Here is a 57,671-nt window from a genome sequence, read left to right on the forward strand (position 1 = left end):
ACTGTTATAGTCACTCAGTTACATTTGAGACTCTAATTCTTTTGCTCCTGAATCAAGAGCTGTTAGAACTCAATCTGTACGAGTGCCCACACAGATGATTGCTTCATATTTTTAAAGAACAGTGCAACTAACTCTTGGTTAGTTGCCGCAGCCTTGCTGCGAAGTGGAGCGCCATATTAACCGCTTCACTTTTAAAGTCAACTAGAAAATTTAATTTTTTAATTAATCTTTCAATTTAACTTTAACCTTCACTTTGGTTTGTGTTTTCTGGCGCATCCCGCCGTGTCAGTGGGTGCGCATTATAGGGAGATCCTAATTTTGATCAAGTGTTTTTCTAATAAAACTTATAAAAAAGACTTAAACGATTAAAATTCCGCCCGAAACGTGTAAAAACACAAGCCTTGTCATCATTTTTTAATCAAAATGTCATGACTTTTCGAAAAAGGAATTTAAGTATTGTACATATTTGAGAAGTTGCAAGAAATTTATTGGCGTAATCTTCATCACGCCAACATATCAAGGAGGTTAGTAAAGAAGACTATATAGTTTTCTACGGAAACTTGCAGCTGCTGCGTCACCTTCCGGTAAAGATGCAATAATATCTAAAAAGCCTTTTCTTGCTTCACCAAACGCTAAGTCTTTACTCAGCACTTTAAACAGTGAGTCTAAAGCATCTTCTTTTTTCCCTGCATCAACTTGTGCTTGAGCTAGTTCGCATAATAAAGCTAAATCTTCAGGGCTTTGTTCAATAGCTTGCGTCAATCTTTTTATTTCAGGAGATTCCTGCGCCTCTTGCGCTTGGATCAGCTTAGCTTGCAAGTTATTGTAATAAGCGTCATGTTGATCTTCTGGGATCGTCGCAAGTAATGCTTCAGCATCTTCTGTTTTTTGTATTTGAATGCAAATGTCTGCAAAAACCAAATTTACTCTAGGGTTACCTCTAGCAATATCATATGCCTGTTTAGCATGTGAGTACGCAGCATTTAAATCCCCTGCCGTTAAAGATTGTTTTGCTTGATCTAGCAAGATCAATTCTGGCGAAGGTAAATGCTCGGTAAGTACTTTCGTAATTTCTTCCTTTGTTTTTGCGCCAGCCAACACATCTACTGGCGAGCCTGCCTTTAACACAACTATAGTAGGTAAGGCCTGTAAACCAACTTGCTGCGCTAACTGTCCTGCTAGCGCCTGCTGAAGATCGCAATCTAAGGTCGCAATAGTAATGCTACTTTTATACTGTGTTGCTAATTCATCCAATATAGCAGCTTGAGCCGCGCAATCAGGGTGCTGGGCACTGTAAAAACTCAACAAGACAAGGTGGTCTGCAGAGGAGGATGATAGTACCTGCTGGATATTTTCAGGCGTTAATGTAATTTTGTTTTCCATAAATGAGGCATTCTTAATTTAGATTCTAATAGCTATATAGTGTCTTGTTTTTACTTTACAAGGTAATTATCACTAACTATTTACTTTTTCCTTTCGTATATGCTGACTTACGACGGGTTTTACGATAGCTGCCTTTCTTTTTGAAAGCACTTGTAGTTGAGATCCCTTTTAATGCGTCTGTATTAATTGTTTGGGATAGCCCCACGAGTTCCGATAGCTCATTTTGCAGCGGTAACATAAACTGATTATACGAAGCCGTTTTTTGTGCAATGTTTGTTAATTGCGATTCCCACAGCGCTGTTCTATCAGGCAGTGATAGGTTATTGGGGATTGTGTTAATAAGCCCGCGTCCTAGTTCTGTGGACTTAATAGACTTCCCTTCTCTACTTAAAAAGTTCCTTTTAAAAAGAAGCTCTATGATACCTGCACGTGTAGCTTCGGTTCCTAAGCCGTCTGTTTCCTTGAGCACTTTTTTAATATCACTGTCTTTTACATAACGAGCAATACCCGTCATGGCACTTAATAATGTCGCTTCTGTGTAAAAGTTTGGGGGTTGTGTATGTTTTTCCATTACTACACCATCAGTGCAGTGTAATGGCTCACCAACTTCAAGCATCGGTAGTTGCTTTTTATCCTCTGACTCTTTTTTATTTGATTGATACAAAATCTTAAAGCCCATATCAATCACTGTATCTGCTTTAGCTATAAACTTACCACCTGAGATCTGTATATGCGCTTTAGTTTGTGAATATAAGTAAGCAGGGTAAAACTGTGCTAAGTATTGCCTACAGATCAACCCATAAACTTGCTGCTCATGATGACCTAGCTGCGCTGTCTTTAGGTGTTTCTTTGTTGGTATGATTGCATGGTGAGCTTCTACTTTTTTGTCATTCCAACATTTACTTTTTAAGCTTAAGTCCGCATTCTTGATATGCGACTCTTTTTCACCTTTGTTGTTTAGCATTGCAGCTAATATGTCATTGCGCTCATTGTAATGATCTTTAGGTAAGTATCTATTATCTGATCTGGGATAAGTAATTAATTTATGCTTTTCATATAAGGATTGGCAGATGTCTAATACTTGCTTTGCTGACATTGCAAACCGCTTATTTGCATCAATTTGTAAGGCTGATAAGTTATATGGCAACGGCGGGTTTTGCTTTTTTGGTATTTGCTCAAGTTCAGTTAGGTCTGCCGGTTTATTTTTTATTCTACTCGCTACATTCTCTGCCAGTGATTTCAGCAGTACACGCTTTTCTTCATCCATGTAAGGTAGGCATGCATCACTAGGGATCCACTTAGCTTCAAACTGCTCACCGGTCTGCTTTTGAAGTATTGCCATCACTTCATAAAACGGTTTTGAGACGAAGTTTTCAATTTCTTCATCTCGGCGTACAACCAAGCCTAAAACAGGTGTTTGTACTCGTCCAACTGACAACACACCTTGAATACCTGCTTTTTGTCCAGCTAAGGTAAATGCACGAGTCAAATTCATACCATACAACCAGTCCGCTCTTGCTCTAGCTAGAGCGGAGATGCTTAGAGGCATAAATTCAGTGTTAGATTTAGCTTGGCTGAGCGCTTTTTTTACTGCACTGGGGTTTAAATCACTTATTAATACACGCTCAACTGATGACTTTTTTGATTGTGAGAGTTTAGCCTCTTGGATCACTTCATCAACAAGTAGCTGACCTTCTCTATCTGGATCTCCTGCGTGGACTAATACACTTGCCTTTTTTATTAACCGCTTAACAGTAGATAACTGTTTTTTTGTTTTTGGTTTGGCTTTAAATTTCCACTCTGAAGGCACAATGGGTAAATCATGGATCAACCACTTTTTATAGCGCTCATCATAATCTTCTGGCTCAGCTTGCTCTAGCAGATGGCCAATACACCAAGTAACGCAATCACCATTGCCTAACTCAATAAACCCATCTTGCTTTTTATGGGGTTTTGGTAGTACATCGGCAATTGCTCGCCCAAGTGAAGGTTTTTCTGCGATATAGAGCTTCATAAAATTCATTTACTGTATATATTTACAGTCATTCTAGCCAACTCATTAAAACAAATCTAGAGTCAACAAACAATTGCGTCTTTTACTAAATAAGAAACTAGCTTTTTTTCAATAATTACTTGTACTTAGTAGAAATCATGTCTTCAGCAAGTTTAACTGCCCATGTTTTTGTTCAACCAATTGAGTCATCATGCTCGCAGCTAGTTCTACCTCATCAGCGAACTGCGATAACTCACGAGCAGCATCAGCGATGCTCGTCGTATTTGCATTTACTTCTTCTGTTACCATGCTTTGCTCTTCAGCAGAAGTCGCTATTTGGGTCACTTCATGGGAGATAGTATGTAGTTCAGCCACAAGTCCTTTCATGGTGTTTGCTGCCTCTCTGCTTAAAAGTGTTGCTTTACGGCCCTTATTTACCGTTTGCTCGATTATGTCTTCAGACCCTTTAATTTCGCTTTGCAAATTTTCAATCAATTGTGCAATATCATCGGTCGACGCTTGTGTTTTAGATGCTAAAGAGCGTACTTCATCTGCCACCACTGCAAACCCTCTACCCTGCTCTCCAGCTCGCGCAGCTTCTATCGCTGCATTTAATGCCAATAGGTTCGTTTGCTCTGCTATCGCTCTAATCACATCCAAGATTTGTGAAATATCATTACTACGTTTAGCCACCTTATTAAATGCTGACTGAGCGGTTGAAACCTGATCAGCAATTTCTTCAACCGTACTCGTTGTCGAAATGATTCTGCGCTCACATTCATTAACTGTTCCAACCGCTTTATCTGTTGTAGATGCCGCTTGCTCGGAAGCTCTAGCCACTTCATTTGCTGTCGCGCTGAGCTCATTAATCGCTGTCACAACACTATCGATCTCAATATGTTGGTTTGATACTTTATTTTTTATGTTTATTGCAGCCTCTGTCGTAACATAAGACTGTTGATATGACTGCTGGGCAAGCCCTTTTAGATCCTCGATCATGTGCCTTAGTTTATTTGTAAATAGGTTAAAGCCATTCGCCAAAGAAATTAATTCTGCGTGATGCGTAACTTCCAGCTTATGTGTTAGGTCCCCTTCATTGGAGGCAAGATTAGAAACCCGTGATTGAATATATGAAAGAGGTTTGGTGATCGTATTGATCAAGAAGATACTCAAAGCCAAAGCCACAGTGACAATCACTATTCCCAGCATCAACATCCAGATCCCAAGGTCTTCAGTGGACTGATGCAACTGCTTTTCAATCATAAAGGCTGAAGATAAAACTTCTTGCTTTGGAACTTCAATCACTAAAGACCAGACCGTATTTGCCAACTGAATCTTGATTGGACTGGCAACAAAAATGGAGTTGCCAACTTCTTGATAGCCTTTATTCATATGCAAAGATGTAAGTTGCTCAGCAAGTTTACTTTCTAAAATTTCAGTGAGAGGTTTACCCAAACTGTCATGATGATGACTAGCACCGGCAACTAAGCCAAGTTCACTGAGTAATAATACCTTTCCTTGTCCCTGATAAAGCTGACTTGAAAGTTCTTGCACTAATCTCTGTAGATTTGGCAAGTTGACATCCACACCAATAATCCCCTTAAATCGCCCATGTTGTGTAATAGGCACGGTCAGTGATGTCATCAGCATTTCATTACCTTTGGAAATTTCGTATAGATACGGCTCCATAATGCATGGCAATTTGCTTTCTTTTGCACATAAATACCATTCAGCCTCACGTATACCATAACGATTGAGCGTTTCTGAATATTTTGCTGAGGAGGACATGACGCTATGTTGAGTAATACCCACATTATCCTGAGTAAAATACATTTCAAGTGCGCCACTCCCTAAAACCGAGTGCGCAGCATCATTAGTAAAATGCGCATCTTTTTGATCATAGGCATTTTTTTCGAAATGCACATATACAGAAGAAATATCTGGGCTTGCTTTCAAGGCACCTTTAAGCATTGATTGAATATCACTACGCTCAATGGGAGCTGTTAATGTCGATTCCAATGCGCCCACCAATGTATTTGGTACACGATACGCGGAGTTTAAGAACGCAGCAATTTTTTGTGCGTAATAATCTCCTTGAGCAGCCAAGCGGGTATTAATTTCCGATAGAATTACAGATTGTATTTGCTCACTTTGTTTTTTATTTTCATCTTGTAAATGCAACCATGTTGTTATCACGAGCATTGCTATTACTGCCATTATTATCGTAATAACAAAGCACATGAGTTTGTATTTAATTGAGATTTGTCGCATAAATGACCTTGTAATTCTAATTTGACTAACCACAGGTGAGTATAAAAACGCACGAAGAGTGAACTGTTAGAAGTTGGTTCTTTAATTTCTAAAATTGATTATGCTACAGAAATATTAAAGATTAATTGACAATAAGTGTTTAAATCGAAATGTGCAAGAATAAATTAATCTAGATCAATCATTAAATTAGAATATAAATATTTAAGAATAAGATGGTGGGGTAAGAAAGAAAACTGGGTGCCGACACACCCAGCTTAAAATAAGGGCTTAATCTTCTTCTATTTTGTCTTTACCAGTCGTCTTATCTGTAGAATCAATTCGGTGGTGAATTGCAGACTTAATCAACATATAACCACTGATTGGCGCGGTAATAAGTAAAAACAAAGAAATTAGAATCTCTTTTAAACTAAGCCCATCACCATATTCACTGTAATGTGCCATCGCGGCAAAAAGCAAACATGCCATGCCTAAAGTGGTTGCTTTAGTCGGCCCATGTAGGCGCATAAAAAAGTCTGGCATTTTTACCAAACCGATTGAGCCTACTAGTACCAAAACCCCACCCATTAAGAGCAAAACTGAAATTACAATATCCACTTACATGGCCTCCTATTCAATAATATCGCCACGAAGCAGGTATTTACACACCGCAACCGTACTAACAAAGCCAAGTAAAGCAATTAACAACGCAGCCTCAAAATACAGCGACGTCCCCATGTTCATTCCATATAGAATAATTAACGCAATGGTATTAATGTACATGGTATCCAGTGCCAAAATTCTGTCTGGCACTGATGGGCCAACGACTAAGCGCCATAAGTTTAACAGTAGCGCCAAACCAATCATGGCAAAAACAATTAAGATGATCGTGTCTAACATTCAAAGATCTCCTTCAAAGGCGCCTCATAACGAGATTTAATGGTATTGATCAACGCCTGCTCATCATCCAAATCTAAAACGTGGATAAGTAAGTATTTTTGACAATCCGGTGCTTCACCCTCGACAGTCTCTGGCCAAGGATATACCTCAGCACTAACAGTACCTGGCGTTAACGATACCGTGCTCGCTAGAATTGTGATAGGCATAGCCTCATTTAAATCTAGCGGCACTTTTACAAAACCCGGTTTCAACTTTTTAGTCGGACCTAAAATCTTAATCGCAACTTCAATATTTGCAGTCAAGATATCATACAAAACCAACATTAAATGGCTCAGCGCTCTAAACGGTCTCACCACCAAAGGTTGCTTAGTTCTAAAAGGGTGTGTGATCAATGGGATCACAATCGCCAAGATTAAACCTAATATAACATGACCGAGGGCAACTGTATTATTGAGCAATAGCCATACCGAAAATAGCAGTAAACTTCTAAACGGGGTAGGCAACCATTTGTATTTTGCTTCTAATCTCATTTACTTGCCTCCTAATACATGTTGGATAAGGCCGTAAAAGTTGTGCAGTTCAACTGCTGCAAACTGGGCATAGTCAGTAACTGGGCCTGCAAAAATAACCATCAATGGAGACGCCGCAACCAACATCAACACGGCAACCATCTGCACAGGGTGTGCCTTTTCTTCGGTATTCGCTTCACCTTTTCCGGTGTGATGCCAAAAAACAGTACTACCAGCTTTTGATACGGAAACCAATACAGCAAGACTGGCAATTAAGTAAATTGGCCAGAACCAATGTCCGTGTGCTGACTCCAGCGTAGACTCTAAGATCCAAACCTTACCAATAAACCCTGACAATGGAGGCATGCCAATGACGGTTACTGCCGCAAAAATAAATGCTCCACCAAGAAACAATGGCTGCGCTACAGGACGACCCGCTGTTATACGGTCGCTCACTTTACCCCTTTGCTTACCTACTAAATCAGCAATTAAGAATAAAGCTGCTGAAACAAGTGTTGAATGCACTAAGTAATAGATTGCTGCAGCGCTGCTATCAACAGTTTGTGCAGCCACAAGTGCCACCAAGGTGCCAACAGAAACTACCACTAAGTTTGCAACCATCTTACGAAGATCTTGGCTTGCAAGCACACCGATTGCACCCATTACGATAGTTGCCAGCGCAAGCCACCACAACCAATGTTGTGCCATATGGCTCAACTCACCAGCTTGCTCACCAAAAATTAAGGTGTAAACGCGCATCATTGAGTACACACCAACCTTAGTCATGATAGCAAACAAGGCAGCAACAACTGGCATTGCTGTCGAGTAAGTATTTGGTAACCACAAATGGAGCGGTAATAAAGCACCTTTTAGAGCAAATACGACCAGCAACAACAAGCCACCTATTTTAGCCAGATATACATCATCACCTTGTAATTCCATCACGCGTGTTGCCATATCGGCCATATTTAATGTGCCCAAAGTACCGTATAAAATACCAAGGGCAATTAGAAACACAGATGAACCAACCAGGTTTAAAATGACATACTGCAGTGCCGCACGAGTATTTCGCTTGTCTCCACCGTGCATCAGCAATGAATAGGATGCAATCAACAATACTTCAAAGAAGACAAATAGGTTGAATGCGTCTCCTGTCAAGAATGCACCGTTCACACCTAAAATTAAGAAGTGTAAAAGTGGGTGGAAGAAACTACCTTGCTCGTCATCACCAGCACAGCTGTAAAGCGCACAAACTAAGCCTAAAAACGACGTAAGCGAGACCAGTAAAGTCGAGATAGGATCCGCAACCAACACAATACCAAATGGCGCTGACCAATCACCAATAGCGTACACTTGCGTCCCATTTACTTTTACATAAGCAAGCAACGACACAGATACCACTGTCGTTATCAAGCCCATCAAAACAGAGACGTAACGCCTAATTTTTAAATTTTTTCCACATGGCGGCATCAGCATAAGCACTGCCGCCAACATAGGTAGTAAAACAGGTAAAGAAGTTAAATGTTGACTCATGCTTTACCCTGCTCCTTTACCTGACGAGAATTCGTTTTTGATTTATCAGGTACTACCCCATTGACGTGATCATTACCTAAATCAGCACGACCACGGATCGCTAAAATCACCACAAATGCAGTCATCGCAAAGCCAATTACAATGGCTGTTAAAACTAATGCCTGTGGCAGCGGATCTGCATAACTTTCGCTGTAACCAAGCACAGCAGCTTGGTTCATTGACAAACGTCCTGATGCAAATAAAAACAAATTAACTGCGTACGAGAGCATGGTTAAACCAAGTACAACCGGGAACGTTCTTGCACGTAAAATCAAAAATACACCGCAGGCCACTAATAGGCCCACGCATGAAGAATACAAAAGCTCCATTAAATATTCACCTCTTCTTTGGGTGCATTTGCAGTCACTTTACCAAGACTTGCTAGTATCATCAGCGTTGCGCCTACAACGGTGATGTAAACACCTAAATCAAATACTAATGCACTGGCAAGCTCAATCTCACCAATCAATGGAATATCAAAATAATCAAACCACGTAGTCAAGAATGGACGTCCAAATGCCCAACTACCTAAACCAGATAACATCGCTATCGCAATACCTGAAGCGATAATCTTTCTGTAGTTCAAGGTAAAGCGCTCTGCTATCCAATTTGAACCATGTGCAATGTATTGCAAAATAAAGGCAATTGCTGTGACTAGACCTGCGATAAAGCCACCACCAGGTAGATTATGCCCTCTTAAGAAAATGTAAAACGACACTAACAGCGCGAGTGGTAACAAGCTTTGAGAAATTGAAGCCAGCAGAAGAGGATAGCGCTCTTTCGCCCAAGGTCTGCCTTCTGAGTCACTGCCCGGCATAAACAATGGTAAATGAATAATCAGTTTATATATACCCAGTGCTGCAATGCCCAATACGACGATTTCACCAAGCGTATCAAAGCCCCTGAAATCAACTAGGATAACGTTTACGACATTAGTTCCCCCGCCGCCCGTTTTCGCGTTAGCAACAAAGAAATCAGAGATAGAAGTCAAAGGTCGTGTGATCAGGGCATAACAAATACTGCCGATAATCACACCGATCGCTGATGCGATCCCCAAGTCCCTCAACGTTCTAATCGAGCTAGATTCTTTTGGTGTTTTCTGTGGTAAGAAGAACAAAGCTAGCATCAATAGAATAATGGTCACAACTTCAACCGTTAACTGTGTTAACGCAAGATCTGGTGCAGAGAAACGCGTAAAGGCGACAGATACCATCAAACCTACAACCGAAATCATAAGCAACGCAACCATACGTGTACGGTGCCAAATCACAGTGCTGATCGCGCCAATCATTAATAGTCCTGCGCCAATGCCATTATGAATATCGACAGGTGTAAGTGTATTCTCACCCACTAATTGGCTCATCTCAAATAAAGGCCAACCAGCGCTGACAAGCACAACCAACAGCATCAGCATTAAATAACGCTGCAATGAACCATTTTCAATAGCACTGATTTTGTTTTGACTCCAGATCACTACTGAATGCATGGTCTTCTCAAAACCTTTTTTGGCATTAATTGGTGGTAGAGATGCTTGGAATTGAAATAGGTATTTGCGCTGAGTATATATCAGTAAACCACCACAAACAGCAATTGCACTCATTAGCAGAGGTAAGTTCAAGCCGTGCCAAATTGCGATGTAGAACTCAGGCGGCTCACCACCTAAAACAGCGCCAGAAGCCAGTCTTAAAATTCCGTCGACAATAAAGTTCGGGAACATGCCCACAATCAAACATAGCGCCACCAATATCTCAATAGGTACTCGCATATAACGCGGTGCTTCATGAGGCTCTTTTGGTAAATCAACCGGATCGCCATTAAAGAAAACATCGTGAATGAATCGAGCAGAATAGGCCACAGAGAAAGCAGCTGCAATGGTTGCTAAAATAGGGATAAGCCATGACATTGAACCCAGTAACTGCTGATGCAATGTTTCTGCAAAAAACATTTCTTTAGACAAGAAACCGTTTAGTAGCGGAACACCAGCCATCGATGCAGCTGCAACCATCGCCAATGTAGCGGTATAAGGCATAAAGCGCCACATACCATTAAGCTTACGCATGTCTCGGGTGCCAGTTTCATGATCAATGATGCCGGTCGCCATAAAAAGCGACGCCTTAAACGTTGCATGGTTAATGATATGGAAAATAGCCGCTACTGTAGCAAGCTCGGTATCCAAGCCCAATAACAGGGTGATAAGACCAAGGTGGCTGATAGTCGAAAATGCCAGTAGGCCTTTTAAGTCATGTTTAAATAAAGCGATATACGCACCGACAAGTAGCGTTATAAGGCCTGTCAAACCCACTAAGATGAACCAAATTTCTGTTCCCGCCAAAGCTGGGTAAAAACGCGCAAGTAAGAAAATACCCGCTTTAACCATAGTTGCCGAGTGTAAGTAAGCACTTACAGGTGTTGGCGCAGCCATAGCGTGAGGTAGCCAGAAATGGAAAGGGAATTGAGCAGATTTAGTGAACGCGCCTAATAGGACAAGCACTAATGCCACTTCATACAAATCATGAGATTGGATAAGCTCACGACTTGCCAAAATAATGTCTAAATCGTAACTTCCAACGATATTACCGAGTAATAGTAAACCAGCCAATAGTGCTAAACCGCCGCCACCAGTAATTGCCAGCGCCATTTTTGCGCCTTTACGCGCTTCTGATTTATGCCACCAATAACTTATCAGTAAAAATGAACTAATACTGGTTAATTCCCAAAACACCCACAATTGCAATACGTTGTTAGACATTACAATGCCTAGCATGGCTGTCATGAATAACATTAGATAAGCATATAGCTTGGGCATTGAGTCATTTTCACTCAGGTAATAGCGTGCATAGAAAATAACTAATATGCCAATACCTAAGATCATAAATACGAATAAAAGTGCCAATCCATCCAAACGGAAAGACACGTCAAGATCGAGTATTGGTACCCAATCTAGCGTTGCGCGAACAGCTTCCCCAGCAAACACTGCGGGAGCTAAATCAATGGCTAATAAAAGAGCCACAGTAGGTGCAATCAAGGTGATTGCAGTAGACTGATTGCGAGAGAGCTTACCTGTTAACGATGAGAGTAAACTACCTAACAAGGATATCAATGGTATCCAAAGCAAAGTCATAAAGAAGCCTTATATCTTCGATGCCGTTCATCACTATTAAATGCACGTTATGATTACGTCATGGCGATCGTGTTCTGTTTATTTTTTACGTGCATTTTTATCACACATAACGTCTACCAGTTATACTTTATTAGTGTTTGACTTGTCTAGGGTTTCACGTACTGGCTGTTTAAATTGTAGACAAGATTAACAAACAATTCAGATCCTGTTCATAAAAGGTACGCTCATTTAACTCAGATCAATGCTTGGTATTTAGCTCGTTGAGATAAACCTGATAATCACTGGGCACTGATAAAGTTTTATTTAATGACTTTAACCATAATCCTAAATAGTGGTTTGACAAGTGAATTTCGTGATATTGCATTTTTGATGCGATATGTTGCGGTTTGTACGACTCTAGCTGCCCAAACTTACATGTCTCGCTCTTATACCATCCTTTTGGAGCACTTGTACCAACATATAAATTGGGGGCTTTATAGCCTGATGTTTTACATAGCCAATCAGCCTTTGCTTGAGGCACTGGATACTCATCTTCAAAATGAGCAAAATGCATCATTTCGTGTACAAACAGCTCATATTGACTCTTATTATGAAGCCTCATCACACCATTATATACATTTGCCAAGCCTTGTTTATTTGTCATGATCACTAAATGTCTAGCTTGTTGCACTGATGATTCTTGAAGTAAAAGATCAATATTGCATTGGATGAAGTTAGACTCACCTCCTGAGCACTGTGTCAGGTCTCCAACATATAAAGGATCAGATAGGCAATATGGAAGCAATTCAGATAATGTGCTTTGATTGTACTGTGTTCTTAGACGTTTGAGTTGCTTTACACCAGATAAGGTCTCGGCAAATAACATAATAGAATGTTTACAACTGGCGCTTGAAGTATGCCAACCAAATACGGATACACCTAAAGCATCAACACTGGCCTTATTCAAGGTGCTTATCGAGTTGCCGACTTCAAGACCGTATATAGAAGCATAAGGCTCTAGAACCTCTAGCTGATCAAATATACGTGTCATAAGTGCATACTCTCCTTGCTTCTCTAATAGATCTAACACCCGAATACGTGCTGACGATGTGCTCTGTTGCCAATATTTTTCGATTAAAAGCCACGCTTGCTCATAATGACTGTTTGCTACAAGCCTAATAGCCCATTCAAAAGCAAAAATAGGATAGCCAGTGCGCCTTAGCAATTGAACTTGCTCATCGGTGAGTTGCTCTGGGATTTGCTTGAGTCGCAAATAAGCATAGTTTGAGTGGTTAAAATTTTGCGCAGCACGGGTAACGAGTATATTCAGTTCGGCACCTTTCATATCGGCCAAACTTGCTATATGTTGGCTGCTACTCGGAACAGCCATCAACAGAAAGACAATACCAGTCAGGTACTGACGTAGCATCACTTAGCTAGCACTTGCTTTTAACAATGCTTCTCGTAACAGGCGAAGCTCTAATTTAGCATATTTATGTTCGACAAATTCATATACGTTGGTTGCCAAAGTTAGCCTAAAGTACTCCGCCGCTTTGACATAACTACCTGTACTCAAATGCCTTTTTGCAATGTAAAAATATGCCTCACAAAGTCTTTCCACATACTCTTTTTGAGTTTTAACACCTGCAGTAATACCATCTAGAAACTGCTCTTCACTTATTTCGTTTAAGTAAAACTGTACAATTTGAGTCGACCAAGCTTCATTATTTAGTTGCTGACTATTTGCTTTTAATTGCGCTTGCGCAACAATCGGATCTAAAGAATTCTGTGCTAGGTACAGCCATAACATTCTGTAAGCATCATCTGGCGAGCTTGATAAAAAGCGCTCAAAATCAGCTATTGCTATCTCTTTTCTGCCGCCATAATATAGCGCAATGCCACGATTTAAATAAGCATATTCATAGCTTTCATCTAACTCAAGCACCGCACCAAAGCTTTCGTAAGCCTCACTAAACTCCTGGCGCAATGTATGGTGTATGCCAACGAAGTTATATGTTTCAGCAAGATCTGGTCTGAGTTTCAGTGCACGATTGAAATCTATTTGAGCCAATTGCGCTAAACCCAAACTGTCATATAACTTGCCGCGTATGTGATATAGCTCCGCTCTTTGATTACGAGTAAGCTCTGCGCTATTTAATAATTCACTATAGCGGGCAACTTCGATTTGAACGCGAGGGTTAGGTTGCATTGGCTCGGTGAAAGGAATTGGTAGCAGAGGTTGCAGTTTATCTTCAATATTCGCCTGCTGAGTGCTTTGGCAGCCCAATAAGCTCAATCCAAGCAAAGGTAATAGTAAAAATCTCAAGGTATATCCCTCTTTGGGCCAGATAATCATAGTGTCAGCCATTAAAGCACAAAAAAAGGGGCCATTCAGCCCCTTTTAACGAAACTTATTGTTTCTTTACATAAAATTACTCACCTTTTGGTGCTTGCTCTGCAGCAGGCTCCGATGGCTCAAGCGCTTCTTTAATACTTAGACGTACACGGCCTTGGCGATCTACTTCTAGTACTTTAACTTTAACTTCTTGGCCTACCTTCAGGTGGTCAGATACGTTATTAACACGCTCTTTGCTGATTTGAGAAATGTGCACAAGGCCATCTTTGCCCGGTAATACATTTACAAACGCACCAAAGTCAACGATACGGTTTACTTTACCGTTGTAGATAGTGCCAACTTCTAGCTCAGCTGTCAGTGCTTCAATACGTGCAATCGCTTCTTTAGCGCTGTTACCATTAGTTGCAGCAATCTTAACAGTACCGTCATCTTCGATTTCGATAGTTGTGTCAGTTTCTTCTGTTAACTGACGGATTGTTGCACCACCTTTACCGATTACGTCTGCAATCTTCTTCGGTGGAATGCTCATCGTGTAAATACGCGGAGCGAATTCAGATAGCTCTTGTGAAGGTGCAGCAATTGCTTGGTCCATCACGCTAAGGATATGCATACGGGCAGCTTTAGCTTGCTTAAGTGCGATCTGCATGATTTCTTTCGTGATACCTTCAATCTTGATATCCATCTGAAGTGCAGTAACACCAGCGCTGCTACCTGCTACTTTAAAGTCCATGTCACCTAGGTGGTCTTCATCACCTAAGATATCAGAAAGAACAACGAATTCTTCGCCTTCTTTAACTAGACCCATTGCGATACCAGCAACAGAAGCTTTAACAGGTACACCCGCATCCATCAGAGCAAGAGAAGTACCACACACAGATGCCATTGAAGATGAACCATTTGACTCAGTGATTTCAGAAACAACACGTACTGAGTAAGGGAATTCTTCTAAGCTTGGCATTACAGCTTGAACACCACGCTTTGCAAGGTTACCGTGGCCGATTTCACGACGCTTTGGAGAACCGATGAAACCAGTTTCACCTACACAGAATGGAGGGAAGTTGTAATGAAGCATGAAGTGGTGCTTGTGAGTACCAACTAGGTCATCCATCATCTGTGCGTCACGCTCAGTACCTAAAGTAGCAGTAACTAATGCCTGAGTTTCACCACGTGTGAAGATTGATGAGCCGTGTGTACGTGGAAGTACACCAGTCATTACGTCAAGTGCACGAACCATATCTGGTTCACGACCATCGATACGTTTCTCACCTGCAATGATACGACCACGAACAATTTTCTTCTCTAGAGAGCTGAATAGCTTACCAACTTCTTGCTCGTCTAGCTCTTCGCCTTCAGCAAGTTCAGCAGTTAGCTTTTCAATTACTTCTGCTTTTGCTTCAGATAGCGACTCTTTACGTGCTACTTTGTCAGTAATAAGGTAAGCCGTGCCTACTTTTTCTTCTGCAATTGCAGCTACTTTGTCTGCTAGTGCAACGTTTTTCTCAGGAGCAGTCCAATCCCAAGCAGGTTTGCCAGCTTCAGCCTTGAACTCTTCGATTGCTTTGATGATAGCTTGAGACTGATCATGACCGTATACAACAGCACCTAGCATCTCTTCTTCAGTTAAGATTTCAGCTTCTGATTCAACCATCAGTACTGCATTTTCAGTACCTGCTACCACTAGGTCTAGCTTACTTTCAGCTAACTCAGTTACAGTTGGGTTAAGTACGTACTGACCGTCGATGTAACCAACTCGCGCTGCACCGATAGGACCATTGAATGGCACGCCTGAAATAGCAAGTGCTGCAGAAGTACCGATCAACGCAACCATATCAGGCTGAATTTCAGGATCTGAAGAAACAACTGTCGCGATAACTTGAACTTCGTTCACGAAACCATCTGGGAATAGTGGACGAATTGGGCGGTCAATTAGACGCGCTGTTAGTGTTTCTGAATCAGAAGGACGACCTTCACGCTTCAAGAAACCGCCTGGGATACGACCAGCTGCGTACATTTTTTCTTGGTAGTTAACCGTTAGAGGGAAGAAATCCTGACCAGGCGCTGCTTCACGCTTACCAACAACAGTCACTAGCACTGATGTGTCACCAATGCTTGCTAAAACCGCACCGTCAGCCTGACGTGCGATTGCACCTGTTTCCAGAGTCACAGTATGTTGACCTAACTGGAATTCTTTAATTATTGCTTGCACAAAAATATTCCTTAAAAAATATATTAAAACGCCAACAACAACCAATTACAGTCTTAAATAGAACAACCAAAATTACTGGCTACTCATATAGTTCTACTTAAGCACTACAATTGGCAGAAGTATCGGCGCTTGCTCAGCACTATGCATGAGCGAGGGTAAGTATACTGCTAGTACACGCACAAAAAAAGGGGCGAATTCGCCCCTTTTTTATTGTCGGATAAAAATCCAACAATTCATCAAATTCTTAGCGACGTAGGCCAAGCTCTTTGATCAACGCAGCGTAACGCTCAACGTTCTTACCTTTAAGGTAGTCAAGAAGGTTACGACGTTGGCTAACTTTACGTAGTAGACCACGACGAGAGTGGAAGTCGTGTTTGTGGTCAGCAAAGTGGCCTTGTAGTTTGTTGATATCAGCAGTTAGAAGTGCAACTTGAACTTCTGGAGAACCAGTGTCGCCTTCTGCACGTGCGAATTTTGCTACGATTTCTGCTTTTTCTTTGTTGCTTAGTGACATAATAAACTCCAATTTAAATAAATTTAATGCTTCAGCCGATCACTAATTCAGCCAAAGCGACAAAGCGGCGGCATTGTATCAGTAATTGATGCCGCTGACAAAGCTATTGTGCGCTAGATAGAGCTCTTTTTGCTTTTAGGTGGCCATGCTTGTTACGCTCACCAATACCGATGAACGTATCTTCAGCCATTACCTTTATAACGCCTTCAGGTACTTCACCTACCACCACGGTTTGTCCATGGCTAAAAGCAACGCCTTGCTCTTTAGTTAAAATAATCGTGGGTAAGTCGACAAGAGCGGTGTCCATCGGAAGCAGTAGCTCATCAATGTATGTTGATGGCTCAACACCATCAGCTTTAGCCTGTTGTAACTTTTCTTCTAACGTTTCAATAGTAATCATCTTATCTGCTGGGTAGTGACCAACACCACTGCGATGAAGCATGACCACATGTGCGCCACAGCCCAGCTTTTCACCTAAATCGTCAACAATAGTACGAATGTAGGTACCTTTTGAAACGTGTACAGTCATTTGGATCTGTTGACTGTCCGCATCGTATTCATCAAGCGTGATACTATATACGTTTATTTTTCGACATTTACGCGGTACTTCAATGCCTTCACGTGCATACTTGTATAAAGGCTGGCCTTGATATTTAAGCGCAGAATACATTGAAGGGTATTGATCAGACTCACCTAAAAAGCTGGCAACTTCCTGCTCTAATTGCTGTTGCGTAATTTCCACAGAGCGTGTTTCAACGATTTCACCATCCGAGTCTGACGTCGTTGTGCGTTCACCTAATTGTGCACGCACAACATAAGTTTTATCAGTGTCCAATAGAAACTGCGTAAATTTTGTTGCTTCACCAAAACAGATTGGCAGCATACCTGTTGCAAGCGGATCTAACGCACCAGTGTGACCCGCTTTTTGTGCAAAGTAGATACCTTTAGCTTGTTGCAAAGCTTTGTTAGATGAGATCCCTTGTGGCTTGTGTAAAAGTACAATGCCATCAACCGGGCGACCTTTACTACGACGGGCCATTACTCTTCACCACCTTCAACTGAATCCGTATCTTCACCGCGCTTTTCTTTATCAGTGCGGATCACTTCATCAACCAAGTTAGAAATACGCATACCTTCCATTAATGAGTTATCAAGTACAAATCGTAACTCTGGCATGATACGCGCGCGGATACGTTTGCCAAGCAATGAACGGATATAGCCCGTTGCATCATTCAAAATTGCTAGGTTTTGTTTTGTATCCTCATCGCTTTTACTGTTTAAAACAGTTACAAAGATTTTTGCGTAAGATAAATCACGAGATACTTCAACTGCCGATACAGTCACCATACCTAATCTTGGATCTTTAATTTCTCGTTGCAAAATAACAGCAATTTCTTTTTGAATTTGCTGTGCAACGCGATCCGTACGAGAAAATTCTCTCATTGTCACCACTTATATAAACTATTGATTTTTATATTATAAAAATCCAAAAAACACAAACACAAATGGGGGCGAATGCCCCCATTTCAAGGTTTAAACCCTGTGAGAATTACAGTGAACGCTGTACTTCAACAGTTTCGAATACCTCAATTTGATCGCCAACTTTAACGTCGTTGTAGTTCTTAACGCCGATACCACATTCCATACCGTTACGAACTTCTTGTACATCATCTTTAAAGCGACGAAGCGACTCAAGTTCACCTTCGTAGATAACCACGTTTTCACGTAGTACACGAATTGGAGCGCTACGCTTAACGATACCTTCAGTTACCATACAACCAGCAACAGCACCAATCTTAGGCGACTTGAACACATCACGTACTTCAGCAAGACCAATGATCTCTTGCTTGAACTCAGGCGCAAGCATACCAGCCATTGCGTGTTTCACTTCTTCGATCAGGTCGTAAATAACGCTGTAGTAACGAAGGTCAAGGTTTTCAGCTTCAATCACTTTACGTGCAGATGCATCCGCACGTACGTTGAAACCAACGATGATAGCATTTGACGCCGCTGCAAGTGTTGCATCAGTTTCAGTGATACCACCTACACCGCTACCGACAATCTTCACTTTAACTTCGTCTGTAGACAATTTAGTTAGTGAATCAGAAATAGCTTCGATTGAACCTTGAACGTCTGCTTTAAGTACAACGTTAACTTCAGAAATATCGCCATCAGTCATGTTAGTGAACATGTTTTCAAGCTTAGCTTTCTGCTGACGTGCAAGCTTCACTTCACGGAACTTGCCTTGACGATATAGAGCAACTTCACGTGCTTTACGCTCGTCTTTAACAACCGTTGCTTCATCACCCGCTGCAGGTACACCTGAAAGACCTAAAATCTCTACAGGGATTGAAGGACCAGCTTGTGAAATTTCTTTACCGTTTTCGTCTCTCATCGCACGAACACGACCGTACTCAAGACCACAAAGTACAATGTTACCTTGCTCTAGCGTACCGCCTTGTACAAGTACAGTAGCAACTGGACCACGACCTTTATCTAGACGAGATTCAATAACGACACCTTGTGCCATACCTTCTTGAGGCGCAGTCAGCTCTAATAGCTCAGCTTGCATCAAGATAGCTTCAAGTAAGTCGTCAATACCTAGACCTGTTTTCGCTGAGATATGAACAAACTGCGTGTCACCACCCCACTCTTCTGGAATAACATCCAATTGAGCAAGCTCGTTTTTAACGCGATCTGGGTCGATGCCCTCTTTATCCATTTTGTTTACAGCGATGATAAGCGGTACTTCAGCAGCTTTTGCGTGCTGTACAGCTTCTTTAGTCTGAGGCATTACACCATCATCAGCAGCTACAACTAGAACAACGATATCCGTTGCTTTTGCACCACGTGCACGCATTGATGTAAACGCCGCGTGACCCGGAGTATCTAGGAACGTGATCATGTTACCATCAGTTTCAACATGGTATGCACCAATGTGCTGAGTGATACCACCGGCTTCACCGTCTGCTACTTTCGCTTTACGAATATAGTCTAGAGTTGACGTCTTACCGTGGTCAACGTGACCCATAACAGTAACAACCGGTGCACGTGGACCAACACTCTCGTTGTCACTGCGATCGTTTAATACTTTCTCTTCAAGTTCATTCTCTTTAACAAGAACAACTTTATGACCCATTTCCTCTGCAACATACTGTGCAGTTTCTTGGTCAATCACCTGGTTAATTGTTACCATTTCACCAAGCTTCATCAGTGTTTTTACAACCTCAGCACCTTTCACAGCCATGCGTGATGCAAGCTCAGATACTGTAATTGTTTCACTAATGCGAACTTCTTGTTTAACTTCTGCCGCTGGCTTTTGGAAACCGTGCTGTAGAGAAGTAGGCGCTTTTAGCTTGCCTTTTTTACCACGTGACTGTGCGTTAGATTCACCTTTCGCCTGTGGCTTTTTCTTTTTCTTACGACGTGCACTTTTCTCTTCACGTGCGTCAGATTCATCTTCTGCTTCACGTGCATATGTAGAAGTCGTCATATGGTGATCTGCAGAAGCTTCGCGTTTTTTGCGCTCTTCTTCTTCAGCTTTCCAACGTGCTTCATTCTCTTCCGCTAGACGACGAGCTTCTTCTGCTTGACGTTTTGCTTCTTCTTCAGCCTTTTTCACAGCTGCTGCTTCTGCTTCTGTACGAAGACGTTCTGCTTCGATTTTCTCTTGCTCTTGTTGGGCGCTATCCACTTCTTTACTCTGCTGTTCTTTCGCTTGACGTTCTGCTTCTGCTTTACGTTTGGCTTCTTCTTTAGCTTTGCGCTCAGCTTCCTCTTTGGCTTTTCGCTCTGCCTCCTGTTGGGCGTTGCGTTCAGCTTCTTCTTTCGCTTGTTGCTCAGCTTCTTGTTGAGCTTTCAATTCTGCTTCTTTGCGCGCAGCTTCCTCTGCAGCTAAGCGTTCTTGCTCTTTTTGCTGCTCGATTGCGCTCTTTTTAACGTAAGTGCGCTTTTTACGTACTTCTACCTGAACCGATTTAGCTTTACCAGTAGAACCAGTAACACTTAAGGTACTCTTGCTTTTACGCTGAAGAGTCATGCGCTCAGGACCATCTGAACCTGTGCCACCATGTTGCTTACTCAAGTGGTCAAGTAACTTGGCTTTTTCAGATTCACTTACCTGATCGCCTTTGGCTTTGGTGATCCCTGCATCTGTTAACTGCTGTAGTAATTTATCGACAGTTGTACCAATGTTCTCGGCTAGTTTTTCTATGCTCACTTCTGCCATGCTATGCGTTACCTCCCGTTAATAAACTACTCTTCACTAAACCAGCAAATATTACGTGCAGCCATAATAAAGTCGCCCGCTTGCTGTTCAGATAATTCAGTGATCTCAACTAATTCGTCGATACCCTGTTCTGCTAAATCTTCTAGGGTGATAACGCCTTTGCTCGCCATCACAAATGCTAAGTGACGATCTAAACCTTCTAAGTCTAGTAGGTCTTGAGCAGGTTCAGCACCTTCTAAAGACTCTTCATCACGAAGTGCTTTCGTTGTTAAAGCATCTTTTGCACGTTTACGTAACTCTTCAACTGTGTCTTCGTCTAGCCCCTGAATTTCAAGGAACTCAGCTACTGGCACATATGCCACTTCTTCAAGCGTAGAGAAACCTTCGTTGATTAAAAACTCTGCAAAGTCATCATCAATATCTAGGTTATCAGTAAATAGGCTTATCAGTTTATCAGATTCTTCAGCGTTTTTACGCTCCATATCTTCAACTGTCATTACGTTCAGTTCCCAACCAGTTAACTGGCTAGCAAGTCGAACGTTTTGCCCGTTACGACCAATCGCTTGCGCAAGGTTATCTGCTTCAACAGCGATTTCCATTGTACGTGTATCTTCATCCATCACAATTGATGCAACTTCTGCTGGAGCCATTGCATTAATTACGAACTGAGCTGGATTGTCGTCATATAGTACTATATCAACGCGCTCTCCGCCTAGCTCTGTAGAAACAGCTTGTACACGTGCACCACGCATACCTACACATGCGCCTACAGGGTCAATACGCTTGTCATTTGATTTAACCGCAATTTTTGCACGTGAACCAGGATCACGAGCTGCACCTTTGAGCTCGATCATCTCTTCACCAATCTCTGGCACCTCAATGCGGAATAATTCCATCAGCATCTCAGGCTTAGAACGAGTAACAAATAATTGCGCGCCGCGCGCTTCAGGCTTCACTTCATACAATAGACCACGAACACGGTCACCAGGACGGAAGCTTTCACGTGGCAGCATATCTTCGCGATAAATAACCGCTTCAGCATTGTTACCCAGATCAATTACAACTGTATCACGAGACGCTTTCTTAACCACGCCAGTAACGAGTTCACCTTTTTGATCTTTGTATGCATCAACGACTAACGCACGTTCAGCTTCACGTACTTTTTGTACGATCACTTGCTTTGCCATTTGAGTTGTAATGCGGTCAAATTGAATAGATTCAATTTGCTCTTCAACATAGTCACCCAATTGTAACTCTGGCTCTTCTACTTGCGCAGCTTCAATGGTAATTTCAGAATACGGATTTTCTAATGAACCATCTTCTAGCGGCTCTGCCACCTGCCAGCGACGGAATGTATCATATTCACCCGTTTTTCTATCAATAGAAACACGTACTTCAATTTCACCGTCATGTTTTTTCTTTGTTGCAGTCGCCAGTGCGAACTCTAACGCCTCAAAAATTTTCTCTCTTGGGACTGCTTTTTCGTTGGATACAGCTTCTGCAACCAACAAGATCTCTTTTGCCATAGGTTTTGCCTCGCTTGCCCTGGTCCTTCGCACTTAATCTTAAAATTTGGCGATAATATTAGCTCTTTCGACGTTACTAAGCATAATGTGATGCTCTTGTCCGTCGACAGTTAGCGTAATCATATCGCCTTTAACTGCTACTAGGTCGCCTTTAAAGTTGCGACGACCATCTTGTGGAAGTTTAGTGCGCAAACGCACCTCTTCACCTTGCGCGTCCTCATAATGAGCTTGTTTGAATAATGGTCTATCCACACCCGGTGAAGACACTTCTAAGTTATATTCATTTGTAATGGGATCTTCTACATCCATAATCGCGCTAATTTGGCGACTTACTTCTGCACAATCGTCAACATTAATGCCATTCTCATGTTCAATGTACACTCTCAGTGTAGAATGACGACCCGCTTGCACAAACTCTAGACCGAGAAGCTCAAAACCACACGCTTCAACTGCGGGCTCTAGCATTACGGTTAAATCTTGCTCGAGTTTTGACACAAATTACCTCCATACAAACAAAAAAAGGGCTCATGGCCCCATCAATTCAGCTGCATGTTCTTGGGCCTATATTGCTAATATCTAGCACCAGACACAACAACGCCCCGAACCAAGCGGGGCGTCACACCAAAAACAAACTGTGTGGCCAAAGGCCGTGCTTGGTTGCGGGCTGTACCAGCCTAAATTAAGCTTGCGCTTAAACGCAAAACGCGCATTACCATGAATGCGCGACCGTTAAGAAATATCTAAACTTCTTAAAATTGGTTGCGGGAGCCGGATTTGAACCGACGACCTTCGGGTTATGAGCCCGACGAGCTACCAGGCTGCTCCATCCCGCGTCCACATGCAGCATTAAGCTGCTCAATTGGCGTGTATTATAGAGATTGTTCCATTAATACGCAACCACTAACTAGATAAATTAGCTCGCAGTTCTAATACTGCCCAATTACCGATTAGTTCTTTAACAATCATTAACATACAGCGCTTGTACCTATTTTAGTTTTCTCTATACTTCACATTTCTTACAATTAGGAGACAATAAAATGAATAAAAGGTCATTTCAGGCAACAATCGCTGCACTCTCGACTTTAATTTTTAGTGGTGTCGCCACAGCAAACTCATGTGCAAAAGCTGGCCCGCAAACTCCACGCGACATTGATAACCTAGCAGGTGAAAATAAACGCATCTTCAGTCTCGCTCCTCCTTCATCACAAATGAATCTGTGTAATATCCACTTTCACAAAAATGCAGAACACAAAGCAAAAGACTTTTCAGTATTTGCTGGCGATGGAAAATACGGCGGTTATCAGTGTAATGCAACCTCAAGCCTTACACCCGCTGAACTAAAAGCGCCAAAAGGCAAAGTATGTAAAAACGTCAAACCCGGCGACACTATTGAAGTACATTGGGTGCATAGCTCATGTGATGTCAAACCTGGCAAAGGATTAGGTTCATGCCTTAATGAGCAATGTGCAAACCCAGATCTACGTGTAGAAACGCAAGTGTTCTTGGTCGTAAACGATGAAAATGCGCTTGATTTTAATGATTTAAGCTATGACGGAAATATCGTTAATGGCTATCACCAGCCAAAGCATATCCCAAATACAACGGGTAAGCCGGTCGAATTTTTAGGCTCGACAACTGGCCCAAGCTACAACGACAAGCAATGCTCTCCTCTGCAAGTGACTTGGAGCGTACGCCCAGCTTGTGCCAAAGTTGACATCAATAGTTTGGCTGATTGGTGTGAAGATAACGTCTTTGAAGAAGATCATGCACACGGTGTAAGACAACTAGTTACCGACCCTAAACTATTGTCTCCAATCAAGTAAAACTAGAAATCAATGCAGAAATGGAGTGTTTTCATTTCTGCATTATTGATAAATAAGTTTGCAATCATAAAAATCTCATGGCTATACTTAGTCAAAGTGCGTTTTTTAAACAGTATAAAACACGCATCCTGAGTAATTACCCAAGTTTAATTTGTTTTGTTAGTTGTATCAGTTGAGTGATGGCAAAGCAGATTTGATTAAAAACTTGAGCATGGATCCGCTCTAATCGTAATTGGAGCGATTATGAGTATTTCACCCTATCAATATCAACTGTTAAGCCAGTCGTTTGCGACTATCAAGCCTAATTTTCACTGCTTTTGTGTCAGCTTTAATCACCGCCTTAAAATGCATCCTATGTCGATGGTGATACCAAACGCCGAATCACAAATTTTGACAATCGAATATCAGTTACGAGCTTTTATCCAACAAAGCTTGATCAGAATGGCAAATCAAAAAGAACTATGCCGATATATCACAGACAATATCGCCACAATAAAGTCACTGCGACCTTCCGCATGTGATATCAGAATTTTGTGTAACTGCTTTTTAGATACCCTTAAAGTACACCTTGGTAAGCAATTCACACTCGCAGTCAGAAATGCTTGGAAACGCGCTTTGCATATCGTTGCAAATGTGCTTAAGGCGGAGCTATTTGGTATGTCAAATATTGTTTACTTAGATCAAATTAGGCAACAAAAGCAAATCGGTCATTCCTGAAGTTATGATGACAATCAAAGCATGAATGAGTAGACTGGACCTGAATTAGGTTAATTAGGTGAGTTTATGAAACGTATCGCTGTTTTAATGGGTTTGAGTGTATTTTTTACCACTGGATGTGATGTATTTGAAAACTCTAAAGCCCAAATAGAAGCGCAGTATTTGTCTGAAAACCAAGAGCTTCAAGCGGTTATCGAGCAGATCCGAGAACAAGGGCTCGAAGCTATGGCACAAAGCGCACAAGCAGGTACTATGGCCAGTTGTGTTGCGAGCAAACTTGACGGTGACCCGATGGGTGCATTAGTTGAAGTAGAAGGTGCACTGCAAGATGGCGCAAGTGTCGCGGAATTAGCAAATTCAATAGCCAGTTTAACAGAACAAGAGATCAGTTTGGACAGCATACCTGAGTTGTTAAAAGCTGGCGCTGAAACGGTGACCTATCTGAAAGCTTTATTGCAAACTTATGACTTAGCTGAGTTACAAACACAGTTCGCAACGCTACTAGAACAAGGTCAAACAAAAACTGAAGATATCGGCACCCACTTACGTAGATTGATTGAACAGTGTAATTAAGGAAAACAGTGGTCATGCATAATACATGACCACTATTCATTAGATTAGAAAAGACGCCAACGCCTTTTTTTAGTACGTACCTTGTGAACCCAGTTAACCTCGATTGTAGTTACAGCTAATACATCTCTATGTGTTTTGGCAATTAGTTCATAACTTACGCTCTCGACAGAGCCAAAATTCAATGTATATGTGAAGCTGTCGGTGTTAGCCCAACATTGTAAAATGCGTTTAGATTCACTTTCTCTAAGGCAATAGTCCCCTGCAGTTGGTGCTGATATGTCAAATATAACATCAGCATAGCAGGTACGTCCTTGGTTCAGCGCAACACATTTAGTAGGTGATGCATTTAATATCCCTTTACGAGTTTCGCTAGCCATTGACTTATGTGGCAATGCTATAAACGAAACCATAATTACCCAAGCAAATCTAAAATACATACTTCACTCCAGTAAAAAATACTCGAGCATAGTTTGAATCAATCAGTGGACTACTTTTGACACCGCCTGAACCGACTAAAATTGAAGCGCCAGCACTATATACCCAATTTTGTGCGACAGGATAGTTAACTTGAGTTTGAACAAATGCGGTAGCGCCATCTCCAGCAGTAAAGCCGTACAAATAATCATTTACTTCTGAAGGCGATACACCATAAAAATAATTATTAAAATTTTGCGAGTAATAATTAGCACCAAAGTTCAACCAAAGATCCCAATTGCGCAATTCAAAGTTGCGCGTTGCTTCTATATGAAAAACCCAGCCATTAGAGTCACCGAAGACATCATAGACCAACTCAGCAACCGCCAAAAATTCTCCAACGTTTTGATAATAAGCAAGACCTATGGACTGATCGACTTTGCGACGATTAATCGTTTTTAGCTCTTCTACTTTATCATCTTCGTTTGAATAATAACCGGTATCAGAAAATGGTATTTGATAATTACCAAAAATCGCATCTAATCCCCAATCTTCCTCTTGTATCAACTGGTAGCCTAAATCAGAACCACCAAAAAAATCTCCTGAATGTGTATTCAAATAGAATTGCTTATATTGAATTTTGGCATCTACCAAAGGAGAGAGGGAAGAAAATTCATTTTTGGCGCCAATTAGCTTTGGTAGCTTAGTATTGACATAAAAAGCACCTATACTTAGCTGCCACTCCAAGTCATCTTCATCATACCAAGGCTCAGCATATACTTTACTTGCAATGGTCATACACATTACAAGAAGCACTGACGTTATTTTTTTCATTACTTATTATCTTTATTGCGCATTTGTGCCGAATTCAATTCCAGATCATACCTGAGCATTTCTCATACAACAAGTAAACATTAAACCAATTACGCCAAGCTCTTACGAAAATGTAATTGCCCCTCATATCAAGGTTTCACTAAATTGTGTATCAACTCAAAAAAACAATTTAGTCCAAAATTAAACTTCTTTTTAGAAACATTACAACAGTATTCTAATACGTAGAAAGCATATAATAGATAAAGCAACTTTACTTAAAAATTAGGTATGATTATTACTCAATTAAATATAGATAACCTGATAAATAATAAAATGGTGCTTACAACCTCTATAAGATGACTTAGTGCTCGTAATTTTAAAAAGCCCTAAATCAACAAAAAAAGAGCACAAGCAACGCGCCCTTTAACATTAACTATGTCTTAGTGATGAAATTGTCAAAATAAAGTTTTTTACTGACCTTTTAAACTGGCGCATCATTATTCACTTAAATAAGCATATAAAATCCGTTTATATATTTGCTCAATTGAGAGTAAATCAGCAATAGAAACATGTTCATTAACTTGATGGATTGAATCATTTTTGACCCCACACTCCACCACCTGAGTGTACTCATTGGCAAAAAAGCGGCCGTCTGATGTTCCTCCAGCAGTGCTCAGCGCAGGATATTGCCCAAGCTCTTCAGCAATTACATTTTCAATTAAAGATAAAAAGCAATTACTTTGCTTTTTACCAGTATAAAACGACTCGCAAGGGCGCTCCCAAGAAATATCAATATCAGCGTCAAAACAGTCCGCAAGCGCGGTTAGCTTGTGACAAATATCATTGCTTTTATAGCCATGACTATAACGTACATTAAACGTCACCTCGCATACTGCAGGAACCAAATTATCAACGATATTAGGCACTGTTATCCCTGTTACCTGAAGCGTCGTTTTAGAGCCAGGTTCATCCAAAGGCCAGTTTAAGTGAGATAACTGAGTAACCAACTCACCTGCTATATGCGCGGCATTGACTGCAAATTCAGGGTAGGCAACATGACCAGCTTTGCCATTTATAAGAAACCGGCCGGAAATTGCGCCTCGTCGCCCATTTTTTATGGTGTCCCCTACTAGTTTATGCGAAGTTGGCTCACCAACCAGGCAAGCATCCAACACCACACCTCTTTTCTTTAAATACTCAGCGATAAGGACAGAGCCATCAGTTGCTTCGCCTTCTTCATCTGATGTGATCAGCCAATAAAATGAACCATTCTTTTTAGTGCTTGATAGACAAAAATCTATGGTTGCATTGAGCATGGCAGCCACCGAGCCCTTCATATCTGCAGCGCCTCGACCGTAAATAATATCATCTACAATCTCAGCCGAAAACGGGTCGACAACCCAGCCTTCAGGCGTAGCCGGGACAACATCCACATGTCCAGAATATGCAAAAACAGGACCATCGCCAAAATGCTTACAGGCAATTAAATTTTTTACCCCGTTAGATTCAATCAGCTCAACCTCAAAATCACATTTTTGTAATTGCTTGTGCAACAATGCGATAGTCCCAGCGTCATCGGGCGTAATTGAACGAGCTCTAATCAAATGTTGTAATTTCTCTACAACTGAGGGGATAGTTTGAACATGTGGTTGAAGAGGTTGTGGCATGCTTCATCACCAAAAAACCATTTTCCTCCATTAAACGTGCTAAAGGTGTCCAATTTATGTCGACTAAATTGCACATTTATTACTAATAACTCACGCACAAAAGCGGCTCTTAAATTTCACAGCAGCAAAATACAGCAAATTTTCAATGCAAAAAGCTATAAAAACTTATTCCAAATCAAACTTTCAAATATTTCTGAAAGATGAAAAGTCAAATTTGATCTAGAACAGTTTTTTAATTACCGGAGCCTTTACTATGGAGCCATTAAAGAGAACCAACTGGTATAGGTTCAGGAGATGAAAATGAATAAACTAACAGCTGCTTTAATTTCAACTTTATTAGTGACTGCACCACTCGCTCACGCTCAATTTAGTGTTAACGTCGGTGCAATTCATGTCAATCCAATTGATACAGCATCAGCAATTAACGAAAATAGAGCATTAGGACTTTCAGCTGACTCAAATACACAACTAGGCATCACATTTGACTATCACTACAATGATAACATCGTATTTGAATTAGTCGCAGCAACGCCATTTTCTCATACTGTGCAAGGTGAAGGCGGTTTGGCTGGTAATGACATTACAAAAATTAAACACTTACCGCCGACACTTTTAGCGCAATACCACTTCTTTGACAAGAGTGCTAAATTACGTCCATTCATTGGTGCGGGTTTAAACTATACAGTCTTCTTCGATGAAGAACCGAGTGCGGCATTAAAGCAGACGCTAGGTACGGATGACGTAAAAGTAGACCTAGAGAGCTCATTTGGATTAGCGTTACAGCTAGGTTTGAATTATGAAATCAATGACAAGTGGGGCTTGCATGTGATGGTTTCGAAAATGGATATCGACACAGACGCAACCGTTTATGCAAATGGTAGCCAAGCGCTTACTTCTGATGTTGAAATTGACCCATTTGTAGCAATGATTGGTGCTAAATACAAGTTCTAATACATAAAATAGATTTCTCAATCTTGGCCACTTATGTGGCCTTTTTATTGTTCGCTTTTTTCTGTTCCAGCATTTCTTTCCAATGCACAATTTCGCTGGGCAGCTCAGGCTGGTCCCCTTTAAACTCCGCCAGCTCTAATAAATCTTCAACCGCAACGATACCTTTTCGGCTTTTAAATACGCCTCTGACGTAGGCAATAGCATGTAAGCCTCGTTCAGAATGAAATTTTTGCTCTATATAAAAATACTTATGATCCCAACCTACCACACGCGTCGTCACTGAAAACTTTTGCATAGGTTTAATGTCGCGAATATAAGTGATCGCTGTTGCATTTACGATAGGAAACCATTTTCTTTTGAGGATTTTATTGAGCAAGCCTAATCGCTCTGTCATCCAAGTCCTGGCAATGTCCATCATTGCTAAATAACGCGAATTTGTTAGATGTAAATTGATATCACAGTCCGTTGGCAATGCTCTAAAGTCAATGCTTGTTGGCTCCAACATCCCTTCATAATTTTTATTTTGTCTAATTTTCCAAAACAGAAGCAATAAGCGAAAGTATAAATTCATGTTCCAATTGGTCTAACCAGTAATTTGTCTTGCCAGTGTATCATAGCCTTTAATTGCAACAAGCGTGTTCAGTTATATATTTAATGACTTGTTAAATTTTGAGCAACTTGCTTTATGTTATAAACTGAATTAAGTTTTCTTTATCTTCAAGATAAGTGTTTATTTATGAATAATATATTCAAACTTGGCTTATTCATCACAGCGCTGAGTTTCAGTGATCATGTACTTGCTAACTTTGACTTGTCCGGGAAAGGGGTTGTTACTTACCCAACAGGTATCACAAAAGATTTTGACTTTGGTTTTGGCTGGCAAGCATCAGACAAAAAATTCCGAATTGGCAAAAAAGCCTATTCAATGTCTCAGCTTCCTGAGTCTTACTCTATTGCTTTAACCTTAAGTAAAGACGATTCTCGAGTTTGGATTCAAGAATTTAACGCTGGCTATATTGAAGCTTTTCAATGGCAAATTGGTAAAAATAAACTAGAGCTAGCAAAGAAGGAATTTAAAAACCCAGTGAAAGGGAATTATGTGCTGACACTCAATAATGTTGATTACTTTTTGAGTAGAAATAACGTCAGTATTGACGTGCATTTTGATGATTCTGGCGTCAAGCATGTTCGCTTGGAAGGAGTTACTAGAAGCATGGGCACCAAGAAATAGGCGCCCAAATAAAATACACTAGACCTTAACAGTTTTTCTATTAATACCATATTCGCGCAGCTTGTTTGCTACCGCTGTATGGCTCAGACCTAAACGCTTAGCTAACTGTCTGGAGCTAGGGTAAGCAGGATAAAGCTTTCTTAATAACGTTGCTTCAAAACGTTTAACGGCTTGCTCAAGCGTGCCTTCAAAGTCCGATTCCAAATAACCTAAGTCATGTGTAAAGGTTGGCAATTGCATATTTTCAATACGTAGCTCTTTATCATCGAGTAAGGACACTGCGCGATAGATAGCGTTTTCAAGTTGGCGTACGTTACCTGGCCATGGATATTGCTCTAAAAACTCAAGGCACTCAGGATGTAAAGAAGGAACCGCTTGGCCATTTTGCTGTGCATATTTTTGGATAAAATGCTCTGCCAATGGCTTAACATCTGCTTTGCGATCTCTCAAAGGTGCTATTTCTAAGGTTAGAACATTGATGCGATAGTAGAGATCTTCTCTAAACCCGCCTTCTTGTACCATTGCTGGCAAGTCTTTTTGAGTAGCGGCTATTATGCGAACATTAACTTTAACTTCGTTTTCGTCGCCTACCTTTCTAAACGTACCATCTTGTAAAAAACGCAGCAGCTTTGTCTGTAACTGCTCAGACATTTCACCAACTTCATCAAGAAACACGGTGCCGCCATCTGCTTGCTCTAAAACACCACGTTTTGACGGCACTTGCTCATCAAAGCTTGCGTAACCAAACAGTTCGGACTCAGCAACATCATCAGGCAATGACGCACAAGACAAAGCAATGAAAGGTTTTAACGAACGGTTTGATGCATAGTGACATGCTCTTGCTAGTAACTCTTTACCAGTTCCTGTCTCGCCGGTAATTAAGATAGGCGCCTCTAGCTGTGCCATCTTGCGCGCTTCACGTACAACACGTCGCATCGCTGTGCTTTGATTGTGAATCGTAGCAAAACTTTCTTGCCCGTAACGTCTAAACGCGCTTACTTGCTGGCCTAAACGGCTTTGAGACTTAATATTGATGACCGCACCTGCCAAAACATCTCCCTCAGTAGCCTGAGGCACAGAAATAGGAAGTATGTCTGCAATAAAATCTTCTCCAGCAACTTCTACACGTGTAGTCTGTCCCAATACTTCACTACCTTCCAACCAGCGCGTAAAGTTAAAACCTTTCAATAGCAAGTTGATACTGGTGCCAATCACTTCATCAAGTGATAAGTTTAAGTCTCTACATGCCGCATCATTACAATGCCTCACGCCACCTTTTGCATCAATAGAAATAACCCCGTCAGGCAATGCACTTAATAACGTATTGAGTTCATTATGCTCACGCTCAGAAGGCAAAAACGCCGTAGTGCGAACATCTTCAACACCATCAATTAATCGAATTTCAGGCATGATTTTCTGAAACTGTTCAAACTCAATGGGGGGAAAGCTCACATACATACGGCAATTAACCGAGTCAACTTCAATCCCCTTTAAATCAACTCGATAGTTAACCAATATATTGAGTATTTCTTGTGCAATACCAATACGGTCGGCGCAATGAATCTCTAAACGCATCTGTTCCTCAAAACGGTTTTTTACCTCTGGCCGGATCATACTCTAAGAATAGTCTTCAGCCTAGCAAATTGTAAACATTTTTGGACAGATATTTTCCAAGTCAAAATTAATAATAATGACCTATAATAAACACATGATATTTAAGATGTTTAATTCAGAAGAAATGATTGCAAGTCGTTCAGCACACACTTTATAATACTAAATAACTAAATAATGTTAATATAAATGGTGGGAGAGCCAATGAAAGCAAAAAAACTAGCTGTAGTTCTAACATCCATTTTTCTTAGCGCTTGCTCTGTTGAAGACCCTTATGAGACAGGACCAACCGAATCTCAGCAAGCTGAACAAACCGAGCAAGACAAACAGCAAAACGAATCGCTGCAGTGGCAAATCAACATTGCCGATACGTTTAATAATAATGTCATCGACGCGACAGTCGTTATTGCTGGCAATACCTATCAATCCAATAGCAGCGGTGTTATTGCTATACCTACTTTAAAACCCGGTAATTACAGTATTTCTGTTTTCAAAGAAGGCTTCGAGCCGTTACTCACCACAGTGCAGGTAACAAGTACCAATACACAGCTCAATTTGCGCTTAGTCGCCAAGCCCGAGGGAGCAATCACCTTATTTTTTGCCGGTGATACCATGTTTGGTAGACGCTATATGGACCCAAGTTTAACCACTATGGGCAATTCGGTACCAGATGTTGAAGGGGCACTTATTCGTGCTGGTTCTGCAGCCCAAAACGCCGTTGAAATTACTCGGTATTTAAAACCTTTAGTCGAGCATGCTGACTTTTCATCGGTTAATCTTGAAACCCCTATTCTAGATACTCCCACCAGTGTGCACCCAACCAAAGAATTTGCTTTTTTCTCCTTGCCGGAAACATTGCAAGGGCTCACAGAAATCGGTGTCGATTATGTCGCTTTGGGTAACAATCACGTTTATGACTATTTGCAGCCTGGCTTAGAAGATACCGTCAAGTATGTATCAGAGGCTGGCTTACTGTACAGTGGAGTAGGCAACAACAACACAGAAGCTTATGCCCCCCTAATTACCTCGGTAAAAGGGTTTTCACTTGGACTCGTTTCTGCAACATCCATTACTGGCGATGACAACCCCATTAATTATATTGCCGAGGAGCAAAAAGGCGGTGCAGCAGATCTCACCCAAAGCCAGCAAGCTACTTCGGCTGTAGAGCAAGCAATCGCACAAAGTGATTATGCCATAGCACAGCTACATGGCGGTGACGAATACTCGTATGCACCCACGCGTTATATCAGTAATCGATTTAATTTACTCAGTGAGCTAAAACCTGATTTACTGATTGCGCACCACCCTCACGTTGCACAAGGCTTCAGCCTGCAAAACGAAACCCCCGTGTTACTCGGATTAGGTAACTTTGTATTTGAACAGAATCGTATTGAAACATTACTCGGCGTCGCTGTAACATTGGAGGTGATGCCAAATGCAACCCCCAAAACCACACGCGCTCGGGCTTACCCTATTTACCTAGAAGACTATCAACCCAAATTAGTCACTGGTTTTTTAAGTGACTACCTAATGAGACGACTTGGTGAGTTCTCTCAAGGCGGTGTCTCAGTCATTCCTCGCACTGGTTATGCGGAAATCGATTTTTATAATAGCCGTGCGCCAAATCTTGTAAAAACTGCTCAAATATCACTCAGCGCGGGTCAGCATATTGTTGATTTAAGGGAGTTTGTACCGAGTAATGCCTTTTTGACTAAGGTATCATCTAGCGGTTCAGCATCACTAAAATTAGGCAGAGACTTGATGTTATTTGGTGACTTTGAAGATTGGGATAACGATGACACATTTGGTGAGGTTTCTCGTTGGGAAAATGACAGCGAAAATATCACCCCGTGCTTAACAGGCGCGCGCAGTGGCAAACAAGCCATGTGCCTAGTTCGTACCCAATTCGACAATAGGCCTTTACGTATGCCCTTTAAACATACGATTCGGACTATGCCCATTACCCCCAATGAATCTACATTGCTTGCATATCATGACATGAGCCTCTACGGATACAATAAAGGAATGAACGCTGGTGCATTGGATGTTGAACTCTCTATCACGACATCAGAAGACAACCTGCTCTTCTCAGAACAAACCATTCGCCTTGCTGAGCCTGGGGAATATAATTGGCGAAAGTTTGAATATAGCTTTTCACTACCTGATGATACAAATACGCTTGGACCTGAACAACTACCCGCTCGTGCAGTTAAATTAACCTTTATACATTCGCCGCCAGATGATGGCGAAGCAACGCTCATCTTAGATGATTTAGCCCTCATATCATGGCAAAAAGATATCTCGTTGTCCGATAACGTTTGGCAGAGCAACGCTATTCACGGGCTGGACTTTTTACGTGTCACGACACAACAGGACGTTACCTTATCTTTTGAGTTTTCAGCATTTGACTAGGTAACCTAACGTGTCGATAAAGCAGCAGTTTTTTATCATCAAACGACAAAAGACTTTTTGGTCTACGATGCTGCTGTGCGCCCTGATTTTATTAGTCACTTTAAGCGGAACGCTAGACAAGCTCAATGCACTTATTTATCTTGAGCTTAGCCAAAATCTCAATCGGCAAAATACCCAAGTCGTCGTGATTGAGTCTGACAACCTCGTAGCGCAACAAAGTGACATCATTTCAAAATTACGAGAAAATAAAGCCAAAGCCATAGTGATATTCAGCCATGTCTCTGGTGAGCAGCAGCTCTCTTTTGACAACGTGTATTTCCCTTACGCCGACTCTAGATACTGTTTACCTACCTTAGAGTCGTGGCTTGGCTATGAAATCGTCATTAAAGATGCACCAGAGCAATGTAAAAGTGTTTGGCAACATGTATTCGACCCACATTACAAAGCACAAGGTCAATTGCTTGATTTTTCACTTGCGCCACAAGCCCTCACTAAATTTAGTGCAACACGACTGCTCTCAGATGATGTATTTCTAGCTCAGCTACAGGATAAAGTAGTGCTCGTCTCTCAGCGCCAATTAGCGTTTGCTCTGCCAGTACGTGCGCCAAAAATAGACTCTTTCAAAGACCCTATTTATCTTCACGCTTATATTGCTGATAACTTTGCTGAGCAGACCTTAGTAACTTTAATGCCTATCACATATGCTGCAGCCCTACAGTTATTAATATTAACGATTTTGCTCATTACCTATCAAAGATGCAGCTTTAACACTGGGATTTTAATCGCCTGTACGGTTATCCTGCTTTGTATCGCTTCGGTCTATCTTAGCGTTCGTTTCTTTGATTACTTTTTGCCAGCTGGACAAATTATTTTTACCAACCTTGTGACGCTCTTATGGGTGTTTTTTTCTCGAAAGTGGGTTGAAGAAATTGAATTAAATGACATCATAGGCAACGTGCAACAACGCATGATGGGACGTTACCTACCGCAAGCTTTTAGCGCGCAAAGCAGCCCTTGGGATGCAATTATCACACTGGTAAATCAGCAACTTGCCTTAAATCGTTCGATTTTCCTTGCCCGCACTGAGGGCGACCATAGGCTCCATGAAATACGCGCCATTAATTGCAGTTTATCCGATATCCACGAGATGCGCAGAGACTATGAACGTCCTCCCTACTCGGACGCCATCAAAGCATTTGGTGCTTTACATATAACGAGACCATTTTTCAATGACTTAAAAGAAGCTGAGGCACAATATGTGGTGCCTTTGATGTATGCAGGAGATATTCGAGGCTTTTGGGCAATGACGGTTGAGCCCAATGAGTACTTTGACGAAGAACGATTCGTACAAAATGTAAATCGATTTGCAAACCAGATAGGCGAGTTACTTTTTCACTTTCGGATCTTTGAAAATCAACAAAAAGCCAATACCAGTGCTCTTACCAAGGTATTAACCTTGGCACTGCAAAAACCTTTAAGTCAACAAGTTAAATCTTCCATTGGCGACATGGAACAAAAGCTATCGACGCTTGAGCACGTATTTAACCAGATCCACACTGCGGCGATCATGTTTAACCTCTTTGGACAAGTAGTGCAAACCAACCAAAAAATAGAAGAAATCGCCAAGCACAATGAAATGTCTTTATTTGAGATGACAGCATTAGACTTGTTAGAACGCGTGACCCACCTTGACAGTGAAAAAGCCAAAGGAAAATTACGCTATATCACCTTACAACAGGGCGAGTTGTATATGCCTGCTCAGTTAGGACAAGCAACATTTATTTTGAGTATTCGCTCATTGCGATCATCTCGCTCCACCAGCAGTATTGGCGAGCCTTTTGAAGTAGGCGGAATATTATTTGAATTTATCGATATCTCCTATCTAATTAAACAGCTAGATGACCCGGCTCTACTGTTAAAACAATTAGAAATGATGCAACCACTCGACCCTGAAGAACATCATATTAAGGTGCAGACTTAATGGATTGGGTGCTGCAACTCTTCCCGACCGGCAGTGGCTTAGGACAGTCTGTAATTACAACAGTCTGGGTTGGCATAGCCGTTGTTTGTATGTTGAATTTACGCTTTGGATTTCCGCTGACTGGACTCGTTGTTCCAGGCTACCTTGTGCCACTTTTCATAGTTACACCGATATCAGCGGTGGTTATCATCATAGAAGCTATAGTTGTTTATGCTGTAATGTTATTTAGTGCTAAAACCATCATGGAGCGCTTTGGGTTTAGCGAAATGTTTGGCAGAGATCGCTTTTTTGCCATCATCCTAATCAGTATTTTAGTCAGAGTGGTGATGGATACGCTATTTTGGCCACTAGTTGCCATGTACTTAGCACAATGGGATATCACGTTTGACTACTCCAGCCAGCTCTACAGCTTAGGCCTGGTGATCATCGCCTTAACAGCAAACGTCATGTGGAATGGTGGCTTCAAATATGGCATGCGGGTCACACTAATACAGCTCTTTGTGACATACCTGTTAGTCCGCTTTATGCTCATGCCTTTTACCAACTTTAGTATTGCCAATCTTGCAATCATGTATGAAGCTGTTGCGGCCTCCATTGTCGCAGCGCCCAAAGCCTATATCATTTTAGTGATCACTGCCTTTATTGCCTCTCGTGCCAACATCAAATACGGCTGGGAATTTAACGGCATCATGCTGCCTGCACTGCTAGCTTTGCAGCTCATGCAACCGACGAAATTGCTCACATCCTTTGCGGAGACTGCTGTGATCCTGATACTTGGCGGCTCCATATTGACCTTCACACGATTGCGCCATGCAAACTTTGAAGGGGCACGACTATTGTTATTCTTTTTCAATATCGGCTTTTTATACAAAATCATCTTAAATTATGTTGTTGTACATTATTATCCGACATTAAAAGTAACTGATACTTTTGCTTTTGGTTACATGCTGTCCACTCTGTTAGCGTTAAAAATTTACCAAAAAAATGCCTTAGGACTGGTGATCCGTGCTACCTTCCAAACCTCAATAGTCGGGGGATTAATTGCCATAACCACAGGCTTTTTAATCATGTTTATCCCTGCGATATTCGCTACAACTCCTGCAAAGATCAATTCAAGCGACAACACTGATATTGCGCTGAGCCAACAGATCAGCGCCTATAAAAGTTACCTTTATACTCAACAAAACGAGCCTGTTTCTATAAGCCAATATCAACAAGCTCAGTCCATTCAACACTTTATGAGTGCAATTCGAGTACTTAATCGCAATAGACAAGATCAGGAAAACGTCCTGTTAGCTAGACGACTATTATCACAGGCACAATTTTCTTTATATGAAGACGATCGGTACTTGTATATCAAGGACACAGACACAAGCGCAGTAAGGGGCTTTTTTGCCCTATCAAAACAACCAAGTAAGTCTCATATTATCAGCGTTCCCTATCCGTCAAGTGAGCGGGTCGCCAGTGATGCAGCAGGACTTTTATTTGAATTACTTGGCAGTGATGCACTGGCACTAGGGACGCAATTCACGCCTTCAATCGCAACACAGCAAGTATCCCAGCAAAGCCCCTATTACAGTGCGTTTTTCTCGGTGTTTGAGGAACTTGAAGTACTGCAAATACGGTCAGTAAATCAATATACTCGGGTTCACTTACAGTTGAGCCCCTATGGGGTAAATAGTCAATTTTGGATTTTTAATCAGTTACCTACTTCATTATCTCAGAAGCAACTTACAAACCTCATGGGATTCGAACGAGGTCAATTTGGTATGTTACACACCAGCAGCATGCCCACGGCTGATTTTAATGGAAAAATGGTTGAAGCCTATATCGATGGCGCGAGTTACTCCAACCTACTTTCAGAGGTTGTTCTTAGCACCAGCAGTGGCAGCAATGTCGCTGCCACCTTTATTGACACAAGCCTAGATGAGGTAATCGAAACCTTCGCCCCCTATATCAGTGCCAAGGGCAGCAATCACTACCGGGAGCTGACAAATAATGAAGCAGCACTCTGGGAGTTTGAAATTCTCGGTCCGCTATATAAATTAGTGGCTCAGCAATCAGATAGAGAGTTTGATCAGGATGAACTAAACCGTCTAGCCCGAATTAATCACATTGCCAATATGATGGGTTATCAGCTGCAGATCATAGATAACGACCAAGCTCAGTATATTGTCTTGGCTCCACTCAATAACCAAGAGAGTTTACAGCAGGGCCAAGGGCTATATGTTATTAACCTTCACCCGAGTGCCATGCTCAATATCCAAGTCCCAAGGCCTTTATTTGAAAGTAATACGCTAAAGTTCTCAGGCGAACTATTTGCAAGTACTGGAGCGAAAGCACTGTCAATCGCCGGGGCACACCCATACGCAAATGAACAGGCTAATGTCATGGCTCCAGGTAATGTGAGAAGTCTATTTAACGTCGTACACCAGAGTACGCTGCGTTATTTCGCTGAGCAGCCGATTTTAAGCTTACAAGTACGCAGTCATAGCGCGCCCTCATACGTAAGACCCAGTGCAATCGCATTTCAGTTCACAAACCCAGATGAACAACACGCTAATACATTGAAAGAATTACAATACACATTAACTGACTTAGGTGTGAATACACAAGTTGTTAGTGGACAAGTGCAAACAAGAGGGCTTGAGATAGGTACATCACCGCAATCTGGCTACCGCCTATTTAGCCCAATCAGTGAACTTGCTACATTGTGGCTGGCCTCCGATTTTAAACAACATTTTGCCATCTCAGAGCAGGCGCTCTTACAACGCCTGCTCGCAGTATCAAGAGATCCCCAAGTAAGATCTTTAAATACCTTAGTATTAAGCCCCAATGATTGGCTACTAGACAACCCTCCATCATTAGAGAAGGTGCTGCAACTTGCAGAACAATATTCGCAAGATCAACACTTGCCACTGCTATCAGAGTTTTGTCAAAAATATCCCAATTGTCAGTTACAAGCCGTGCGCATAGAGCAATCACAACAGCTTGCCCTGACAATTAAACTACGCAATAAATTACTTGCTATTTACACTCCCACCAGCAATAAGGTTCTGACAATCAAAGACTTTAACTACGCTACAGGGGGGCTAATACATGTATTGGATTAAAAAGCTACTACACCTTAGCGCTACTGGATTTTTGCTCTTAGTCTTATTATGGATAAGCTTTAATGGCGTTACATGGCTAGCATCTGCTGAACAGTTAGAAGAGCGCAGTGAAGAAGAAACACGCTCAGTTGTACATTGGCTACCTAATGACAAGTACATTTCATTTAATTTTTCAGCATCCAGAACACGCGCAGTCAGATTGCTATCAAACGCCATTTTTGAGGGACAACAAGTATTTGACGAACCAGTAAACTATGCAATCGAATATCAACTGTTTGATAGTCAGGGCGTACAACTCAATAAGCATACTTACCACCACGCCTCAAAACTAGTACTTGCAGCACAAGAGCAGCAAGTAAAACAAATTATAGAAGACAGAAAAGCGCTGTCGGTGGCCTCTGGACAATCTTTTTATATAGATGTGTCACGCTACCCGAATGCCAGCCAAATCAAGCTCAAACTTATCCCTGAAGAGGATACACTTAGAGGTGTTGTAGTTAGGCTTCACGCCCAAACATCTACAGATACCGATGACAGTCAGCAAATATGGTTGAAGTTACCACTTGATTGGCGCGAGAGAATGCTCAATTACCATACCCTAGGGGGCAATGCGCTCGCGCCGTGGGAGCTTACCAACGCGGTACGATATGATTGGCAAAAACTTGCGCCTCAAGGCATACCCAATATCGACTTCGTCAGTGACATTTTATACGAAACACTGCCTTATAATGTCATCACTTATGATTTTTCTGCACAGCAGTGGGATCTCGATAGCTTTTATTCAGCGCCAAACCTTACAGCTACCTTTAGAGTTAAAAGTACCGCCCCTCTTCATTTTACGTCGACGGTGCCTGTCAGTACATTGCGCCTCACATGGCATGACTTGAGTCAGCAACTGCCGCCCATTGAGCTAAACGCAGTGGAGCTCGAAGATAATAGCTATAAAATAGAAGATATTAGACCAGGTTTAGTGACGGTGCAATCCAGTTTGCCCGCTCTAACCCAGTGGTATCAACTAGCGCAACCAATTGCACCTTTGCACAGTTATTACTATGTATTAACGCCAGATACACCTGTTGATTATGCTGTTTCAGGTGGCAGTGATGTGGTCTTCGATATTCGGGATTTAACTCCTGAGGACTCACACGCGATAGTCTCTTTATACGACGCACAAGGCCAGATTTTTGCTCGTCACAAAATAAGTTTGGAATCGCGGCTATCACAATTTGATCGGTTGATAACACCTGAAACACTGCGCCAAGCCGTTAATGAAAGTGAAAAATATTATCTCCGCCTACCTGATGAAGCCGTTAAATTAAGAATTTCTAGCAAAACAAGTGTTGCTGTAAAGCTACAAAGCAGACATCGTGATTTTCATTATCAGAATGTGGTCTGCGAACAACTGTGCGATAACCCTTTAACTGATTTTGTTGAAATTGGCGCTTGGTTTGCGCAAAAAGCAACCAATGAGTTTATCTTTACAGAGTTACAACAAATCCTAAAAGTACGACTATTTGAAGCTCCACCTCTACCTGTTATTAAAGAAACTGATTACGCATCTGAATCGCTCTTTGACCGACACCCAATTTCGAACACAGCATTAATTTACAGCCCTGCTAACTATTTTGAGCCACCCAGTGAACCAACACAAGTTCACTTTAGACAACTCGATGATATTCATTCAATTGACTCGGATCAGGACCCAGCTTTAAAAAGCCCAAAAGTGATCGTATTAAAGAAGCAAACGCCCACATACATTGAGTTTGATGCAACGAGTAGTACCACTGACGACTCAATCATCACCAGTGTAAGCCAAGCAAACCATTTATTTATTAACCAAGGCGAGCAGCGTCACTTTATAAAAACACGTCTGTACAAAATCAATCGCGGCGATTCCTTATCTTTGGACTATCGCGGTAAAAACAGGCCTCTATCGATTGTCGTTAAGCCTTTTATATATCCAGCAGTAAAGAGTGAACAAGCGCCTCTCATAATTAATACTCGCCTTAGTGGGAGATATGAAATCGGCGTCACTGATGAATATACGGTGGCAACTAAAAGGTATGCGCTCATGCCATCGCAAGTTCCTGCATTTATGCTGCACCCTCAATCGACCAATATTATTAGCTACCCGCCCGTGACGATAAAAATAGGAACAGACATTCAAACACTTGAAAAATTTGCGATATCGGCTGAAGATGAAATGTGGATAAGTATTTTAGAAGAACATAGCGCACAACCACTTACCCCTTTATGGTGGCAAAATGAAAATACATAAATTTATCATCGCGCTCATCAGCATGACAAGCTTTAATGGCTTTGCACAATCACAATTAAACTGGCAGCAAATTAATAGCTGGATAGCAAAGCCGCAAGCGATTGAGCCATGGAAATATCAACAGCAGGGAAAATTACGCAGCCCTGTACATATATTGACTGCAACTTCGCCTATAAACGGCGGAGGCGCGCTCATGTACCGCGTGGCGGCTTCCCCTTGCTTCGTGTCTATTCCTCATCAATTTCACGACAAGTACACGCTTAAAATCGGTCGCGCACTATTTGAATCTAGCTGCAATATGATGGCTTTTAATACCCATCACAGGCATAGCCAAAGTTTGGATGACCTGCCAATGGATTACTCCAAGCGAAAGCGTGGGCTGCATGTTGCTGCCGTCAAAGCCTTTCACTATGCTCACCCCAACGCCGCCATTTTTCAAATACATGGATTTAATCAAAAAAAGCGTAAATCCTCCGAAGGGAAAAAGGCTGACTTTATACTTAGCCAAGGCCGAAGCTACAATTCAAAATTGGCTAAGCTGCAGCGCTGTTTATCGGGCCTAAGTAGTCATACCTATATTTATCAAAAAGATATTTTCGAGCTCGGTGGCACTAAAAACATCCTGCACAAGATAGGACTTGCCCCACATCGATTTATTCATATCGAGATCAGTAAGCCCATGCGCAAACGACTGATCACTCAATCAACCAGTATGGAGCAATTCAATTTATGCCTCTCATATTCACGTTGATTGTTTTTTTAAGTTTAGCGAGCTCCGTTTGTCTAGCACAGACTGCCAACTTACAGGCTGATGTACAGTGGTACGATGCCGATACTTTAGCGCTGGAACGCAGTGCTGCTGACATTAGTCTCACTCATCATCAGGCTAAGTACTTATTTTTACCTGCAGGACAGTGGCTTGTAACCCCCCTTAAAAACCTTGAATCACTGGCATTTTGGCAAGGGCAAACATTAAATGCCCTCATGCAGATCACCAAGCAGCAATGGTTATGCCAGCAGCACATGTGTCAATTAAGTGCCTCTACAAGATCGCGGATTTTAAAAGTTTACAACCAGCAGCAAGATGGCAAGTTTGAAATATGGCGCGGATATCAACACTCCCACAGAGACCCCTTCCGTCGCGCAGTCAAATTCCCAATGTCAGGCAAAACCGTAGCGCTGGCACAGGAACATACCACTTTATACCCACTACATAACCAGCAAAGTGTGAAGCTGTATTTTGAGCAAGCAAAAAAGCTAAAACTCACAGTACATCGCGACCTGTATGACCTACAAAAAGGCGGCAAGGTTGTCGCCTTGGTGAATGATGCCCCAATCAGCATCATTAACGTCTCCGATGCACAAGCTCAAGAATATACTCAACACAAACTCGGTGTTGGCAATGTCGATTATCTCGCTGTGCCAGCAAACAGTTATTTGACCATAAAAAGCAGCAGTAAAACCTGGGTTAAATTAGAGCAAATGCATCGCGCCATTTATGATCAAAATGCAGGTATCAAACACCAAGAAAAATTACTCAGTCCATACTGGGTCAATAATTTAGACCGTGCTCTACACAAAATCTACTTTGAAAACAACATCAACCAACTCACTCAATTTAAGCCTGAGAGCGCCAGCGCACTTGAGTTAAGGCGTCATCAAGATTTTATCAGCACAATATCAACAGGCACATTTTTAACACCGACCAGCAATGCCCAAAAGCCACTCACAACACACAAAAGGCTGGTTTCTATATACCAAACAGCAAGAACATCACAGCACTACTTATTCCAAAGCCAAACATCCAGCATGTTGCAATATAACCGCTTAAATAAGTCGCTCAAGTTTGATTTGAGTCAGGAACAAAGGATCACAAACAGCGCTATTTTGTATGTCAGAGCCAATCGCGCCGCTGAGTTGATAGTAGAAATAAACACTATGCGTCATAAAATTGCTGTGACACCGAAACAAGGATTTGTCCCAGTTAATTTAGACGTTGAAATGGATGTAGAGCAAATCACTCTTTTCTCCGCCAGTGATGCAAAAATAGATATCGCACTGCAAATTCGCACCTTGCTGCCGCTACCAAATAATGAACTCCTGTACTCACAGCCCGGAAAATTGGCGTTTAAGAGCCCAACTATTTCCGCACTGCTTGCTCGTATCCAATCAGACAAAGCCAAAAGTTACATCAATAGTTTGTCTAACTTCAAACTACAATCAGACCTTAATAGCCCTTCTTTCTCCCAATATACAAAGAGTCATTGGATGTACAAACTTGGGGAGGTTGAGCACTTAGCTAAGCATGCGCCAACTGAAGCCCTTCCAAAGCTCCGGATGTTATTAAACAGCCCCTTTGATGATGTACAGCTGCGTGCTTGGCAATTACGGTTAGCAGTTCTTACGCGGCTTGATCGTAGCAATGCAGTACTGCGCTACTTGGGTGCTTTATTGCAAAGCTCGAATACGTTATTGAGCGATTTTGCTGCGAAAGGGCTATTAAGCCGCTATCAACAGACCAATCAAATATTTAATATCCAAGGTTTATGTGCGCTCAAGCATGAACTTAAAGGGTGCCCTCAATTACTCACCAGTACTTTACTGTCGCAAGGTAAGCTCCTTGAGACATTGTGGTTAGACCATGACCAACAACAAGTATCCAATTCACTTTTTGATAGACTGGGTTACACAACCTATGGCGGTCAGCTCCGAGATGTTCAGCCAAGATATGATATTGTCCACAACAAACAAGTACAGTTAGTGACTGAAACGGCCGCATATAAAGCCTACAAAATAGGTGAAAAGCCTGTTTCTATCACAGCCCACTCAGACATCAATATCCAAATTAGTGCCCGTAGCTTTGGCCTAGAAACTGGAGAGAACAACATTGCTTGGCTACATGTTGATAAAGATAATGATCTCTATTTTATGCCAATTTACAGCGACATATTGTCCACTACTTCAGTTACCAGCCCAATTGAAACGCTCTTATCTGTGGCATCCAGCACTATGGTGACATTACGCGCTGGTGAGACTTTAACGTTGAACAGCAAACAGACCACCTTTGCGCAGCTTCAAATCTTTGATGAAACACACTTTAACCCTTACTCAACGCAACAACTTAGTGAATTTGCATTAGATACTTCCTTTTTAGAGCTGCTGCATACCACTAACGCTCATAATACAGCCGCATTTACTAAGTTACTCAATAACAGTTTATATCGGCTAGAAAATGCAACCTTGGCAGATCATGAGTTTACCGCGTTATTCTCTAAACTAAACGGCTTGGATATTCCCGCATCTTTATCCAAACTCCATGACCGTGTACAAAGCTTTGGTCACTGGGTACCACTGCAAAAATATCTTAACTACGCAGGTACTCAACTTGTCGACCTATCCCCCATTGAAACTCGCAGTATCGCAGAACAGCTTAGTCGCCACACCGCCAAAAGAGACGATGTAAAAGGGATCACAATACGTCCTTACCACACCCTTTCGCTAGATTTTAGAGAATTAAAATCAATGCAAATACGTCTAGTCTTTCACTTTTCTGATGCGGAACTGGTATCCAATGCTGCCACCTTAGTCGCCGTTGAAACTGGCAATGGTGAAACAGCATGGCCGATTTCAGACAAGCAAAGTCAGTTTGGCTTGACGCAAAGTGAGTTAAGTAGTGGGCTAATTAAAATACGTTGGCTAAATCCATATTTATCGCAAATCCTGCAAGTAGAAGTGCAAGTTCGTCAAGGCAGACGCTGGCAAAGCATCGAGCTAGACCAGCGTCAGTTGTTTTATTATGCCACCGCATCACAATCAATCTTAGCGCAGCTCGATAAAGACGCTCTAATTAAAATTGAACGCTTCGAGAAAAAGCAGCGTCTGGAGGATATTGGATTCTACCCTGCTGGTAATATTGAGATCCCAAGCAACTATGCGCGCCTTGCGCGATTATTTGCTTGGCGACTTAATACTAATCGTCAAAAGTTAGCTGTCGCCCCTCCTGTTACCCCTCTAAAATTGAACAGAGCAGAATTGAAATTTGAGCGGCTTGCCAAGCACTTCAATGAGCCGTTGATAAGCGCCAATGGTAATAGAACACATATTGAGGGGTATATGAGCTATGACAGAGATGGTATTTTTCAGACCAATGATCCCATTGATACCGCTCACCGACTCGATTTCGGGATCCGTTTGAGAAACCGCTATCGACAGCACTGGTATAGGCTTGAAGGCGCATATCGACTTAATAATTTACGCTATGAGTCTTTGGCAATTAACGGCATATATAATTGGCTAGATCACGAAAGCCCTTGGTTTAGTGAAGTTGGACTCTATAACCGCTGGCAAGAAGCTGAACTTGCTCAAGAAAGTCATTTGACCAGCCATATTGACGCAACCATTGGCCAAATTTGGCGAGATGATATATCAGTGAGGCACCAATGGTGGTGGCAACCCTATTACTATTACACCAGCATAGAAAAACAAGAATACCTAGACGACCCGTTTATTAGCCAAGATATGTACAATTTTTATCGCGCAAACCATATGCATGGCTGGCAAGCAGGGTATCGAATTCGCTATCAACCTTGGGTAGACAGTCAATTTAGTGCGCAAATTAGCACAACCTCCAATGAAGATTGGACCAGCCTAGACACCGCAACACTGAGCGGGAATTGGCAACAATATTATGAAGGGCATATTTTTACATTGGGACTCAGCAGCAGCTATGTGTTCGCGGACCAAAACCGTCCGAATGCAACTTGGCAGTACTTAACCTCATTGAGCTGGCAAACCTTATTTGATTTTAGTGAACAGACAGCGGGATGGATCAGTCTTAATTGGACACAAGATTGGTTTAGAAACAACCATAACATACGCTTTGAGGTAACTTTAGGCAACCTACAAAATACAGGCTTTGCGCCTTTTGCACATGATGAAATTATTTTTGAATCACTACAACTAACACACTTCCTAGAGCAAGATATTAATGGCAGATAAAACGTTAAAACGACAGCTTCAAGATCTCTTATTTGCCGACACAGAACAATTTTGGCTCAACCTATATCAGCACAAATATCAAACTCTCGTGGACGAATTAGCTGATTGGGAGCTAGTAAAAAACAAACCAGAACAAGAACAAACATCATATTGGCAACTATTACAAACGATTGCGTTTTTACGCCATAAAATTGAAAATCATCATGGTAATTTACAAGCCATCGAGGCCGACTATAAAAGTTTTATTGAACGATTAAACAAAGCCGAGTTAAAAGCAGAAAGAGAATTACACATCTTAAAGTATGCAGAGCAACTCGGAGCCTCGCGATTAGAATTACAAAAAGACAAGTTGGCCTTTTCACGCTGGTTCGATGAAGGCGCAGTCATCGCCCGCTATCAGTCTAAAGTGTCTGAAATTGAACAAGACTTAAAATTTTTAATTGCAAAACTCGGCGCGCTGACCAACCGCTACCTGCGCTCGAGTAAAAATGACCTAAATACTGCTTGGCAAAAGTTAGACTTACAACCGTTTTTTATTCATTTGTTGGCACATAGTAACAGCCTGCATATTCGTCACGGTATGATCCGTGCTCTGGTTAACCAAGTTTCTCTTATTCATGAATTTAGTGCCGATCCTGAGCTAGATGCTGAGTTAGTAGCGCAACTTATTGAACTTTTAGAGGCTGACAATACACCTTACCTCGCCATCATAGATATACTGGAAATATTGATACACCAAAGACCGACATTTATTCGCAGCTTTATGTGGGCAAAAGTTGCAGAGTCTGTAAATGATTTTCCAGACAAACCAAAAAATAATGATCAGTTATTTATCTTAGTTGCAATGCCCAAAGTACTGATACAACAAAGAGCATTGACAGACTCCGACATAAAGCTGATACAACAGCTTAGCACTCACCCGTACCATAGGGTAAGACAAGCAACGATAGAGTGTATACCTAGCTACGAGAATGAGTTTGCCACTGAATTATTAGAAAGCAGGTTTCGCTACGAAACAGAAAACGCAATACGCTTTACGCTCGTCAAGCAATTAACTGCCGCTAGGTTTTGCGAAAACGGACTGGCTTTCAAACACTGGAAGCGCTGTTTACAAGGTGAAGAAAGCTTTGAGATAAAGCGCATCATTTTAGAGCAAAGCGCTCGACTGATGCTTAATATGCAGCTGGAAACAGATCAGCCAGAATCTATTTTTAAACAATTCATTGATGTTCTCAATGTACAACTAGAACAAGACCCGAGTACAGCAGTCAGGCGCTTCATTACTAGAACTCGAGAACAACTGAACAGTTTTTATATACAAGAGCTTATTGTGAGTATTGAAGATCAGATGGCGCTAGGAGACACCATCGCACTTTCCACTGATGCCGCTCATGAAGAAATAGGCAGAGCACTGAGTTTCATTGCCCAGTCCGAACTTGGCTTTAATGGCTATCAGCAAGGTGGCCAATGGCAGATCCACAATGGTACATTAAAGGGCCGAAGATTTTGGCGGTTCTGGCACGAGTTTTTTACGCCAAGCACAGATAAACGACAAAGTTATAGTCATACTAAGGCGCAAAAACCATCTGCTGAGCTACATGTCACTAGTTGCTCAACCGCTGAGATCAGTGAAACCAATGTACCTGGTGAAGCGCTTTATAACTTAAAAGAACATAGCGCAAGACCCTATTTGCCATTACCTGACTATTTACTTTCTATCCTGAGTCAAGATCAATTGCCTGCGCAAGCTAAAAGTTACACACCTGATGGCATTTTATTGATCACACGTCCACATAAACTTATTCAGCGTATATGTGCCTATTGGCAAATTTCTATCAAGTTTTCTTCACTGGACCGCCTGAGAAAAGGCGGAGAGCTTGAGCAGCAAAACTACCTAGACGCGATTAGAAAGCTTGGATTTAAAATTGAGTTTATCGGCTATGGCTCCACGCACAAAGCCCAATTCCCAGTTGAAAGCAGCATCCGACAATTGTTTAGTCGAACGTCCATCACCACCGCATTGATTAATATTGGCTTAGGGTTTAAAGAGTATCTATATTCCATCTATCAAAATAGCATTGGTCAACTGGTGTTTTTTGTATGCGCCTTTATGGCCTATTTTTGGTCTCGTCATATTAAAGTGAGCCAAGATATACAACGTAATCGAAAACAAATTCCTATCTCTATTGGCGGTTGGGGAACACGCGGTAAATCAGGGACAGAGAGATTAAAAGCAGCGCTGTTTAGTAGTATCGCGCTAAAAGTGATCACCAAAACGACTGGCTGCGAAGCCATGATGATATATACCACCAGCAATGGAGAACAACATGAGCTGCCATTATTCAGGCCTTTTGATAAAGCCAGTATTTGGGAGCAAAGCGACGTATTGGCATTTGCTAAATCAGTAAAAGCAGACGTGTTTTTATGGGAATGTATGGGACTGACGCCAAGGTATGTGCGGATCTTACGTCGCTGGATGAACGACAACTTCGCGACAATCACCAATGCTTATCCTGATCATGAAGATATTTTAGGCCCAACTGGTTTAGATGTCGCCACTGAAATGTCATCCTTTATTGGCTCAAACACTCAAGTATTTACCGCTGAGCAAAGCATGTATCCAATCCTTAATAAGTCAGCAGAACAAAAGGATTCGACACTGATTCAAGTGCACTGGGGTGAAGGGTTTCAAATAACAAATGACATTCGTGCACTCTACCCCTATGAGGAGCATCCAGATAACATCGCTCTGGTATGCAAAATGGCGCAGTATATAGGTATTAATAAAGATTACGTGTTTAAAGAAACTGCCGAGCGCATTGTGCCTGATATTGGTGTATTACAGCATTTTGAGCAAGCGCCCATCGGTGCACTCACTCAGTCTTTTGTCAATAGTATGTCAGCCAATGAACGCCTTGCTACAATAGAAAACTGGCGACGCTTAAATTTATTTGGTCAAAGTCAGCAGCCCAAAATTCAAACCATTGCGCTCATCAATAATCGTAATGACCGTATTGCACGTACTAAGGTGTTTGCACAAATACTCATTGAAGATCTCACCTTTGATTACATCGTCGTTATCGGCACTAATGTGGATGGCTTCCTCGCTTACTTTAACCAAGCATTGAGCGCACGTATTGCACGTATTATTGCCAATAATGACCGAGAAGATCTCGCCAAATTACTCGAACAGTTTAAATGCTTAGTATCTGATCAAATGCTCTGTGATAAGTTAAATGCGCTACTCCCAAATACCCAGTTGGAGTGTGAGACGCTGCAGGACAAATCCAAAATGGCAGCATTTTTTGAGCAGCATGTAGATAGTGGACGTCAGCGCCGTTGTTTTAATCACTTAGTTGAAAGCTGGCATTTGGCCAATGACATAATGTCCATAGAGGATTTGCAAGCACACGCTAAAGAAATAAGCGAGCACTTAAATACACTACTTGCGGCGCGCACGCGGCTAATAGAAAACCCCTACATTAGCGCAGATGAACTCACTCGAAAAATCGCCAAGCTCGGATTAGATGGTCAACATCAACTTATTGTGGGTATGCAAAATATAAAAGGCGCTGGCCTAAACTATGTTTATGCGTGGCAAAAGTGGCATCATCTACATCAAACTTGCGATAATTTGTTAAATCACCACATTAGCCAAGCACAGTTTAGACAAGGGTTGATGAAACTCGCTCAAACCTCACGGATTGGCGTAATAGAACACGACTACTTTAATGACTTTCTTGGAAAGCTCAGTAAATTACCCCATGCTCAAAACGAATTTAGTCAGGCTGAAATCGCCCATTTAAAAGAGCGCCTGCAAAGTAAAGACCCCAAATCAAGCAATGAGGAAGAAGAGGTAAAGCAAAATCGTGTGACACGCTTTGTCTTGCAAGTCGTGGAGTCTTTTTTAGATGCTGGTGCTGCTGTGAAGCGCAAAAAAACAGCTCAACAAGTTTATAAAGACATCGCATCACAACGTATCACGCTCGAAAAAGCCATTGCAGTTTTGGCCGCACTCAATCGCAGCCAAAAGCCAGGTTGGCTGGCCCTGCAACAGAAACGAAAAAGAATTCCAAACCCCAAAAATTAGTACTTTTTAACTAATTTCATCTAAAATTGAATTTAAGGAATAATAAATTCCAGTCATTTTTTGTATTTTAATTGACCTCAGCACTCAAAACTAGGAAAATAAGATTAGACAAAGGCATTTTAATTTAACATTTTACTAACAACGGATGTTATGTAATCAAGTTGGGAGTAATATATGAAGCTATCCACGTCATCTGTATTATTAGTTACTGCATTGACAGCAAGCCAGAATGTTCTGGCAGAGAATAATCTAATTGCCAATGGTTCATTTGAACAATCAGGAAATATCTCAGGGACTTGGAAACTCTTCGATAACCTTTCAGGCTGGCAGCGCACAGGTGCACGCTTTGAAATTCAAACCGATAGACTCGGCCTAATCACACCGCAAGATGGCTCGCAGTATTTAGAGCTAGACTCAACCAGCAACTACACTGCATATCAGAACATTGCTACCGAAGCTGGTAAACGTTATGTGGTCAGTTTTTATTACTCTCCGAGAGTGCGCAACAACACCCAAACAAACCAAGCAACAGTTACCTGGAACGGTCAAATTATCGCGAACCTTAATGGTGCTAACCGTGGTTGGCAGCACGTGACAGTCACTGTAACAGCAGACAGCGCTCAGAGCACACTCGCGTTTTCAGGTAGCGGCACATCAGATTCATACGGTGCCTTGTTAGACAATGTATCTGTGACAGCAGATTGCGTCACTGGTTTATTTGGCATCAATAACTATGGTAGTGCGGGCGATGGTTATATCTTCAATTTCAATTTAGACACCATGACTTACAGTAAAGTTTCTGGCGTGTCTCATACCGCGTCAAATATCGCGAGTAAAGATGGCGTGCTGTATTTCATGGAACAAAATGACAGTCAAACCAAGGCCTCTACATTATGGTCACTTGATTTAGATGGTAATGTTGAGACAGCGGTGGCCAATGCGACATCATGGCCGATTTACCGCTCTGCAGTCAGTGATGACGGTATACACCTGCGTGCTACAAGTAAAACTTACATGTATGACTACAATTTGCAGACTGGTGAAAAAACTGTATTAGGTAAGCTGAAATACGCTGGTGATGAATTTAGTCATGGCGATATCGCTTACTCAGCTGACAACAACACGCTATACGTATTAACCGGTAAAGCACTATATACGTTAGATACAGCAGACATGAGCCTCACCAAGATTGGAGAGCATGGCGTGAATTGGGCGTCTGGCCTTGCCATTTCAGACACTGGCACCCTGTACGTGTCGGGTCGTCAAAGTGGCCAGAATGCAAAAATCTACTCGCTTAACCCAAATACAGCAGTCGCGACAGAGCTGATGGAAGGCCCTGAGCATATTAACGACCTAACTTTTGTCGATAATTATTGCCGTTAATAATTATTAATCTTAAAAACCAGCCTCTTGGCTGGTTTTTTTATGCCACATCGTCTCTAAACCTGTCTGGTAAGGCTTCCCCATAGCCACCTTGCTGGGTATACTGACGCGTTTTTCGTGAATAGTTAGTCAATACTGACTTCGCACGTAGATCTTTTGGGAACTGGCCTCCCAATTAATAACAGACAAATTCACACTTATATAAGTATGAATTTATCGATGATATAAAGGCCATACAACACACATGTGATAAATCTGGAAGTAATAAATATGAATTCAATACCTAATCGAGGTGAGTTTTTAGGCCACCCTAAGGGCCTATTCTTACTATTCGGCACGGAAATGTGGGAGCGATTTGGCTACTACGGCATGCGTGCAATTTTAGTACTTTATCTAGTAGCTCAGGTACAAAGTGGCGGTTTTGGCTGGACTAATGCTGACGCACTTAGCTTATACGGCACCTTTACCATGGCCGTATACTTAACTCCGCTATTTGGCGGCTGGCTAGCAGATAACGTACTGGGACAGCGCAAAGCCATCATCATTGGTGGTATTTTAATGGCAGCAGGTCATTTCATTATGGGCATCCCTCACAGTGTGGTCGCAGGCCAAGAAGAAAATGTCTTCTATATTGGACTAACACTACTGTGTATCGGTAACGGTTTATTCAAGCCAAATATCTCTACAATGGTGGGCGATTTATATGAAGAAGGTGACAAGCGTCGTGATGGCGCATTTACCATCTTCTACATGGGAATTAACTTAGGTGGCGCATTAGGTCCACTGGTCGCAGGCTATGTTGCATCTGAAATAAACTGGCAAGCTGGTTTTGTCGCTGCAGGTATTGGCATGGTGATTTCTGTTGTCATGCAAATGCTACTAAGTCAAAAGTACTTGGGTGATATTGGCGTCGTACCAGCCGCGAAGTTATCACAGCAGCAGTCAGAATCTGGCACAAAAGAGCCATTAACTAAAGTTGAAAAAGACCGTATTCGCGTCATTTTCACGATGTCTGTATTTAGCATTATTTTTTGGATGGGCTTTGAACAAGCCGGTGGATTGATGAACCTATTCGCCAATGATTATACAGATCGCATGCTGATGGGCTTTGAAATTCCAGCTTCTTGGTTCCAATCTTTAAACTCCATTTTCATCATCATCTTTGCGCCTATTGTCGCCATGATATGGTTAAAGCTCGATAAGCGAGAGCCAAACTCTCCGGTGAAATTTGCAATTGGCCTAGTTTTCTTAGCACTTGGCTTCTTAACTATGATGCTGGCACTAATGACCGAAGGCGCAGCAGCCGGAGGTACTTTGCAGATCAGTATGATGTGGTTAGTACTATTTTATTTGTTCCACACCCTAGGTGAGCTTTGCCTGTCTCCAATTGGCTTATCAATGGTGAGTAAACTGGCACCACTTCGTCTTGCATCACTGCTTATGGGTATTTGGTTCCTATGTACGGCAGTCGCAAATAAAATTGCCGGCTTTGTCGGTTCGTTCATTGGCGAAGGCCAAGAAGCGATGGGGAACGCAATGGGTATCTTTATTGGTTTAGGTGCAACAGCACTCATATCTGCGCTGGCGATGTACTTGCTAAGTAACAAGCTAGTTGACTGGATGCATGGTGCTGAGGGTGACAATGAGCCCCACACCCAAGCTCACTATCTTGAAAAAGAGCTCGAAGTGACTGGCGAAAGACAGTAACACATAAATAAAATTTACGAAAAAGCCGCACTTTTCAGCGCGGCTTTTTCATATCTCAACCTAAAAATGTACAAAATAATTTACAGCACACCCTTTATTTACCTGTTTGATTCACATCGCGTATATCACTGCAGACTTATTGAACAATCATATCAAAAACACAAAAACCAAATAAAATCAACACCTTAAAATTATACTTCTTTCTAAAATTAGCGAATTAACAACCTAATTTTCAGTTTAATTACAGCTTTTCAATCTAAAAAAATTGTCTGTTTTCATTTTGTCTTAAAACGGCACCAAATGTGCAATCAAATTTACAAAACAGCCATGAGTGAATTGGTGTTTAAACCTTTCACTTTAGGTCATTTTGATTAATTATCCACTGCATAAATTACAACAAGCAATCCAGTGCTTAATGCAGGAGAATGACAATGAGTGAAGTAAATAATCCTCTTGGCCTTGTAGGTATCGAATTTACTGAATACGCAACCCCAGACGCAGATTACATGGACAAAATCTTTACTGATTTTGGTTTCTCTAAACTTAAAAAGTTTAAAGGTAAAGACATCGTTCATTATAACCAGAACGAAATCCATTTCCTTCTAAACAACGAGCGTGGCGGTTTCTCTGCCGAGTTTGCTAAGTCACACGGTCCAGCTATTTGTTCAATGGGCTGGCGTGTAGAAGATGCACAAAAAGCGTTTGACATTGCTGTAGAGCGTGGTGCAAAACCAGCGACTGATTCTGCAAACAAAGACCTACCGTACCCTGCTATTTACGGTATCGGTGACAGCCTTATTTACTTCATCGATGTATTCGGTGACAAAGGCTCTATCTTTGAAAATGATTTTGAAGACCTAGAAGAGCAAAACATTGTTGAAGATAAAGGTTTCATTCGCATTGACCACCTAACTAACAATGTTTACAAAGGCACAATGGAAACATGGGCAAACTTCTATAAAGGCGTATTTGGCTTTGAAGAAGTGCGTTATTTCGACATCAAAGGTCAGAAGACAGCTCTACTTTCTTACGCACTTAAGTCACCTTGTGGTACTTTCTCGATTCCAATCAATGAAGGTAAAGATGACAACAACAACCAGATCGATGAGTACCTAGACGAGTACAATGGTCCGGGCGTACAGCACCTTGCATTCTTAACGAACGACCTTGTTGGCTCTCTAGATAAGCTAGACAAAACAAACATCGCGACTTTAGATATTGTTGATCACTACTATGATACAATTTTCGACCGTGTTCCTTGGGTTGCTGAAGATAAGCAAAAGATCAAAGATCACCAGATCCTAGTAGATAGCCAGAGCGAAAACTGCTACCTACTTCAAATCTTCACGAAAAACCTATTCGGTCCTATCTTCATCGAGATGATCCAACGTGTTGACGACGGTGGCTTTGGTGAAGGTAACTTCCAGGCTCTATTTGAGTCAATTGAACGTGACCAAGAGCGTCGTGGTGTGATTTAATTATCCACCAGTAAAGACAAATTAAAAAGCAGCTTTTCTAAGCTGCTTTTGCTATTTAAACTTGGCCATATTCTGGCGAAAGCACAAATAAAAATGCATAGTCATATGCAGCTTGTAGAAAAAAGGAAAGACCATGTCTTTTATCAATGAAACACACGATATTAATTTAAAAAGCTGGGTTGCAAGTGCAAACCAGGCAGGTAACGATTTCCCAATTCAAAACTTACCGTTTGCTTCATTTCGTCGCAAAGGCAGCAATGAAGAGTTCCGTGGCGGCGTAGCCATTGGTGATCAGGTATTAGACCTAGCAGCCGTTGCTGCTGCAAACATCTTTGACGGTGTAGCACAAGAAGCCGTTGAAGCTGCAAATGCACAAGCACTAAACGAATTCATGGGTCTAGGTAAAGCACATTGGTCAGGCTTACGTTTAGCACTTTCTCGTGCATTACGCGAAGGCTCTGAGCATCAAAGTGCCCTTGAAAGTGCACTTGTAGCGCAAGATGACGTAGAATATGCACTTCCGTGTCACATCGGTGACTACACTGATTTCTATACATCAATCTATCACGCAACTGCAGTAGGTAGCTTGTTCCGCCCTGACAACCCACTTCTGCCTAACTACAAGTGGGTACCAATCGGCTACCATGGCCGTGCTTCATCAATTGATGTATCAGGTCAGACTTTCCCGCGTCCTAAAGGTCAAACTAAGGCACCAGATGCAGACGCGCCGTCATTCGGCCCTTGTAAACGTCTAGATTACGAATTAGAGCTAGGTATTTACCTTGGTAAAGGCAATGAACTAGGTGAAGCAATTGCGATTGAAGATGCAGAAGACCACGTATTCGGTTTCTGTCTATTTAATGACTGGTCAGCACGTGACCTACAAGCATGGGAATATCAACCTTTAGGTCCATTCCTTGCGAAAAACTTTGCATCAACAGTATCACCATGGATTGTAACAACAGAAGCGTTAGCACCATACCGTACTGCGTGGCACCGTGACGAAAACGACCCACAACCGATGAGCTACCTAGAGTCTGCACAAAACCGTGAGACAGGTTCATTTGATATTCAAATGGACGTACTTATCGAAACAGATAAGATGCGCAGCGAAAATGCCGCACCAAGCAAAGTATCTGAGTCAAGCTTCAAACACAGCTACTGGACAGTTGCACAAATGGTTACGCACCACACAGTCAATGGCTGTAACTTCTTACCAGGTGATATGCTAGGTTCAGGCACACAGTCAGGTCCTGAACATGAAGAAGCAGGTTCATTACTTGAACTGTCTCGCGGCGGTAAAGAATCGATCACTTTAAGCAATGGCGAAGAGCGTAAATTCCTTGAAGACGGTGACAAGGTAATTATGCGCGGCTGGTGTGAAGCAGACGGCTTCAACCGCATCGGCTTCGGCTCAGTAGAAGGCACAGTACTTCCTGCAAAATAATTGAATAAAATAATTTCATTCAAATCAAAGGCGTGCATAAACACGCCTTTTTTTTATGATTTTATACTGGCTTTTTGTATAAAAATTGTTAGAGTTAGGCGTTATCTAAATTTTTAAGTGTTATGTTAAGCGTTATCAAAAGCCTAGTTTTAAAGCTGTTTCAACCCAAACAAGTCATGCTACGTCAAAATGGCGAAGTTATCTTATTGGCAATACCAGCTTGGGTTCAAATCACCATTGTAATATGCCTAATCACAACTTTGGCATGGCTTGGCTTTACAACCTCACAATATTTCATACAAAAAACGCATTTACTTGCGCTGTCCGATGAAGTTTCAAGCAAAGAAGCTGCTTTTATTAGTAAGCAGGCTGCACTTGAGACACAACTAGCACAACAGCAAACGCGCATAGCGCAGCTCGATGCACAGCATGCAGTATTAAATGAGCTTA

General features: G+C 41.7%; 40 protein-coding genes and 1 tRNA gene (1 of these 41 running past the window's edge). 17 read left to right on the plus strand and 24 right to left on the minus strand.

The annotated features are described in order from the left end of the window. Nucleotides 1-525: 525 nt before the first annotated feature. The 19 genes from QNM16_RS07250 to QNM16_RS07340 form a co-directional block, all read right to left on the minus strand. Nucleotides 526-1,383 carry a tetratricopeptide repeat protein gene (locus tag QNM16_RS07250; RefSeq protein WP_284019899.1) on the minus strand — a complete coding sequence of 286 codons (858 nt, stop codon included), beginning with the start codon at nucleotides 1,381-1,383 and terminating at the stop codon, nucleotides 526-528. A gap of 76 nt (nucleotides 1,384-1,459) precedes the next feature. Next, nucleotides 1,460-3,397 carry a DNA topoisomerase III gene (locus QNM16_RS07255; protein WP_284019900.1) on the minus strand — a complete coding sequence of 646 codons (1,938 nt, stop codon included), beginning with the start codon at nucleotides 3,395-3,397 and terminating at the stop codon, nucleotides 1,460-1,462. 135 nt (nucleotides 3,398-3,532) lie between these two features. Then, on the minus strand, nucleotides 3,533-5,593 hold the full coding sequence (locus QNM16_RS07260; RefSeq protein ID WP_284019901.1) for a methyl-accepting chemotaxis protein: 2,061 nt from the start codon (nucleotides 5,591-5,593) through the stop codon (nucleotides 3,533-3,535). Nucleotides 5,594-5,914: 321 nt separating this feature from the next. Next, nucleotides 5,915-6,241: a Na+/H+ antiporter subunit G gene (locus QNM16_RS07265; RefSeq protein WP_284019902.1), complete on the minus strand. Its 327-nt coding sequence runs from the start codon at nucleotides 6,239-6,241 to the stop codon at nucleotides 5,915-5,917. A 12-nt stretch (nucleotides 6,242-6,253) separates the two neighbouring features. After that, nucleotides 6,254-6,523, minus strand: coding sequence for a K+/H+ antiporter subunit F (locus tag QNM16_RS07270; RefSeq protein ID WP_023397675.1), 270 nt, complete (start codon nucleotides 6,521-6,523; stop codon nucleotides 6,254-6,256). Beyond that, nucleotides 6,517-7,053 (minus strand): Na+/H+ antiporter subunit E, encoded by a 537-nt coding sequence (locus QNM16_RS07275; protein WP_284019903.1) that lies wholly within the window; start codon nucleotides 7,051-7,053, stop codon nucleotides 6,517-6,519. The genes QNM16_RS07270 and QNM16_RS07275 overlap by 7 nt, the downstream gene beginning before the upstream one ends. Beyond that, entirely contained in the window at nucleotides 7,054-8,565 is a 1,512-nt protein-coding gene (locus QNM16_RS07280; protein ID WP_063361749.1) for a monovalent cation/H+ antiporter subunit D, read from the minus strand. Further along, nucleotides 8,562-8,933 (minus strand): Na+/H+ antiporter subunit C, encoded by a 372-nt coding sequence (locus tag QNM16_RS07285; protein WP_046356586.1) that lies wholly within the window; start codon nucleotides 8,931-8,933, stop codon nucleotides 8,562-8,564. The genes QNM16_RS07280 and QNM16_RS07285 overlap by 4 nt, the downstream gene beginning before the upstream one ends. Next, the gene (locus QNM16_RS07290; RefSeq protein WP_211036479.1) at nucleotides 8,933-11,725 is read right to left on the minus strand and encodes a monovalent cation/H+ antiporter subunit A; all 2,793 of its coding nucleotides are present in this window, start codon (nucleotides 11,723-11,725) and stop codon (nucleotides 8,933-8,935) included. Before QNM16_RS07290 ends, QNM16_RS07285 begins: the two co-directional genes overlap by 1 nt. A 238-nt stretch (nucleotides 11,726-11,963) precedes the next feature. Further along, nucleotides 11,964-13,136, minus strand: a complete 1,173-nt coding sequence (locus tag QNM16_RS07295; protein ID WP_284019904.1) for a hypothetical protein — start codon at nucleotides 13,134-13,136, stop codon at nucleotides 11,964-11,966. Continuing rightward, the gene (gene nlpI / locus QNM16_RS07300; protein ID WP_284019905.1) at nucleotides 13,137-14,030 is read right to left on the minus strand and encodes a lipoprotein NlpI; all 894 of its coding nucleotides are present in this window, start codon (nucleotides 14,028-14,030) and stop codon (nucleotides 13,137-13,139) included. Nucleotides 14,031-14,136: 106 nt separating this feature from the next. Further along, nucleotides 14,137-16,266 (minus strand): polyribonucleotide nucleotidyltransferase, encoded by a 2,130-nt coding sequence (pnp, locus tag QNM16_RS07305; RefSeq protein WP_284019906.1) that lies wholly within the window; start codon nucleotides 16,264-16,266, stop codon nucleotides 14,137-14,139. Nucleotides 16,267-16,510: 244 nt separating this feature from the next. Further along, the gene (gene rpsO / locus QNM16_RS07310) at nucleotides 16,511-16,780 is read right to left on the minus strand and encodes a 30S ribosomal protein S15 (RefSeq protein ID WP_036975065.1); all 270 of its coding nucleotides are present in this window, start codon (nucleotides 16,778-16,780) and stop codon (nucleotides 16,511-16,513) included. Nucleotides 16,781-16,883: 103 nt separating this feature from the next. Continuing rightward, complete coding sequence (truB, locus tag QNM16_RS07315; RefSeq protein WP_284019907.1) at nucleotides 16,884-17,819, minus strand: tRNA pseudouridine(55) synthase TruB; 936 nt, start codon at nucleotides 17,817-17,819, stop codon at nucleotides 16,884-16,886. Further along, nucleotides 17,819-18,223: a 30S ribosome-binding factor RbfA gene (gene rbfA, locus QNM16_RS07320; protein WP_046356591.1), complete on the minus strand. Its 405-nt coding sequence runs from the start codon at nucleotides 18,221-18,223 to the stop codon at nucleotides 17,819-17,821. Before rbfA ends, truB begins: the two co-directional genes overlap by 1 nt. A gap of 106 nt (nucleotides 18,224-18,329) precedes the next feature. Continuing rightward, nucleotides 18,330-21,008, minus strand: a complete 2,679-nt coding sequence (infB, locus tag QNM16_RS07325) for a translation initiation factor IF-2 (protein ID WP_284019908.1) — start codon at nucleotides 21,006-21,008, stop codon at nucleotides 18,330-18,332. Between the two features lie 26 nt (nucleotides 21,009-21,034). After that, nucleotides 21,035-22,534 carry a transcription termination factor NusA gene (gene nusA / locus QNM16_RS07330; RefSeq protein ID WP_063361757.1) on the minus strand — a complete coding sequence of 500 codons (1,500 nt, stop codon included), beginning with the start codon at nucleotides 22,532-22,534 and terminating at the stop codon, nucleotides 21,035-21,037. A gap of 39 nt (nucleotides 22,535-22,573) precedes the next feature. Next, nucleotides 22,574-23,029, minus strand: a complete 456-nt coding sequence (gene rimP, locus QNM16_RS07335) for a ribosome maturation factor RimP (protein ID WP_039611540.1) — start codon at nucleotides 23,027-23,029, stop codon at nucleotides 22,574-22,576. A 261-nt stretch (nucleotides 23,030-23,290) separates the two neighbouring features. Next, nucleotides 23,291-23,367: transfer RNA gene (locus QNM16_RS07340), tRNA-Met, on the minus strand. A gap of 204 nt (nucleotides 23,368-23,571) precedes the next feature. Between QNM16_RS07340 and QNM16_RS07345 the strand changes: the two genes are divergently transcribed. The 3 genes from QNM16_RS07345 (at nucleotide 23,572) to QNM16_RS07355 (ending at nucleotide 25,647) form a co-directional block, all read left to right on the plus strand. Continuing rightward, nucleotides 23,572-24,357: a delta-class carbonic anhydrase gene (locus tag QNM16_RS07345; protein WP_284019909.1), complete on the plus strand. Its 786-nt coding sequence runs from the start codon at nucleotides 23,572-23,574 to the stop codon at nucleotides 24,355-24,357. A gap of 243 nt (nucleotides 24,358-24,600) precedes the next feature. Then, a complete protein-coding gene (locus tag QNM16_RS07350) occupies nucleotides 24,601-25,074 on the plus strand; it encodes a globin (RefSeq protein ID WP_284019910.1) in 474 nt (157 codons plus the stop codon). A 66-nt stretch (nucleotides 25,075-25,140) separates the two neighbouring features. Continuing rightward, complete coding sequence (locus QNM16_RS07355) at nucleotides 25,141-25,647, plus strand: hypothetical protein (protein WP_284019911.1); 507 nt, start codon at nucleotides 25,141-25,143, stop codon at nucleotides 25,645-25,647. Between the two features lie 44 nt (nucleotides 25,648-25,691). Here QNM16_RS07355 and QNM16_RS07360 read toward each other — a convergent pair whose 3' ends face one another. The 3 genes from QNM16_RS07360 to dapE all read right to left on the minus strand — a co-directional run bounded on the left by QNM16_RS07360 (nucleotide 25,692) and on the right by dapE (nucleotide 28,541). Then, nucleotides 25,692-26,084 carry a DUF3019 domain-containing protein gene (locus tag QNM16_RS07360; protein WP_284019912.1) on the minus strand — a complete coding sequence of 131 codons (393 nt, stop codon included), beginning with the start codon at nucleotides 26,082-26,084 and terminating at the stop codon, nucleotides 25,692-25,694. Then, on the minus strand, nucleotides 26,074-26,895 hold the full coding sequence (locus QNM16_RS07365; protein ID WP_284019913.1) for a MipA/OmpV family protein: 822 nt from the start codon (nucleotides 26,893-26,895) through the stop codon (nucleotides 26,074-26,076). The genes QNM16_RS07360 and QNM16_RS07365 overlap by 11 nt, the downstream gene beginning before the upstream one ends. A 476-nt stretch (nucleotides 26,896-27,371) precedes the next feature. Then, complete coding sequence (dapE, locus tag QNM16_RS07370) at nucleotides 27,372-28,541, minus strand: succinyl-diaminopimelate desuccinylase (RefSeq protein WP_284019914.1); 1,170 nt, start codon at nucleotides 28,539-28,541, stop codon at nucleotides 27,372-27,374. Between the two features lie 300 nt (nucleotides 28,542-28,841). Here dapE and QNM16_RS07375 point away from each other — a divergent pair, with 300 nt between their 5' ends. Beyond that, nucleotides 28,842-29,492 carry an OmpW/AlkL family protein gene (locus tag QNM16_RS07375; protein WP_417709514.1) on the plus strand — a complete coding sequence of 217 codons (651 nt, stop codon included), beginning with the start codon at nucleotides 28,842-28,844 and terminating at the stop codon, nucleotides 29,490-29,492. Nucleotides 29,493-29,523: 31 nt separating this feature from the next. On the opposite strand, the gene QNM16_RS07380 is transcribed toward QNM16_RS07375, so the two are convergent. Next, nucleotides 29,524-30,063, minus strand: a complete 540-nt coding sequence (locus QNM16_RS07380; RefSeq protein ID WP_284019916.1) for a thioesterase family protein — start codon at nucleotides 30,061-30,063, stop codon at nucleotides 29,524-29,526. A 165-nt stretch (nucleotides 30,064-30,228) separates the two neighbouring features. On the opposite strand from QNM16_RS07380, the gene QNM16_RS07385 reads away from it, so the two are divergent. Continuing rightward, nucleotides 30,229-30,723, plus strand: coding sequence for a hypothetical protein (locus QNM16_RS07385; RefSeq protein ID WP_284019917.1), 495 nt, complete (start codon nucleotides 30,229-30,231; stop codon nucleotides 30,721-30,723). Nucleotides 30,724-30,741: 18 nt separating this feature from the next. Here the strand turns inward: QNM16_RS07385 and tyrR are convergent, their stop codons facing one another. Then, complete coding sequence (tyrR, locus tag QNM16_RS07390) at nucleotides 30,742-32,298, minus strand: transcriptional regulator TyrR (protein ID WP_063361768.1); 1,557 nt, start codon at nucleotides 32,296-32,298, stop codon at nucleotides 30,742-30,744. A 240-nt stretch (nucleotides 32,299-32,538) separates the two neighbouring features. Between tyrR and QNM16_RS07395 the strand changes: the two genes are divergently transcribed. The 12 genes from QNM16_RS07395 to QNM16_RS07450 form a co-directional block, all read left to right on the plus strand. Next, the gene (locus tag QNM16_RS07395; protein WP_284019918.1) at nucleotides 32,539-34,746 is read left to right on the plus strand and encodes a CapA family protein; all 2,208 of its coding nucleotides are present in this window, start codon (nucleotides 32,539-32,541) and stop codon (nucleotides 34,744-34,746) included. A gap of 10 nt (nucleotides 34,747-34,756) precedes the next feature. Beyond that, the gene (locus QNM16_RS07400) at nucleotides 34,757-36,727 is read left to right on the plus strand and encodes a hypothetical protein (protein ID WP_284019919.1); all 1,971 of its coding nucleotides are present in this window, start codon (nucleotides 34,757-34,759) and stop codon (nucleotides 36,725-36,727) included. Next, nucleotides 36,727-39,840: a poly-gamma-glutamate biosynthesis protein PgsC/CapC gene (locus tag QNM16_RS07405; RefSeq protein WP_284019920.1), complete on the plus strand. Its 3,114-nt coding sequence runs from the start codon at nucleotides 36,727-36,729 to the stop codon at nucleotides 39,838-39,840. The genes QNM16_RS07400 and QNM16_RS07405 overlap by 1 nt, the downstream gene beginning before the upstream one ends. Then, nucleotides 39,827-42,118 carry a hypothetical protein gene (locus QNM16_RS07410; protein WP_284019921.1) on the plus strand — a complete coding sequence of 764 codons (2,292 nt, stop codon included), beginning with the start codon at nucleotides 39,827-39,829 and terminating at the stop codon, nucleotides 42,116-42,118. The genes QNM16_RS07405 and QNM16_RS07410 overlap by 14 nt, the downstream gene beginning before the upstream one ends. Further along, on the plus strand, nucleotides 42,105-42,869 hold the full coding sequence (locus QNM16_RS07415; protein ID WP_284019922.1) for a hypothetical protein: 765 nt from the start codon (nucleotides 42,105-42,107) through the stop codon (nucleotides 42,867-42,869). Before QNM16_RS07410 ends, QNM16_RS07415 begins: the two co-directional genes overlap by 14 nt. After that, nucleotides 42,848-47,116 carry a hypothetical protein gene (locus tag QNM16_RS07420; RefSeq protein WP_284019923.1) on the plus strand — a complete coding sequence of 1,423 codons (4,269 nt, stop codon included), beginning with the start codon at nucleotides 42,848-42,850 and terminating at the stop codon, nucleotides 47,114-47,116. Before QNM16_RS07415 ends, QNM16_RS07420 begins: the two co-directional genes overlap by 22 nt. Beyond that, nucleotides 47,106-51,206, plus strand: a complete 4,101-nt coding sequence (locus QNM16_RS07425; RefSeq protein ID WP_284019924.1) for a poly-gamma-glutamate synthase PgsB — start codon at nucleotides 47,106-47,108, stop codon at nucleotides 51,204-51,206. Before QNM16_RS07420 ends, QNM16_RS07425 begins: the two co-directional genes overlap by 11 nt. 174 nt (nucleotides 51,207-51,380) lie before the next feature. Beyond that, complete coding sequence (locus QNM16_RS07430) at nucleotides 51,381-52,589, plus strand: DUF642 domain-containing protein (protein WP_284019925.1); 1,209 nt, start codon at nucleotides 51,381-51,383, stop codon at nucleotides 52,587-52,589. Between the two features lie 270 nt (nucleotides 52,590-52,859). Further along, nucleotides 52,860-54,296: a peptide MFS transporter gene (locus QNM16_RS07435; RefSeq protein WP_284019926.1), complete on the plus strand. Its 1,437-nt coding sequence runs from the start codon at nucleotides 52,860-52,862 to the stop codon at nucleotides 54,294-54,296. Between the two features lie 431 nt (nucleotides 54,297-54,727). Beyond that, nucleotides 54,728-55,774, plus strand: coding sequence for a 4-hydroxyphenylpyruvate dioxygenase (hppD, locus tag QNM16_RS07440; RefSeq protein WP_284019927.1), 1,047 nt, complete (start codon nucleotides 54,728-54,730; stop codon nucleotides 55,772-55,774). 133 nt (nucleotides 55,775-55,907) lie between these two features. Continuing rightward, nucleotides 55,908-57,221 (plus strand): fumarylacetoacetase, encoded by a 1,314-nt coding sequence (gene fahA, locus QNM16_RS07445; RefSeq protein ID WP_284019928.1) that lies wholly within the window; start codon nucleotides 55,908-55,910, stop codon nucleotides 57,219-57,221. A gap of 122 nt (nucleotides 57,222-57,343) precedes the next feature. After that, nucleotides 57,344-57,671, plus strand: partial view of a M23 family metallopeptidase gene (locus tag QNM16_RS07450; RefSeq protein ID WP_284019929.1) — the 5' portion only. Its footprint extends 788 nt past the window's final position; the window shows 328 of its 1,116 coding nt (coding positions 1-328); the start codon lies at nucleotides 57,344-57,346; its stop codon lies beyond the right edge, outside the window.

It is taken from the genome of Pseudoalteromonas umbrosa, assembly GCF_030125375.1.
GTDB lineage: Bacteria > Pseudomonadota > Gammaproteobacteria > Enterobacterales > Alteromonadaceae > Pseudoalteromonas > Pseudoalteromonas umbrosa.

Coding starts and splice junctions, on each gene's coding strand:
- fahA (WP_284019928.1), top strand. CDS start 55,908: ATGTCTTTTATCAATGAAACACACGATATTAATTTAAAAAGCTGGGTT.
- QNM16_RS07420 (WP_284019923.1), top strand. CDS start 42,848: ATGCCTCTCATATTCACGTTGATTGTTTTTTTAAGTTTAGCGAGCTCC.
- QNM16_RS07275 (WP_284019903.1), bottom strand. CDS start 7,053: ATGAGATTAGAAGCAAAATACAAATGGTTGCCTACCCCGTTTAGAAGT.
- QNM16_RS07355 (WP_284019911.1), top strand. CDS start 25,141: ATGAAACGTATCGCTGTTTTAATGGGTTTGAGTGTATTTTTTACCACT.
- QNM16_RS07255 (WP_284019900.1), bottom strand. CDS start 3,397: ATGAAGCTCTATATCGCAGAAAAACCTTCACTTGGGCGAGCAATTGCC.
- QNM16_RS07260 (WP_284019901.1), bottom strand. CDS start 5,593: ATGGCAGTAATAGCAATGCTCGTGATAACAACATGGTTGCATTTACAA.
- QNM16_RS07290 (WP_211036479.1), bottom strand. CDS start 11,725: ATGACTTTGCTTTGGATACCATTGATATCCTTGTTAGGTAGTTTACTC.
- QNM16_RS07435 (WP_284019926.1), top strand. CDS start 52,860: ATGAATTCAATACCTAATCGAGGTGAGTTTTTAGGCCACCCTAAGGGC.
- QNM16_RS07375 (WP_417709514.1), top strand. CDS start 28,842: ATGAATAAACTAACAGCTGCTTTAATTTCAACTTTATTAGTGACTGCA.
- QNM16_RS07410 (WP_284019921.1), top strand. CDS start 39,827: ATGTATTGGATTAAAAAGCTACTACACCTTAGCGCTACTGGATTTTTG.
- dapE (WP_284019914.1), bottom strand. CDS start 28,541: ATGCCACAACCTCTTCAACCACATGTTCAAACTATCCCCTCAGTTGTA.
- QNM16_RS07270 (WP_023397675.1), bottom strand. CDS start 6,523: ATGTTAGACACGATCATCTTAATTGTTTTTGCCATGATTGGTTTGGCG.
- QNM16_RS07385 (WP_284019917.1), top strand. CDS start 30,229: ATGAATAATATATTCAAACTTGGCTTATTCATCACAGCGCTGAGTTTC.
- QNM16_RS07280 (WP_063361749.1), bottom strand. CDS start 8,565: ATGAGTCAACATTTAACTTCTTTACCTGTTTTACTACCTATGTTGGCG.
- nusA (WP_063361757.1), bottom strand. CDS start 22,534: ATGGCAAAAGAGATCTTGTTGGTTGCAGAAGCTGTATCCAACGAAAAA.
- infB (WP_284019908.1), bottom strand. CDS start 21,008: ATGGCAGAAGTGAGCATAGAAAAACTAGCCGAGAACATTGGTACAACT.
- tyrR (WP_063361768.1), bottom strand. CDS start 32,298: ATGCGTTTAGAGATTCATTGCGCCGACCGTATTGGTATTGCACAAGAA.
- QNM16_RS07405 (WP_284019920.1), top strand. CDS start 36,727: ATGGATTGGGTGCTGCAACTCTTCCCGACCGGCAGTGGCTTAGGACAG.
- hppD (WP_284019927.1), top strand. CDS start 54,728: ATGAGTGAAGTAAATAATCCTCTTGGCCTTGTAGGTATCGAATTTACT.
- QNM16_RS07395 (WP_284019918.1), top strand. CDS start 32,539: ATGAAAGCAAAAAAACTAGCTGTAGTTCTAACATCCATTTTTCTTAGC.
- QNM16_RS07360 (WP_284019912.1), bottom strand. CDS start 26,084: ATGTATTTTAGATTTGCTTGGGTAATTATGGTTTCGTTTATAGCATTG.
- truB (WP_284019907.1), bottom strand. CDS start 17,819: ATGGCCCGTCGTAGTAAAGGTCGCCCGGTTGATGGCATTGTACTTTTA.
- QNM16_RS07350 (WP_284019910.1), top strand. CDS start 24,601: ATGAGTATTTCACCCTATCAATATCAACTGTTAAGCCAGTCGTTTGCG.
- rpsO (WP_036975065.1), bottom strand. CDS start 16,780: ATGTCACTAAGCAACAAAGAAAAAGCAGAAATCGTAGCAAAATTCGCA.
- QNM16_RS07415 (WP_284019922.1), top strand. CDS start 42,105: ATGAAAATACATAAATTTATCATCGCGCTCATCAGCATGACAAGCTTT.
- QNM16_RS07425 (WP_284019924.1), top strand. CDS start 47,106: ATGGCAGATAAAACGTTAAAACGACAGCTTCAAGATCTCTTATTTGCC.
- QNM16_RS07345 (WP_284019909.1), top strand. CDS start 23,572: ATGAATAAAAGGTCATTTCAGGCAACAATCGCTGCACTCTCGACTTTA.
- QNM16_RS07285 (WP_046356586.1), bottom strand. CDS start 8,933: ATGGAGCTTTTGTATTCTTCATGCGTGGGCCTATTAGTGGCCTGCGGT.
- QNM16_RS07430 (WP_284019925.1), top strand. CDS start 51,381: ATGAAGCTATCCACGTCATCTGTATTATTAGTTACTGCATTGACAGCA.
- QNM16_RS07365 (WP_284019913.1), bottom strand. CDS start 26,895: ATGAAAAAAATAACGTCAGTGCTTCTTGTAATGTGTATGACCATTGCA.
- rbfA (WP_046356591.1), bottom strand. CDS start 18,223: ATGAGAGAATTTTCTCGTACGGATCGCGTTGCACAGCAAATTCAAAAA.
- QNM16_RS07250 (WP_284019899.1), bottom strand. CDS start 1,383: ATGGAAAACAAAATTACATTAACGCCTGAAAATATCCAGCAGGTACTA.
- QNM16_RS07380 (WP_284019916.1), bottom strand. CDS start 30,063: ATGAATTTATACTTTCGCTTATTGCTTCTGTTTTGGAAAATTAGACAA.